Raw genomic sequence first — 57671 nt, 5'->3', positions numbered from 1 at the left:
CTCCCGTCCCAGCTTCTTGGCCTGGCGGAGCTTGGCCTCGGCAACGAGCATGGGAGCCCAGAACAACCAGCCCCACAGGCTGAAGTCCAGCACCCCACTCCACACCAGTGCCTTGTTCAGGCCGAACGATGCCACGAACGTCAGCACATACGCTTCGACCCGGTGGGCGAGAAGCAGGCGCAGCGGTGCGTTCCGCGACCCCTGCAGCAGCTCAACCGCCGCAGCCAGTTCAGCAGCCCGGAGGTCTTCACCTGTGTCCTGGCTGGACTCGCCACGGGCGGCTCGCCGCAGCGCGTCGGCCACCAGCACGCTCTGCTCCGCTTCAGCTGCCTGCTGGGCTTGTCCTTGAACAGCGGCTACCTTCAGGTCGTCCCAATAGCCCCGTCCAGCCCAGCCCGTCGCATCATCGACTCGCTCGCGTTCGGGTGACCCGGGCGGGGCCAGCTCCTCGATTCGTTGCTGCAGAACCACCGCGCGGCGCGCCCGCCCCGGGTGTTCGAAAGAGTCCGAGCGAAGGCACAGCTCCAAGTACGACACCAAGAGTCCGAGATCGTCCGCTGCTACGGCAAGCCCGTTGCGATACGCGGCCTCAGCCTCACCATCATGGTCATCGTCGTCTGCCGCGGCGTGTGCCTGTCCGAGCCAACGGAAGAGGACCGGATCCGGTCCGCACTCCTTGAGCCCTGCCTCTGCCGCAGCTCTCACAGCGTCGTAGCCACCCACGGCGAAGAGCTCTGAGCATCTCTCCACGTACTGCTGCCGTACCACGTTCCCACCCCAGCCGTCCGAGCAAGCTTCTTCTCATGCACTCAGCGGCGCTCTCACTCACCATTTGATCACGAACACCAGGTCGATTGTCTAGCCAGCAACCGAGGCCGCCTCTCGACCTCTACACCCAGCTCACCTGCGCCCTCGATGCTGACCGCTTCAGGCGCCAACTCGCGGGCTCACTGGCCAGTTGGGCACTCAGCCACACTTGCGGCGAAGCGCCCGGCGGTTGTCACCAACGAAAACCGGCTGAGCTGCGAGAGCGGGGCGCTCCAAGTATCCCGGTTGTCACAGGCGAAGTATCGAAGTTGTCACACGACCTTGTTCAGCAGCCCTGCTGGCACCAGGAGCCGTCCCTTGCCTTGGCACACCGCTGGCTCAGTCCGGTACACGGACCTGTCCAAGACGGCTCCGATACCGTGATCACACCAGCCACTGCACGATCATTGCGTTGCTTCGGGTTCACTCTGCTCGAACGCGGTGCGGCAGCGTTCCGCCTGGTCAGCCACCTGCTCCATGAACCATTGCATGATCTCGTACGGGATGACGTGCTCGTCAGGGCTATGGATGCGTACGGTCGGCTCGAGACCAGGATCCTCGTCGGGGATGAGCGCCACCAGGAAAGCCTGACCGGGCACACGGGTCGCCGCGTTGGGCGTCTCAGTCACTGCGCCTGGCGCGGGCACAGCCTCGCTCAGCTCCACAGCCCAGGAGTCATCAGGCAACGCGTAGTGAAACTGGACGGCATAGTGATGACCCGCATGTTCTCTCAGTTCTGCTGGCATGACGGCAGGCTGCCACAGCACGCGGTCACAGGTCCGGGGATATCGGCTGACCGGCCCCCAGAGCTGGGAGGAATCCGCAGCTCTGGGGGCCGGTCATAGCTCCAAGGAGCTGTTCATTTGGGCTGATCCGGCTTTGACGGACATTCGAGATCCGTGGTTCAGCCCCGGGGAGGACGTCCGTCATGGAGAGTATGGGCAGAAGAACCCTCGCCGCCCTCGCCGCTCGTCCACACCGGAGCAAAAGGCCGAGAGCGTCGGTCTGCGTGCCGACGAGGTGACCCCTCGGTTGGGCAGGTCGCCTGCCCTGACTGAGATTGGAAAAGGCTCACGGATTGTAAGGGTTCAGCGACGCTCGAGAGGTCGCGCAGTTGTCGGTGAAGGCATCACGGCATACGGTCACCGTAAGGGCGACAGCCCCACCGGAGAAACTTCCGGGCATGCTCGTCCAAGAAGCTGTGCTGTTGCAGCCTCCCTCGTTCCGATGGTTGGGGTACGTGTAACCCGAAACCCGGATGTAGAAGAATACCGAATCGCCGTCGCAGACAGTGTCCTTGAGATAGACATTGCGGAGGACGAACGATGTATCGCTAGTCCAGTCGACCGTCAGCCCGATGGCTGCGCCGGCGGTGCTGGTGACGAGCCTGTCATTGTCAGCCGCATGCGCCGCGTTGGGTGCCAGTCCGAGCACTGCAGCGACTGCGCCTGCGGTGACGGCCCCGAAGAAACGCTTTCTCATGAACCCCCCTGTCGGCACGAGCACGATGGATCCAGGATCTCATGTTCCTCTTTTCATGGAGAAGTCCCGTTCCAGCCAGATCTAGCACTAGGAGCAGAAATCGGCTACACATTCGAATTGCGTATAGGAATAGGGCAGTTACCCATTAGACTCCCGACATTCAAGCGCCTCTTTCCGATTCTGGGCGCCGCGTAGCTGCACTGGAGAAACTTCAGAGCCGAGACACTCGATGATCTGCGGGTCCGGGGAACGCGCGACGGGGATCGTGTCCCAGTCCACACCTGTCGGCGTCATGGCACCCTCAAGGTTCGCTGCAGGCCTCTCCCGTGCCGTGCCGCCGCCGTCCATCTCGCTCCCCCGGCCGTGGTTCGAGGGTTGGCCGTACGACCGGGAATGGGCCGCAACCCGAGCTGAAGCTCCGGTCCCTGCTTGCCCGGGAGAGGTCGTGGGCCGTACGGCTGTTCCTGATCCCCGTGTGCGATGGGGCAGCCGCCCGCAAGAGGCAGGTCAAGGTGTCGGCGCCGTGGGCCGATATCCCGTATATGTCGCACGCACCCACACGCCGTACCGCCCTCACGACCGGGCTCCTGCTGGGCGCCGGAACCCTCCTCGGTGCCGCCGCCCCGACCGGTGGCGTCAGCAAAGTCCTCGCCGAACGCCGTCTGAGTGACCGGCTGGTCGAGCTGACCATGGACTCCCCCGCTCTCGGCGCGCGCAGCACGGTGGCTCTGCTGACACCGCGCGGCTGGGACCGGCGCCGACCCGGCGACCGCTGGCCGACTCTCTATCTGTTCGCGGGCGGAGACGGCGACCACACGACCTGGACAAGCCTGTTCAAAGTGCAGGACCTGGCGGAACTGCGTGATGTTCTGGTGGTGATGCCGGGCATGCCGCTCTTCGGCTTCTGGACCGACTGGTGGAACCACGGCAAAGGAGGCTCCCCTCAGGTACGCACCTATTTTCTCCGTGAGGTCGTTCCCCTGGTGGAACGGGACTACGGCGCCGGGCCCAACAGGGCGGCGGCCGGTGAGTCCCAGGGCGGATTCGGCGCCCTGGGACTCGCCGCTCGTGTCACGGGGCTGTTCGGCGCCGTCGCCGCTTTCGGGGCACCCGTGCACCCGGTCCGGCACCCGGAGATGTGGCTCTCCGGTGCCAAGTTCGTCGGCGTGGACGGCCACGCGATCTTCGGTGATCCGTGGGAGCAGTGGAAGACATGGCTCGACTGGGATCCGTACCATCACGCCCAGGGACTACGTCACACGCCCGTCTACCTCGCGTCCGGTGAGGGAAGGCCCGGTCCGCTCGACGGCGACGAGCCCGATCCCCACATCCCCGGCACCGAGAAGTGGGTCGCACTCGCCGACGACGGAGTCGTCTCCGTCACCGAAGCCGTGTGCGGTGAGGAGACACGGATGCTCAGCGACCGTCTCACGTCTCTGGGGGCACCCGTGACCACCCACATGTATCCAGGTGGGCACAGCGGCACCTACGGCCACAGGGAACTGCGCCACGCCCTGCCGATGCTGACGGCGGCGCTACGCCGGTAACGGGCGCCGGCGCCGGCCACAGTCAGCGTCCTCGAAGAGCTGGGAGCAGTGGGCGCCGTTCTGACTGGCGAGTTCACACGGGCGCCGTCGGTCAGTATCTCTCCCCACTCCCCCTTGGCCCGGCCCTGGCCGGCGACCGGCCAGGGCCGGGCCTGGGACCTGTCGACCGGACGGGGCCCGCTGTGCGCGGGCCCCGTCCGGTCGAAGGACTCTGCTACTTCAGCCCGAAGGCTCGGATGATCTTCTGCGTCACACTGTTGCCCCGGCGGTCGTGTGCCGAGGTGCGCAAGGTGGCGTACGCGGCTCCCGAGGGGGCGTGGAGCCTTGTCTCCCAGTTGTTGTCACCTCTGCGGGTGAGGTTCGTCTTCTGCCAGGTGGTGCCGTCGTCGTAGGAGATGTCGAGAGTGAGTGCCCCGATGTCCCTGGAACTCGGTCCGCCGGGGAGATGGGACGGGGTGACCACGAGTGAGGCGTTCCGCCGTGCCTTGCCCTCGGGGTCGGTGTCGATCTCGTAGTCCAGCTGGATCAGAGGCAGGACCGTGGCCTTGCCGGGCATGCCGGCCGCCGAGGTGAAACCCCACTCGGTCCGTGTACTGGTGGAGTACGGATTCGTCCAGTAGCCCCGCGAGTTCTCGGAGACGAGCCGGTAGGCAAGGCGGTCGGGGCTGAGTCCCGCGAAGTCGACGTAGTCGGAGTATTCCTGGGTCAGGAGTGTGTCCCCCTGGTACAGGGCCACGATGTTGTCCACTCCCGGGTTGCCCAGCGTGCTACCGACGTGGCCGCCACCGGAGTCGCCCCAGCCCGGGACGTTGACGTAGAACTCGTCGTCGGTCCGCTGCTGCACTCCTGACCGGTTGTCGAGGCGCGGGCGGTGGATGGGGCCGAACCAGTTCAGGTCGGTGGTACTACCCGCTCCGTAGCGCACCGCGGCGGACGACTCCTGGACCTCGCCGGGAATCTGGACCCGCTCCAGCCATTGAGTGTCCGTATCGGCCGAGACCCAGTCGGTGCGTTGCCCCTGGGCCGGAACCTCGTGCAGGTAGGACGCGCCCATGGCGACTCCCTGCCAGATGTCCGAGCGGTAGTCGGAGGCCCTGGTCTGCCGGTGGTTGCGGAAGGCGACGTCGACTCGGGCGAGGTCGTCCCTGTCCGGCCGGTAGGTCGGGTCGGCGGGGATCGAGCCTTCGTAGCGACGGACGAGGTCGTAGAGGTAGTCGGTGACGCGGCTCGACTGCAGCGTGAGCGTGGTCCTTCCACGCCGGATCCGGGCCGTCAGTTCCTCACCCTCGTCCCGGGTGAGAGTGGCCACCGTGAGGGGTGGCGGTATGGCGAAGGACTGTGCCCCGATGGGCCATGGTTCGAGCCGGCCCGATCCGTCGTTGACGACCAGCAGCAGTCGTGCGCCCGCCTGCGCGGCCGCGGAAGCCTGTTCCTCCACAGTGGCGGCATCGTTGCGGAGCACCACGGCGGCCTTTCCCCTGGCGTGGAGTCCGGCATAGTCGGCCGGGGCGCCCCCGCCGGCAAGGACCGTGTCGAGGGTCGTCCGTCCATCGGGAAGCGGAGTCTCGCCCCGTTGGACCCTGAGGTCGTCGAAGCTCTCTCTGCCGGCCTCCACCGTCAGTGCCGGTTCCTCCTTGCGCCAGCGCGCGCCGAAGGCGAAGTCGCCCTTGGTGACCTTCCTGCCCGTGGGCAGCACCCACATGCTGTCGTATCGAGGGGTGCTGGGGTCGAGGGTGCCGAGGGTGTAGTGGTCGGAGTCGAAGGACCGGTACAGATCCATGCGGACTTCGGTGTCGGTGGTCTGCTTGGGGACCACCGCGCTGACCTGACGGGCCTCCGAAGCGTCCAGCACCACATGACGGTCGCGGTCGAGACTGATCTCGGGCTCGCTCAGCACGGCTCTGCCCAGGGAGTGCGGGCCGTGCGTGCCCTGTACGTCCGCATCGAGCCACAGGGCGTACGTACCGACCGGGAGCCGTACATCGGCTGTGCCCGATTCACCGAGCGTGTACCGCTGGAAGAAGTTCCTGGCCGCCACGGTGAGCACCCCGGGGAGCGGCTTGCGGCCGCGATCCTTGGCGGTGACGGAGAGGTTGTAGCGCTCTGCTTCCTTGCCGACCCCGACGAGGGTGTGGGCGGCGACCTTTCCGTCCTTGCCGACGGCGTTGATCACACCGCTGAAGTGGCTGTCCGGCGGGGCCAGGTCCAGGTCTGCCGTGAGAGTCACATCGACGGTTCCGTGTGCGGGTACGGTGACCTTCCTGCTGGACAGGGTGAACAGCCCCTGCGGTGCGTTCGGGGCGTGCACCGCCAGGTCCAGGGTGACCGGGGCCGGTGCGATGTTGGTGTAGGTCACCAGCCTGTCGGCCTTCTCCCCCCTCGGGTGTGGCCAGAGGTGGTAGCCGGAGTAGGCGCTGCCGGTCGCGAAGACCGTGTCCTCTACGGCGGCCGCGACGTCGAGGCGGCCGGCTCCGGCCTCGTAGGGCGTGTACTTCGGAGTGGCTTCGGCGGAGCTGATCAGAGCGTCTTTGAGCTTGGCTCCGGTCCAGTCCGGGTGCGCCGCGGCGAGCAGGGCGGCGGCTCCCGCGACGTGCGGGGCGGCCATCGAGGTCCCGCTCATCGTCTGGTAGAGGCCGTCGCCGTCGGCCAGGTGCGAACGTGCCGCGAGGACGCTCACTCCCGGTGCCGTCAGCTCCGGTTTGAGTCCGTAATCGCCTGTGCGCGGACCCTGGCTGGAAAAGCCTGCGAGCTGGTCCGAAGCGTCCACGGCCCCGACGGTGAGCGCGGCGTCGGCGGCACCCGGCGAGCTGACGGTGGAAGGCGCACCGCTGTTGCCCGCCGAGATCACGAAGAGCGCGCCGGTCTCCGCGCTGAGCCGGTTGACGGCCTGGCTCATCGGGTCGTCGCCGCTGGACGGGGCACCGCCCAGACTCATGTTGATGATCTTGGCGTGCGCGTCTCTGGCAGCCCACTCCATGCCGGCCAGGATCCACGACTCCCTGCCCTGAGCTCCACAGCCGACGACGTCACATGTCGTCGCGAGGACCTTCCCGATGTGGAGGACCGCACCGGGGGCGACACCCCTCTCCCTGCCGTCCGAGGCGGCGCCAGTTCCCGCGACGGTCGAGGCGACGTGTGTGCCGTGGCCCGCGTAGTCGTCGAAGACGCTTTCATCGGGCACGAAGCTGGTGGCGCTGCCGATGCGGTCCACGAGATCCGGGTGGCCCGAGTCCACGCCTGTGTCGAGTACGGCGACGTCAACACCCTTGCCCGTATCGCCCGCTGCCCATACCTCGGGTGCACCTATCTGCGCGGTGGTGTCGGCCAGTGCGGCTTCGACCTTCCCGTCCAGCCAGACCTTGGCGATGCCGTGGGCGAAGGAGAGCGTGGACGGGGAGCCGCCGTTGGTGCGCGTGGTGCCCCGTCCACCGGGTTCGCCGGATTCGCCGGTGAGTCCTGACCAGAAGTCATCTGCCCGGCCACGCTCCTCGGTCAGCGCCGCGCCACGGATGCTGGTCAGCGTGCGGACCTTCGTGGCTCCTGTGGGGAGCGCCCGCACGCGGGCGGCGCCGCTGTCGCTGTAGGTGACAAGAAGAGGGAGGCCGTTGGTGTGCGTGTTGTCGTATCCGTCGGCCAGAAGCCGCGTGACGTTGAACAGGCTCTTGTCCAGGAGACCGGCGGAGACATACGGCAGGGCGGAGTGAGGGTAGACGTAGGTGTCCTTCCCCACCTTGTTGATCTCGAAGGCGATACCTTCGCCCTGCGGGCCCTCGACGAGTCGGGGCTCGGTGCCGCCGGCGTCGAGGGTAACGGTGTCCCCGGTGATCAGGGTCACGGTACGAACAGCGGCAGCTCGCGCTCGGACGGCGTCAGACGCACGCGGGGCCGCATGTGGTGTGTCCCGGGTGGTGGCCATTGCCGGTGGCACGGCCGTGAGAATGGCGAGGGCGGATCCAAGAGCCAAGAGCTTCGATCTGCGTAGGATCGGGGTTGACAAGGCGAACTCCCGTCGAGATGGCGTTGAGAACGATTAACTGGCCTTTCAAAATGCGTTGTTATGTGTTTCCGACCTCAGGAGGCCGAGCAACCTGCCCATGATCACCTCGCGTTGGTCCGGCACTCCCCTGCCCGGTGGTACAGAGAGTGCAAAATCAGGCCACCGGAGGCTCCAGGTCCGCACGAAGGACCGCCATCTCGGTTTGCATGTCTTCGTATTGAGACTCATCCACTCACTCGGATGAACCGCCGCTGCAGCCCACCGCGGCCGGGCGGCCACCCTCCAGGCCCCGCCGTCGCTCGTGGACGCGGGGCACCCGTCCTCTGCGGTGGGTACACATCGGGAGCACGTATGGGCGCGGCACCACCCTCACCGACACACACACCCGACGCCGTTCCGTGCGTCCGGCCCGCGTCGCTTCGCTGCCATGCGATGCGGCTGCGATGCGTTGCTCCCAGCCCCTCCTGACCGGCCCGGTGTGGGAGCTGATGGGGCAGCGGGGCCCTGAGGTCGGTCGCACACCGTCGTCGGAGTGGCCGGGCCCGCCCGGCCGGTCCTCTGCCGGCAAATGGCATAGTGATCCTCACCGCCACAGTTGCACAGGGGAGTTCGGGCTTGTGAGGATCGCTCGCTGGATGGTGCCGGTCGTCGTCGGGGTCGTGGTGACTCCGGTGTCGATCGGTCTGGGAACCGTGCTGCTCGGGACGTTCGACGACAGCGAGGCGGCCGACGCGGGTGTCACCGCGCCGACGGGCACCGCGTTGAAGGCCGGTGACGTGGGTGTGCCGGTGGTGTACGCGAAGCTCATACGCGACGCGGCGGCCGACTGTGACGACAAGTCGCTCACCGCGCCCGTGCTGGCAGCGCAGTTGAAGCGGGAGAGCAACTTCAACGCGAGGGCCAGGTCGATCGCCGCGGACGGGCCCGCGTTCGACGAGGGTTCGCTGACCGACCCGCGGAGCGAGGAGCAGCGGGCAGAGGACGCGAAGGCGGGTGGGAAGCCCGCCGGTGAGGGTTCCGGCGCTGAGGGCGCAGACGGGCCCGGATCCGAAGGCCTTTCCTCGGGTGAGGAACTGCCCGACGTGTCCCGGGCCGAACGTCCCGTGACCAGGGGCATCGCGCAGTTCTCCGACGCGGACTGGGCGGCCGAGGGTGTCGACGGGAACAACGACGGCGTCAGGGACGTACTGGACCCTGCGGACGCCATACCCTCACAGGGCAGGAAGATGTGCCGGCTCCTGCGGACCGCGGGGAAGCACCCCGGCTACCGCGGCACCCCCCTGGAACTGGCCCTGTCCGGCTACCGGTTGGGCTGGAAGGCGGTTGAACGGCACGGCGGCGTGCCGCGGGCGAGCGGAGCGGACGCGGATACGTACGACTACGTCCAGGCCGTCATGAAGTCCTACCCGAAGATGGTCGTCCCGGCCGGTCGCAGTGTGTCCGGCGGCTGGACCCTCCCCGTGGTGGGACCAGCCGGAACCCCCTATCACCAGCGGGGCTCCGCCTGGTCCACCGGCCTGCACACCGGCGTCGACTTCGTGGTCCCCACCGGAACGCAGGTCGAGGCGATCGGCCCCGGTGAGGTCGTCGCGGCCGGGGCCGGTGGCGACTACGGCAATCAGGTCGTCATCCGCCACGAGGACGGTACATACAGCCAGTACGCCCATCTCTCCCAGGTGAAGGCCGTCGTCGGCCAGAGCGTCCAGGGCGGCACGCTCATCGGATGGTCCGGCGACACGGGCAACGCCACGGGGCCGCATCTGCACTTCGAGATGCGCACGGGACCCGCGTTCGGGTCCGACATCCCGCCCGTCCCGTATCTGCGCGCCAAGGGTCTGATCCTATGAGGACGTGACGTCCGGGCGGCGGACAGTCTCCGTCCGCCGCCCGGACGCACCCGCCTCCTCGGCATGGCCTTCGTGAGGAGGCCTTCCGGGGAGGCGGGTGCGTGCGAGGTGGCGGTGCCGGGGCCCTACGTACCGCTGGTCGTGGCGCGGGTGAAGAACTCGATCTCCGCTATCGAAACCTGCTTGTCGGAGCCGCTGTTGAAGGCCGAGCGGATGACGAACCGCACGCTGACGACGTTCTGCGCCCGGAACTTGCGCTGCTGGGCGCCGCTCACCTGGTCGAGTGTGATGTGGCGCGTGGTCTTCTTGCCGTCGGCCGTGGTGATGACGGCGTCCATGCGGTGCGGAAGCGCCGCCTCCGAGAGGTCGGAGGGTTTGGTGGAGATGCCCGACGTGATGAGGATGTCCAGCAGACGGGTGGGTTCCTGGAAGCGCGCCTCGACCCACTCGCCCTCGCCGGTCTGCGAGACCCCGGGGCCCCACCAGCTGTTGTTGACCTTGTCGAACAGGACCTTCGGCGGGTGGCCGCCGAAGGAACGGGACGCCGCGGCGGAATCCGGGCTGATCTGGGCCCGCTTCGCGAAGTGGTCGCGTGCCGCGTTCCACGCCGTGCTCACGTTGAACGCCGCGTAGATCACCAGCGCGAGGGTGAGGCCGTACGCGACCCACGTGAAGACGCGGCCGACGCCCCGGCGCAGCCTCGGGCGGTCACCCGCCCACGGCACGGGGCCGTTGCCGAAGTCCCGTATCCGGCGCCACCAGGGGCGTCTGGCCTCCGGGACACCGGGACGCTCCGCGAGGGACATGCCGCAGCGCCGGCAGAAGTGCCGGTCGGGTCGGTTGCCCACCTCGCACCAGGGGCACGGGGGGCCCGTCTCGTCGGCCGGCTCGCCTCCGGGGGCCTGGACCCGGGGGCGGGACGCGGCAGGCACACCCGGGAGGACCGGGGCAACGTGCGGCGCGGGTGCGGCGGCACGCTGGTCGGCGACCGGCACGAGCAGCGCCCTGGCGCGCGCGCTCGCGTCCGGGGTCGCGGCCTCGGGAGCGGCCGGGGAAGGCTCCGGTGTGCCGGGGACCGCCGCGATCGTGGGCAGGGTGGGGTCCTCCTCCGGTGGCACCGTCGGCGCGTCCGCGTGTACGGGTCCGCCCGCCGGATCCGTGCTCCCTGACGTCGCGTCGGCGCCGGACGACGTGACCGGGCCGGGGTGGCTGCGCGTGGCGCCCGGGGCGTCGGTGCCCGGTTGCCCGCCCACCGCGTCCGCCCTCCGTTCCCGGGTGCCCGGGATCCAGCTCAGTACCGCGCCGCAGCCGTCGCAGAAGGACTGTCCCGGGGTCGGAGTGCTGCCGCACTCGGCACAGTGACGTGGCTGGTCCCCCGGGTCCACGGCAGCCTCGGAGGAAGGTGGCGTGGAGGGGGACGCCTGCTGACTGGTCACCTGTCGGAAGTCCTTTCGGCGGCGGTCACATGGACCGTGTAAGGCATATGGGCGGGACGAGCTGCCGCTACGAGGCGCTCCAGGCGGTGCACGGCGGAGGGACCGGGGTCCGGCAGCCGTACGGTGACGTGCAGGTGCGGGCGGCGCTCGCCGGGGACCGGCCCCAGGGGCCTGGCGTCCCAGGCGGCCGCGCCGCTCTCGGTGATCTCGGGCTCCACTCCGAAGGCGAGCCGCACGGCCTCGGCCAGTCCGCGCCGGGTGCCCCGGACGCGGTGCAGCCGTACGGCGGCGGTCACCGCGGCGCGCAGGGCGGCCGTCGCCTCCGTGTCCTGCGGGTCGCCGGCGGACCGAGCGGTGAGCGCGGCCCGGGACGCGTCCTGGCCCATGGCGGCTCCCGCGCCCTCGGCGGTGTCCGGACCGTAGGTCTCCGGCTCGTCGGTCTCCGCGCCCACCCAGCTGCCGAGCCAGCGGGTGAAGTCCGCAGGTGCGAGGGACGGGGTGAAGTAGGCGTCCAGGCAGTCGAGCACGTTGTGGAGCGGTGCGAGGACCTCGTCGATTCCGGCGACGAAGCGCTGGGCGAGATCGTCGTCGGCGAACACGGCCGGCAGCATCACGCCCAGCGGCGCCGAGGACCCGAGTCCGTCCACGGAGCCGCGTGTGCTTCCGCTCACGGTCACGAGGCGTCCCCGATCACCCGGACGCGGTGGTCGAACGAGAAGACGAGCGCCGGGGCTTCGAGATCGATCCGTTCCGTGGGGTCGCCGCGCTTCCCGCTGAGCGGGTCGGCGGGGTGCAGCAGCACCTCGTCCACCAGCTCGACGCCGGGCACCCGCTGCAGCACCGCGAACACCTCGCCCGCCTGCACCGGACGGCCGAAGGGCCAGCCCGTGCCGTGGGCTCCGCCGGTCAGCGGGTCGAGATGGCGGTACAGGGCGTCGTGCGCCTGCCGTCTGACCCGGTCGGTGTCGGTCCCCCGGAAGGCGTGCACCGTCGCGACGACCGTCACCCCCTGGTAGAACGGCGGCCCGACCGCGAGCCGGGTGCCGATCAGGCGGCGCTCGTCCAGGTACCGGGTGATGCGCCCCAGCAGGGCGTCTCCGGGGACGAGTTGCTCGAAGCGCAGCCGTCCTCCCGGGTCGGACACGGCCTGCGGGACGACCAGCACCCGTACGGCGTGCGCACCGTGCTCGTCCGGTTCGGCGGCGATGCAGGTGATGCGCGCGGTCTCGGGTGCCGCGCGCCGGGCGAGTTCCTCGTAGTCCCGCAGGGTCACGGCACGGTCCTGCGCACTGAGCGCGATGGGCGCCCTGCGCTTCGCCTCCTCGACGGTCTCGCCGTCGACCCCGCCGCGCGCGGCCTCCCGGTTGATCACGTCGGAGACGTACGGGACGGAGTCGCGCAGCACCTTGATGGCGCCCCTCGCGACGTTGCCGGCCTTCCCTCCGCCCGTACGGTAGCGGCGGGCCCTGATGGGCGCTCCCTTGGGCGGTACGGCCCCGTACTGGCGCAGGGTGCCGTCCGGTTCACGGACGGACGGGCCGAAGGCGATCTCACCGGTGGTCGCGTCCAGGGTGATGTGCCGGTCGGCGGGACCCGAGGCGGCGAAGTGGCCGACGGTCTCCCAGTCGACCCAGCCGTCGCGCTCGGCGACCTGGAGCAGCAGCGGTTGCGCGTCGCCGACGACGGGGCTGGCGGCCAGCCGCAGCCGGTGTCCCGGCAGGCCGGTGGACTCCCCCAGTGCTTCGTCCCGCACCGTCTCGGCATGCACGACGCCGGTGGTTCCGCCGATGCTGAAGGCCTCGGCGGAGCGGACGGTCGGCGAGGTGGTGTAGAAGGGCTGGCCTTCCTCCGGCTCGGTGACACGGCAGCGCAGCCAGCCCGCCTCGCGCCGTCCGGCGCGGGAGAGCGCGTGGCCGCCTGGGACGTGCAGCACGACCTCGCCGGGGCGGTTGAGGCCACCGGTGGTGTCCCGGTCGACGTCGCAGGCCACCCAGCCGTCGGCGGTCCACGCCTCCCATGCGAGCGGCGGCTGCCTGGGGTCGACACCGACACCGTCCACCTGGCTGTCGAGCTCCAGGACGACCACGCACTCCGGTACGGCGGCGCTGAGCCCGAACAGCATGCGGTCACCGGGGCGTGGAGCCTCCGTGAAGCAGTGCACGTCCTTGGACTCGGCGAGGTCGGAAGTGCGGTCGGCCGGCTCCTGGTCGACCGGATGGACCACGAGGTACGACAACTCGCACGGGATGACCGTGAGTTCGCGCTCGGTGGCGAAGACCACCGCGTCCTCGGTCTGGGTGCGGACCGTGGCGACCTCGGTGCCCGTCGCCAGGACCACGGGCTGCTGCTGCGGCGCCGACAGCCAGAAGGTGACGTCGGCACGGGCGGCGGACGGCGGGAAGAGCGTGATCCCGATCAGGTCCAGGAACGCGAGGTGGTTTTTCTCGGGCACTCGGTTGAGCCGGTACACGATCTGGTCGGCCATGTGCGCGACCGTCTCGACGAGGGTCACACCCGGGTCGGAGACGTTGTGGTCGGTCCATTCGGGGGCGCGCTGCTGGATGTAGCGCTTGGCGTCGTCGACGAACTGCTGGAAGCGCCGGTCGTCGAGGTTCGGGGAGGGGAGGGCCATCAGCGGTCGCTTCCATAGTGGTCGTCGGGCGTGCCGGACCCCTCGGGCCCGTCGTGGGAGGGGATCACGTAGAACGGGAAGACCAGACTGCGCGGGTTGTTGGTGCCCGTGATCGAGTAGCGGACGTCGATGTGCAGCACGCCCTGTTCCTCGCCGGCCGTCACCGTGACGTCGTCCACCTCGATGCGCGGCTCCCATCGGTCCAGGCAGCTGTGCACCTCGTGCTGGATCCGGCCCGCGGTGGCCTCGTTGACGGGTGCGAAGACCATGTCGTGGATGGCGCAGCCGAACTCGGGGCGCATCGGCCGTTCACCGGGGGCCGTGGAGAGGACGAGCCGGATGGCCTCCTCGACCTCCCGTTCCCCGCTGACCAGGGCGATACCGCCGGTGGGGCTGATGCGCAGGGGGAAGGCCCACCCGGAGCCCACGAACTGTTCCGCCATCAGGCCCCTCCCATGGTCAGCACCGGCTTCATGTTGGAGGTGAGCAGGCCGCTGGACTTCACCGTGGCCGCCTGCAGGCCGATGTTGATGCCCGCGGTGATCTGCAGCGAGAGGCCCGCGGTCACCGACACGGTGGCGCCGGAGGTCACGCTGAGCGCCCCGCCGGAGTTCAGGTTCATGGTTCCACCGCTCCGGATCGTGAGGGAGCCCACCGCGTTCAGCGAGAGGTTGCCACCGGCGTTGACGGCCACGGCACCGGTCCCCCTGATCGAGACCTTTCCCTTGCTGTCCACGACGATCTCGGTCTTCGTCCGGTCCAGGTTGATGGTGAGCCGGTTGTCACCGGTGGAGAGGCGCACCCCTCGCTTGAGGCCGGCGCTCTGGTCGAGCAGGTCGAGACGGTTGTTGCTGCGGTCGGACAGGGTGCGCCGGGTGACCTTGCCGCGCGTCGGGTCGTACACCGGCACGTCGACCGGGTCCGGCTTGTCGACGCCGTTGTAGAGGCCACCGATGACGTACGGGTGGTCCAGGGCGCCCCGGTCGAACGCCACCAGCACCTCGTCGTCCACGTCCGGGGAGATCATACTGCCGCCCTTGACGCCGCCGAACTGGACGGTCCGGGTCCAGTCGCTGACGTACATGTCGTCCAGCCACGGGAACTTCAGCTTGACCCGGCCCTGCCTCAACGGGTCCTTGATGTCGGTGACCAGGGCGTTGGCGACGCTCGGCATCCCGGCGGGGCCCGCACCGCCGCCTCCGGAGGTGAGCCCGTACAGCGAGCGCCACTGCCGGCCGCTGACGTTCAGGAACGTCTCGTAGTGCTCCTGGTCGCCGAAGGTGTGGCGCGCTGCCGTGACCGTGTACTTGCCCTGGAACGGCTTGCCGACGTCCTTGAGGGTGACGGCGACACCTGGGCGCAGCTCGGTGTTGCCCCGTGCCGTGACCTCCACCTCGGCGAAGGAGGAGGTCACGTCGTCCGCCACCGCGTCGGCGGCGTGCTTGACCTCGTCGAGCTTGTCGTAGGGCGTGTCGGTCACGACGAGTTCGGCCATGCCGAACGTCCTGGACACTTGGGACGGTGTCGTCCCGATGACGAAGCCCGTGTTGTCCAGAGCGGGCGCCTTGGAGACCAGGGTCTGCTTGGTGGTGACGTTCCAGCCGCGTGCCTCGACGGCGGTCACCTGGTCGGCCGAGGTCACCGCCGCGCGGCAGCGCAGGATCTCCTCACCGCCCTTCAGGAGGAGCGCGCTCTGTGCGCTCGGCATGCTCTCCGGGGGAGCGAGCGCCGCCTGCTGCCGCTTGACGAACTGGAACCGGCCCGCGGAGTTGATGGACATCACCATCTCGTTCTCGTCCGCGAGCCGTTGGACGAAGTCCCAGTCGGTGACGTTGGCCTGACTGATGAACTCGTACTGGCCCTTGGTCCGCTGGGTCCTCCCCATCGGGATGCCGCTCTTGCGCGCGAGTTCGACGGCGATCTCGGTGGCGGTCTTGTTCCTGTACGCCGCGACCCTGCGCTGCCGGAGCATGCGGTGGCCCTTGTCGTAGCCGCGGATGACGGTGAAGGTGCCGGTGCGGTCGTAGTCGGTCTCGAGCGCGGTCACCTCTCCGGTGATCAGCGGCGTGCCCTTGCCGTCGGAGAGGGGGGCGATGACCACGGGCACGCCGATCTCGACGTTCAGCCTGGAGAGGATGTCCTTCTTGTCGTCGCGGAAGGTGAGACGGAACGCGCCGGGCACTCCCGCGGCGAAGTCGACGCGGCCCGCCACCAGTTTCGTGTTCTCGGGGGACTTGAGCTTCGTGCCGGCGATCTGGACGGTGAGGATGTTGGAGAAACCGATGTCGGACATCAGACGCCGACCTCTTCGGCGGCGGGAAGCATCAGCTCGGAGCCGGGCGTCAACGCCTTCGGGTCGTCGATCCCGTTGGCCTCGGCGATCGTGCGCCACACGGTCGCGTCGCCGTACTCGCGCCACGCGAGGAGCGGGAGCGAGTCACCGGCCACGACCCGGTGCACCCTGCGGGTGGTGAGCGCCCCGGAGGTGGGGTTCTGGCCGGGGGTGCTGCTCGGGATCTCGTGCAGGTTCACCTGGCAGACGGCCCGGATCGGCATTCCATTGGTGTTGAACAGGGTGTACTGGGCTTCCACCGAACTGACGTAGGCGTTGAAGCGGGCCGTGGAGAAGGCGCCCCACTCGAAGACCACCCACGGCGTCGACGGCTGGTTCGCCGCGATGCTGGCGGTGGTCGTCTCGCAGCAGGAGAAGAGGGCTTCGACCTTCTTGCGGACGTCGTTGCTGTCGGGGTCGTCGGAGCGGTCGAGGAAGATCTCCACCGTCATCTCCCGGGGCTCGGGCCCCATGAACTCCGGGACTGCACCGTCCCTCACCGCCGCGGTGGGCGTGGTCTTCCACTGAGCCCTGCGGGTCAGGGACAACTGGGACGGGTTGAAGTCGAAGTTGAACGTCTTCATGAGCGCGCCGGGACTGGTGCTGCTGCCGATCGGCGGCTGATGGATGGCGAGTGTCGCCCGCACCAGGCTGTCGCCGATGCCGAAGCTGGAGAGGTTCATCGGCTACGCCTCCCCCGCGTCGGTGAAGCCGTGGTGGGCGATCTCCAGGACCTCGGTGGCCACGGCGGGGCTCGCCGGGTCGAAGGAAGGACCGCGCCAGCTCACGGGGAGTACGTCGATCAGCCCCCACTGGGCCACCATCGAGCCGTCCGCGCGGAGCGCGGCGATCTGCCCGGTGGGCCGGGTCACCCCCGTGGTCACGGAGGAGATCCACTCCGCCACCTTCGCGGTCTCCTCGGTGAGGGGCCGGGTCAGGGTGATGTTGGAGAAGGTGACACGGGTGGGCAGTTGCCAGACGAATCCGTTGTTTCCGCCCTCCTGCCGCTGCTCGATCTCGACGTGGGAGGAGAGCCCGTCGCAACCGTTCCAGTTGCCCAGGCTCTCACCGTCGATGGTGAGGTTGAAGAAGATGGTGGAGCCTGCGTCGAGTTCCTGGGGCATCGGGTGGGGCCTTCCTGCTGTTCCACGTGCGGTCGGGGCGGGAGGTACGGGCGTTGTTCGCGGGCCTGTCAGTGACGTGGGTCGCGCAGCCTGCCGATCCGTTCGCGGTCGAGCCGCAGCTCGGTCCGCAGCAGCCGGGTCATCGGCTCGATCAGCCGGTGGACCAGCTCCGCCACCTGGTCCTCCTTCAGCTCGCGGGGTGCGAACCGGCTCGTCACGGAGGGCGCGGGCCTGTCCGCTGAGCCTTCGCCCCCACGTCCACCGTGTTGCACCGCAACGGAGGCGGAGCGCGGCGGTGCCGTCGCCCGCGCGGGCGACCGGGCCGGGATCGGGGGTACGGCCGGGGGCTGAGGGGGCCGCGCGGCCGGGGCGCCCGGCGACCGCTGCACGGCGAGCGAGGCGGCAGCGGGCGGGGCGGACGGCAGGGACGCGGCGGGGCTCCCCGCGGGCCGGACAGCGGAGGAGGCGGCCGGGGCGCCAGGGGCGTGGGAAGTTCCTCGACCGGCTGCCTGCGTCACCGGCGTACGGTCGGTCCCGCCGGGGCCGGGAGGTTCCGGCGCGGCCACGGACGGGCCACCCGGCGCCGACGCGGGCACGGACGCGGAGCGCTCGGCGACGGGCGCGGCCGAGGAGCGCTGCACGACCGGGACAGCCGGGGGGCGGTGCGCGAGCGGGACGCCCGTGGTCGCGGCTTCGGGGCGGCGTCCGACGTCGCCGGTCCGCCTGGGCGCGGACGCGGTGGCGGGAGTGGCCTCGGGGCGGGCGGAGCGGGTGGGCGTCGCGGGCTGCGGGCGGACGACGGCGGTCGGCGCCGGCGCCGACACCGCGGAACGCTGTACCGCTTGCCCGCGGGCACCGGCTCCTCCGCTGGCCCCCGGGACCGCGGTCCGCACGCGGCGCAGACGCACGGCGGCTGGTGGAGCGGGGGCCACCGGGGCGGCAGCGCGTCCGGGTGAGCCGGTGCCCGGAGTGCCGCCCGTCATCGCGGCGGGGGCTGCGTGCCCCGTCGACCGGGGGGCCGGCACGAGCCCGGCGGCCGTGACCGGCCGAGCGGAGCCCACCAGCGGGACGACCGGCATGGGCCGCGACCGCGACGCCGAGGGGGCATCGGCCGGCGTCATGGGAGCGGGCCGCGCAAGCGGCACAGCGGTCGGCCGCACCACGGGCGGCCGGGCGGTCCCCGGGGCCTCGGGGATGCGGGACGCCGAAGTCGCTGAAGTGGGCGCCGGGACGGAAGCGGTGGTCCTGGTCGCGGTCCGGGGCTGGGGTGAGTGCGGGGCCGTCCGGGTGAGGGACCGCTGCAGCGGTAGCGCGCCGCCCGGGCGCCCGGATCCGGGCGCGTCGTTCACGACAGTGTGAATCGGCGCCGGACCCTGCTCTGCCGAGGGACCTGTGGCGGACTCGGGCACCGGCAGCGTGTGGTTCCTGGGCGGAACGGCCGAGGCAGCTCCCGGCTGCCGCACCGGCACGGGGGGCGGGGCTGCCTGTCGCTGCACCGACGGCACGGCGGGCACCCGGCCGGCTCCCGGGGCGACCGCGGGTCGCGTCGGGCCCGCCTGCGGAGCGGAGTTGTCGACCCCGCCCGCGCCGGATCCGTTCAGCGGTCGGACGGGTGCGCCGGGCAGCTGGGCTCCGAGGACGGCTGACGGTCCGGGACGGCGGGCGGGGCCGCGTGGAACGGGCGCCGAGGGGGTGTCGGAGCGAGGGCCGGGCGCGGCGCCCGCTGAGGGCGCGGCAGGTCGGCGTACCGGCGGGACCGGCTCGCCGGCGGGCGGCGGTCCGCCGGGCGCTGTGCTGGACGGTCCGCTCGGAGTCGGCATGGAGCCGCTCACAGGCGTGACGGAGCCGGAAGAAGCGGAGGGCGGGGACACGGGGAGGCGAGGTCCCGGGCCCGGCCCGGCCCCGGTGTTCACCGACCGGAACGCCCCTGGTGCCTGACCGTCAGCGACGACATCGCGCCGCTGTACGGGCGGCGCTGGGGCGGGGGCGGCGGGTGCGTGCCGCGGCCCGGGGGCGGTCGACGGCCCGCCGGCCGCCGGTGAACGCTGTACACGTGGTGCCTGGCCAGGAGTCGGGGCACCGATCTTCCGGCGCACCGCCGAGGCAGCCGCCGGGTTCGCTGCCTGCGCCCCGGCAGGCCCGCTGGACGGAGCTCCCAGCCTCGTCCGGCCGGACGGACGAGGCGCAGGCGTTCCCGTACCGGTACGCGTACCCGTATCGGGCGTACCGGATCCCGTCATGCCCGCACCCGGTGTTCCTGTCGGGCGCGCGACAGGGAGCGACCCGGCAGCCGGTGTCCTCGGTGCGGGGGGAACGGTGCCGCCCCCGGGGGCGCTCGCGGGCGACTCAGGTCCTTGCGAGACCGGTCGCGCGGCGGGAGCGGTGACAGCGGGCCGCTGTCCTGCTGGTGATGTCCGGTCAGCCGGTGACATCCGGGCTGCCGGAGCCGTCGCGGAGGCCGACGGGGCCGGGGGAACCACCGGGCCGGACAACGGAGCTCCGAGCAGCGGGCGCCGGGGCGCCCCGGGGACGGCCGGGCCGTGCACCCCGCCGGGGGCGCTCTCCTCACGCCGTCGCGCAGGGGGTGCCACCGCACGTCGTTGTACGGAGAGTGAGGAATCGGGGCTTGAGGAGCCGAGAGCCGGAGCACTCCGGTCCGGTTGCGGGGAGTTCTCGGGCGCCCCTGCCGGACCCGGCTGCCGGGGAGTCGGCGGCACGGGCCGCGCGGACCCGCCGTGAGGGCCGTCCTGCTCCCCCTCCGGACGAGGGCCGCGGACAGGGGGAGCCTGCGTGACAGGGGCAGACGGGAGCGAAGGGCGTTCAGCGGGAGCCGGGGAAGTGGCGCCGGAGGGCGAAGTCACCGGCGTGGCCGAGCCGACAGCCTTCGCCGGCACAGACGCCGCGGTGCCCGGCGCCACTGCGGGAAGCACCCTGCGCTGCCCCGCGGTCGGGGTGGAGGCACGGGTCAGCGCCGGTTCGGCGGCCGGCGGCAGGGGACGTACGGGAGCGACCCGCGGCCCCAGGGCGCGCTGGACGAAAGGCGGCTGCCAGGAGCCGCCCGTACCGCCGCGATCCCCGTCGCCGTGGACGTCATCGACGACAGGGGCCGGCGGCAGCAGCCCGGGCTTCTCCGAACCGGCCGGTCCCGACCCCAGGGTGAACGACAGCGCGTCCTTGATGAGGCCCGCCGGGGCGTCGTCCAGGACGGCGTGCGAGAGCGTTCCGGAGAAGGAGGGGTTCCGCCAGGTGGTCAGCGAGCCGCCGAATTCCGCGGAAGCGACCGTCTGCCCGGACGGCGCCAGTGTCGAGAGCCGCATCGGCGGCAGAGCTGCCCATTCCCGGCCCCTGCCGGGAACACTGTCAGCGGCACGTTCACCGTCTCCGCCGCCGGCGGACGGCTCGGGAGTCCGAGCCGGTGCCGAGCCCTCCCGGTCCGTGCTCCGGTCCGGGCCCTGCTTCCCGCCTCGGGCCGGTCCCTTGAGCCGGTCGAATATGCCCATCACCGCTCCGTTGCAGCACGCGCCACCAACGTGGCGATCTGGTCGGCGAATCGCCGCCGCTCACGGTGTTCGAGGTCCAGAATGTCGTTCAGGTTCCAGTGGAAGTGGTAGGCGATGTACGCGATCTCCTCATGAATCCGGTCGGTCGCGTACGTCACGATTCCCCCAGGCGGCTCCCGCCGAGCTCGACCTCGAAGGGCTGCTCGCAGTGCGGGCAGGACACGCCGGCCCTGGTGTGGCCCTCGGCGTTGATCTGCCGGTAGAAGTCCTGCAGGAAGGCGAGGTCGGAGGCGAACATGTTCTCCACCACCCCGTCGTGCATGTAGGCCACGGTGCCCAGCCGGGTGATGACCCGCCCGAGCAGTACCACCGAGAGGTAGGCGGGGTTCTCCTGCACCCGCATGTCCCTCAGCGGGACCAGTTCGTCCCGGGCGGTCGCCAGTCGCATGACGCCCTCGCGATGCACCGTTCCCATGTCGTCCACGTATCCGCGCGGCAACTCGAACGCGAACTCGGTCCGCAACTGCTGCCGTACCGGGGGCGCGTCCACCGGGGCGCCGGCCGGGGCCGCCACGGCCGCGGGAGCGGACGTGGCGGCGACGGCGTCGGTGGCGGGCCTGACAGGTCCGCGTCGCATTACTCGGTGACCAGCTCTTCGTAGACGATCGTGACGGTCTCGGTCATCACGGAGGCCTCGCCCGCCGTCGCTGCCGCGCCCATGACCTTGGAGCACCAGGCGTTGCGCAGGTGCTGACGCCGGACCGGGTTGTACTGGTAGTCCATGTAGATGATGCTCGCGTTCTTGCGGGCCGAACCCATGTCGCCGCGCAGCGAGGCGTTGATCCACTCGGTGAACGCGGTGGACTGCTCCATGCCGCGCGTCACGGTGGTCTCGCCTGCCCTCTTCACGCCGGGCATCTTCTTGGTGATCGGCTGGCCGTTCGCCGAGACCTGCTGGTACTCGATGACATCCTGCTCCATCCCCACCTCGCCCACGGCGTGGAGGTACTCGACCATGACCCCGTCGATCTGGAGGCCGAAGTTGTGGGTAGTGAGGGCGTCACCCTGGGAGAGACTCATGAAAAGCCGTTCCTTCTACTGAGACTGGGACCTGAGGCCGGGACCTGAGGCCGTTCGCGTGGTCGTGCGGGCCGGAGACCGTGACCTCTACTCCTCCAGCTCACCGCTGCCGCCGGAGAACTGCGCCAGCCGGAAGATCACGAACTCGGCGGGCTTGACCGGCGAGACACCGATCTGACAGATGACGCGCCCCAGGTCCACCGACTCCGGCGGATTGGTCTCGGCGTCACACTTCACGTAGTAGGCGTCCTCCGCCGTGGCTCCGAACAGTGCGCCGCTGCGCCACTCGGTCACCAGGAACGCGGAGATGTTCCGCCTGATCCGGGCCCACAGCGCCTGGTCGTTGGGCTCGAACACCACCCACTGCGTGCCGTTGAGGATCGATTCCTCGAGGTAGTTGAAGTACCTGCGGACGTTGAGGTAGCGCCAGGCCGGGTCGGAGGACAGGGTGCGCGCACCCCAGACGCGGATGCCGCGGCCGGGGAAGGTGCGGATGCAGTTGACGCCGATCGGGTTGAGCAGGTCCTGCTCCCCCCGGGTGATCTGCATCTCCAGGTCGACGGCGCCGCGTACGACCTCGTTGGCGGGGGCCTTGTGCACGCCGCGCTCGGAGTCGTTGCGGGCCCAGATGCCGGCGATGTGACCGCTCGGCGGGATCAGCCGGGTCTGGCCGCCCGCCGGGTCGAACACCTTGATCCACGGGTAGTAGAGCGCCGCGTACTTGGAGTCGTAGTTGGACGTCTCCTGGCGCCACACCCGGATCTGCCTGGCGTTGAGGCCGGGCGGCGGGTCGATGATCGCCAGCCGGTCACCCATCAGTTCGCAGTGGGCGATCAGACCGAGCTGGACGGCCTTCACGGCCTCCAGGTCGATCGCGCCGCGCTGGTAGGCGGCCATCAGGTCGGGGACGGCGACCATCGAGATCTCGTCCACCGCTTCGAGGCCGCCGAAGCCGGTACGGTCCGAGGAGTCGCCCAGGTACTCGGCGATGCCGACCGAATCGCTCTGTTCCGCGTCCGGGACTGCGGGGGCCTGCGGAGCGGCCGCGGGCGCCGCGAGCGCGACCGTCTGGTTGTCGGGGCGGGCGAGTTGCGACGCGGCCGCCCCCTCCTGCACGGAGATCAGCGTGGAACGTTCCTTGACCTGCGTCACCACGTAGTTGCGGGCGCTCTTCTTCGCCGAGACGTCGAAGGTCTCGACGGGCTTCGCGCCGTCCTTGACGATCAGCCGGAAACGCTCGGCGGGGCCCTCGCCCTCGGCGTCCGTGACCTCGACGCTGAGCGTGCCGCTCTCGCCGGGAGCGACGGCCGACACCTTGAACGTCCCGAGGACCGCCGGCTCCCCGGCCGTCAGCGCGGCGGGCGCCGCACCGCCGGCGACTGCCGAGCGGCCGCGCCGCGTACCGGCGCCTTCGCCCTGGGTTCCCGCGACACCGCCGGGCACCCCGCCCACGCGGACGACATAGGCGGCGGACCCGCCGTTGTTGAAGAAGCCGTACACCGAGTGTGCCAGGAAGTAGCCGTCGGTGAACTCACCGAAGGAGGCGACGTACTGGGTCCAGTTGGTGACCAGCGTCGGCTCGTTCAGAGGACCGTCGGGTGCCAGCCCGACGAAAGCGGCCACCGAGGTACCGACCCCCTCGATCGGACGAGAGCCGCTGGCCACCTCTTCCACGTACACGCCCGGCGACAGATAAGACGGCATGCTCTGCTCTCCTCGGGGTACCCATACAAGATCAGAATCACCTTCGCTTGCGCCGCACGCGCGGGTAAACGTCCTCAGGTGCCTCGTCGAGGGCATCATGCGTGCCCCCGGGGGCACCGGCGGGAACGGCCTCGGTCCTCTCTTCTTGCCACCGGGGCGTCGCGCGGGTTCGACGGCGTGGCACCGTGCTCCACGCCGTGGAGCACGGCTGTGAGCTATGTCCCGCGCCCCCGACAGCCGGGCCCACGAGAGGTCTTCCGGGGCAGCCGGTGCTGCCCTTCGGGCAACGGGGCTACCCCGTGGCCTCTGACGCCGCCCCTCCCGTGGGCATAGCGTCCGACGGGTGACCACCTGGACATCCCTGGAGCCCGCCTCGACCACGGTCGACCCGGGCAGCAGCACCACCGTACGACTCCGTCTGCGCAACACCGGCGACGTCGTCGATGAGTACCGCTTCGAGGCGGTCGGCGACGTCGCACCGTATGTCTCTGTGGAACCGCCATCCATCAGGCTCTTTCCGGGGACCACCGGAGTGGTGGAGCTGACGTTCGCCCCGCCCAGAACGCCGGACGCGACGGCCGGCCCGCACCCGTACGGTGTGCGCGTCCTGCCCACGGAGCAGCCCGGGGCCACCACCGTGGCCGAGGGCAACGTCACCTTCACCACGTTCATGGAGGTGCGCGCCGAGCTGGTCCCTCAGACCGTCAAGGGACGCTTCAGGGGCCGGCCGAAGCTGGCCGTCGACAACCTCGGCAACACCGTCCTCACGGCGTCGATCGGTGGCGGTGACAAGACCAGTGACGACCTCTCGTACGAGATCGTGCCGTCCAATGTCCAGATCCAGCCCGGCCGCGCGGCCTTCGTCGACGCGACGCTCAAGCCGCGGCAGATCACCTGGGTGGGGCAGAAGCAGGAGCGGCCCTACGAGCTGTCGGTGCGACGCTCCGGGTTCGATCCCCTGGCGGTGAACGGGACGTACGTACAGCGCAGCCTGCTGCCGCTCTGGATGATGACCACGCTGAGTCTGCTGCTCGCCCTCACCATCACCGGTCTCGTGCTCTGGTTCACCTACAAGGCCCCGGTCCGCACCCTCGCCCAGCCGAAGCTGGAGCAGGCGGAGGCCGCCGCGCTGCCGGAGGAACCGCCGGAGAAGCCGGCCCAGAAGCCCAAGCAGGCCCCCGAGCCCTCGGAGGGCTCCGGTTCTTCGGGTGCGGGAGGCGGAGAGAAGAAGGAGCCCGAGGAGAAGAAGGTCGAGCGGGGTCCGTTCCCCATCACGTCGGAGGACGAGCCGAACCTCTTCGTGCAGTTCGCGCAGGTGAGACTGGTCGAGGGCGCCGGGGGCTGCAAGCTGACCGCGACGCACACGGAGGGCAAGCTGGACGAGGCGACCCAGAAGGCGCTGAAGTGCTTCCAGGAGTCCAACGCCTCCAGCTACGGCACCTTCAGCGCGGTGGCGGATTCCGACGGGCTCGGGAATCTGGGCCGTTCCACGATGACGGCTCTCCTGGCATCGCACTTCGTCGCGGTGAAGACGGTGCCGCTGAACGCGGACGAGGAGAGCCCCGAGGTGCCCTGGGTCCGGAACATGCTGCTGTGGGGCACGCAGGGCGAGTTCGACGACGGTGACCTCGCCGTCACGGTCGCGTGCACGAAGGCCAACATCCAATACCTGCGCGATAAGATCCAGCTCAAGGAGAAGCCGAGCCAGGCCCTGTTCGACAGGATCAAGGAGTACCAGGGTCAGTTCCCCGACGAGAAGACCGGTGTCCTCGACGAGTCGACACTCAACAAGGCGAAGGTGGGCTGGGTCCACGCGCAGCACGATCCGGGCACCGTGGTGGCCAAGGGCTGGCTGCCGGCGCCGATGTAGTAGGCGGCCCGCCGGTCGGTGGCGCGTGGCCTGCGGCTTCCGGCAGGCCACGCGCCCTGTGCGATCCGGGAGCTACCAGGAGGATTCCTCCAGGACCAGCCGGCCCGCTTTCCGGTATTCGCGCCGGGCGCCCGCCAGCAGGTCCGCGGTCGACACGCCGTCCCCGCGGCCCGCTGCCGCGTAGGCCGCCGTGACGACCGCGCTGCGGATCGAGCCGCCCGCCAGCTCGAAGTCCGCGGCGCAGGAGGCCGGATCGACGTCGTCGGCGCACGGGACGTGGGCGAGGCTGTGCCGCCACAGCGCCAGGCGCTGCTCCTCGTCGGGGAAGGGGAAATCGACCACGAGGTCCAGCCGGCGTGTGAAGGCGTCGTCGATGTTCGAGCGCAGGTTGGTGGTCAGCAGGGCGATCCCGTCGAACGACTCCAGCCGCTGGAGGAGGTACGCGCTCTCCATGTTCGCGTGACGGTCGTTGGAACTGCTGACCTCCGAGCGCTTGCCGAAGACGGCGTCCGCCTCGTCGAAGAGGAGCACCGCGTCGGTGCGGTCGGCCTCGGTGAAGATCCGCTCCAGGTTCTTCTCCGTCTCTCCGACGTACTTGTCGACGATCGACGGAAGCTGTACGACGTAGAGATCGAGGCCGAGTTCGCCCGCGACCACCTCTGCGGAGAGCGTCTTCCCGGTGCCTGAATCGCCCGCGAACAGCCCCACCACTCCCCGGCCGCGCCCGCCGCCCGCACTCAGCCGCCAGTCCCCGAGCACCCGGTCACGGTGCTGGGCGCGAAGGACCAGTTCATGCAGCTGCGCCAGTGGGCCTTCAGGGAGGACCAGGTCCTGCCAGCCGACGTCGGGCCGGATACGGCGGGCGTGCCGTTCGAGGCCCGAGGCGGACTGCTGGCGGGCCGCGAGCCGCAGATGCGCGGCCGACAGCTCCGTGCCGTCGAAGGCGGCGCGGTCCAGGGCGGCACGGGACGCACGGCCGATCCCGACGGGACCCAGCCGGTAGGCGGCGACCACCGGGGCCAGGTCGAACGCCGGCTCCTCGGGACCGAGCGCCGCCCTCCAGGCGTCGAGATCGCCCGCGCGCTGCCGGGGCGCGTCCAGCACGATCGGGTCGCGCCCCGAGTCACACCACTGCGGGTCGTACGGACGCGGGTCGGCGAACAGCACCGGGACGTCGTCGGCCGCCAGCTCCCTGATCAGCTCCCCGGGCCGCTCGGGCAGCGAGGTCACCACGATCGCGCGGCCCGTCAGTCGCGCCTCACGGAGCAGTTCCCGGTGCGGCAGGCGCTCCCCCGCCGTACGCTCCACCGGTGTGTGCTCTGCCGGGTGGTGGTCCCTGGGGTGTTCCCCCGGCACGAGATGCAGGGCGGGGATGCCTGCGGCGGCCAGGGCGGCGGTGGCGAACGCCAGCCCGTCGCCGTCGCGGTGCTCACGCAGGTAGACCGTGAGCGGGCGCGCCCGGAGCTGCCCGGCCAGCCTCCCCGTCATCGGGTCGCCGTGATGTACCGCGCCGTCCGGGCTCTCCGCCTCTGTCAGGGGCTGCCGGTACGGAAGCAGGCGTACGGTCCCGCGCAGGGCCGGGTCCGGGGTGTCGTCGCCGAGCAGATGGGCCACGACCCGGTCGGGGACGCGCAAGGAGCGGCTCAGGAAGGGGCGTTCGGGGTCCTCCAGCTCGATCAGTCCGCTTGCGCGCAGCCGCGCGGCCGGTTGGAACCGGGACCGTCCCGCGGCGGAGTGCGCGGGTACCCCGCAGAGGTCGAGCGCGAGCCCGACGGTCGCCCGGCGACGTGTGACGTCGTCGTTGAGGTACCCGTACAGCGGCTCGAACGTGCGGTCCAGGTCGGGTGCCATCGCGATCAGCAGGATCCGGGTGTCGAGCGGACTGAGGCGCAGCCAGTGGGCGAGCCAGTGGAGACGGTCGTCGTCGGCCGGCTCGGCCTCCGTCTCCGGCTCCCCGGGCTCGTCCGGCCGGCCCGGACCGGAGGGAGTCGCGTCCGCCGTGCTCCGGGACAGCAGCTGACGTACCGCGTCGTCCGTCAGATACATCCCGCGCATCGGATCGGTGGCGGTCGGGTCGGTCGCGCTGCGGCGTTCGACGAGGGACGCCACCCGCCCGCGGAGTTCCGCGAGCCGTTCGAGCAGCGGGGCGGAGGGGTCGCTCACGTCGACCGCTCCCGGATCGTGCTCGTCGCGCCGTGCTTCTTCGTGAAGTCCTCCTTGGCGGCGTCGACGCTCTGCGCGCTGTGGTGGCGCGCCGGGCTGTCGTCGGGCACGCCGTCCGTCCCGCGCACCTGCACACCGAGCCCTTCCGTGACCGGCGGACCGACCTTGTACTCGGGGTACGCGAGGAAGGGCGCGGTGATCACCACGTCCAGGGACGGCTTGAGTTCACCGCCGAGCGCGGACCAGATGTCCGCGAGCGAGCGGGCCTCGGTGTACAGCCCCGCGACGGTCAGCGGGACGGAGAGGCCGAGTCCCGCGAGCGTGCCGGTCAGGTCCTCCGGCGGGAGGATCTCCTTGGGCAGCAGGGTGTGCAGGACCGCGGAGAGCATCCGGTGTTCGTCCTGCGTGCGCTTGGTCCACGCCGTGACGAGGTAGGAGAGCCGGAACCACCGTGGCGGCTGATGCTGTCCGAGGACGATCCCCTGCTCGTCGCGGACGGACACCTTGCCGCGCTGGCGCCGGTTCGTGTCCTCGCGGATGTCGTAGAGGTACGCGTCGATGGTGGGCGCATTGCGCCGGGCCGCCCAGTCGCGTGTGGGAGCGTCGAAGGAGATCTCGACGTCGGACCCGGCGAAGGCGCCGCGGACGAGGAGCCCTTTCAGGATGTCATCCACCTCGTGGATCACGGTCGTTCTGCCCTTCACCCTCGCTGCTCACGGAACCGCACACTGCCGGACGGAACGTCACGGAGCGACGTTCCCTGTCGACACGTCGCGACATCGGCATACATGCCGTGAGGCCGATCTCACCACAGGCGGCCGGACCGTCTGCGGGCCGGCCGGTCGCGGGCGCCCCGTCATGAGACACCCCACCTCATCGTCGCCGAGAGGACACCCGGCCCGCGAGGCACTCGGAGGCCGACCACAGGGCGCCCTCGCTGCCCCGGCATCGCCCTACTCCTGCCCTCGGGGTCCTTGACCCGGAGCCCTCGGCTCGAGCCCTCGGCTCGACGGACAGACCGTCAGATGTAGCCTTCACGTAAGGCATAGGCCACGGCATGGGCACGGTTGCGGAGCTGCAGCCGGGTCGTCAGACCGTGCATCACGTTCTTGACCGTGCGTTCGGAGTACGACAGTTTGCTGGCAATCTCCCCGGTATCCATTCCCTCCGCCACCAGTCGGAGCACATCGATCTCGCGTGGCGCCAGGCCGGACGCCGTGATGATGCCCGTCGCGCTGTTCGTGCCCCGTTGCAAGGTGCCGACCTGGGCGATCAGCCGCCCCAGCAGGTCCGAGGGCAGATCCCCGTCGCCCCGGGCGGCCGCGAGGACCGCGCGCAGAAGGCGCTGGCCGGTGGCCTCGCGCCGCCACACGATCGCGCCGACGCCGTATTCGATCACCTGGAGCAGCTCCGCCTCGCGGATCAGGCTCGTGACGAGGACGGCCTTGGTGCCGTCGGCACGTGTCAGCCGCCTCAGCTGCGACAGCGTGGGTTCGTCCAGCGCCTCGGCGAGCAGGACCGCGACCGTGCCTGGCCGGCCTGCGCCCTCCTCGACCAGTTCCACCTCGGAGTGCCGGCGGAGCTGGCTGACCGCTCCATCCATGGACAGCGGATCCGACGCATGGACTTCCACGGGAATTCTGACCGGGGCTCGATGAACCATGCCTGTACGTCCTCGCGTCTTGCCTCAACAGAACAAACCGTTCCTGCTTCTTCCATCCTTCCTTCGCCGACAGGACGACGACAACGTGGCCAACCACGAGACCGACCACGAGATCGGCGGCACGTCCTCATGACAGCGCTGTCGAGCCGTCCGGGCCCCTGTCCGCCGGTCACGGCACCGTGGCCGGACCCGGGCCACGCATCCGCCGGTCTGCTCGAACGCAGTTCCGCGCTGGACCTGCTGGCCGCGGAGGCACACCGTGCCCTGAACGGATCCGGACGGCTGGTCCTGTTCCGCGCACCCACCGGCACGGGCCGCAGCGCGCTGCTGGAGGCCGCCGCCGAACTCGGCGCCCGGATCGGCATGCGGGTTCTGCGGGCCTACGCCTCGGCCGAGAGCCCGGGCGTCCCTCTCACCCTCGTGCGCCAGCTCCTCGGCCTGCCGCACGATCTCGACGGCCTCCACGACGACGGCCCGCACCACCTCGGCCTGCGGTCCCGCCTCTGGCAGTCGCTGCGCGAACACGCGGCCGAGACACCCCTGCTGGTCGCCGTCGACGACGCGCACCTCGCCGACCGGGCCTCCCGGCAGTGGCTGGCCGAGGGGGCCCGGCTGCTGGCCGGGCTGCCGGTCCTGATGGTGGTGACCGAGCGCGGGCAGTACGACATCGCCCCGGCGGCTCCGGGCCTCGCGTACTCCCTGCCACCCGGTGTGGTCCGTATGCACGCGGTGGCTCCGCTGAGCCGTCCGGCCGCGGAGGAGCTGGTACGCGGTGCCCTGGGTCCGGACACCGGCGCCGCTCTGGTGGACGGCTGCGTGCGGGCGGGCGCGGGGAACCCCCTGCTGCTGCGCGCGTTGCTCGACGATCTGCGGGCGGTCCTCCCCCACGGCGTCCGGGCCGCCGCGGACGGCGGCGGCCCGGAACCGGCACTGCCCGAGCACTGCGCCGAGTTGTACCCGGGAGGCTTCGTGACGGCGGTCTCGTGGTGGCTGAGGAATGCGGGCGAAGGAAGCACCATGGTCGCCCGCGCGCTCGCCGAACTGGAGGACACCGCACGGTACGACGACGGGGAGTGCGACTCTTCCGGCGGGTCCGGGATGCCGGGCGCCCATCAGGGAACCGCCGGGGACGATGCCGCGTGCCCGAGCCAGGAACCCGGCGACGAGTTCAGCGACTTCCTCTCCGAGCTCACTCATGCCGATCCCGACCGCGTCAACGGCTGGATCACCGCGATGGTCAGGCTCGGGCTGCTGCGCCGTGCGCCGGGCACCGGCGTCCCACGCTTCGCACACCCCCTCCTGCGCGGAGCGGTCCTGGACGCCTGGCCCCGTGCGGACCGGCAGGCCCTGCACCTCCGCGCGGCCGAACTGCGTCAGCGCCGGGGCCACGGGGTCGAAGCGGTGGCCGGGCATCTGCTGCGCACCACCCCCGGCAGCGCGGAGCGCGTGGCCAGCGGCCTCCTCGACGCGGCGGCCGCCGCGTCCAGAGCCGGCAGGACCGGCGCCGCCGCGCACTATCTGCGCCGGGCACTGGACGAGCCGATGCAGCGAATGCGCCGGGCCGCGGTACTCACGGAACTCGGCGAACTGGAGTTCGCCGCCTTACGGACCAGCGGGATACCACGCCTCACCGAGGCACTGCGCCTCCAGAAGGAGCCCCAGGAGCGGGTGCTGGCTGCGGTCCGTCTGGGCAGCGCCCTGGCCGGCCGGGGCAGACCGCATGCCGCGCTCGACGTCATGCGCGAACTGGGCCCGCTGGACGAGGAACCCGCCCTGGCCCGCACGGTCCAGACGGCCTCCGCCTTCTTCTCGGACCACGACCCGGAGATCCGGCGCACCGTCCACACCCGGCTGCGTGAGCACGCCCGGCACTCCCCGGAAGCGATCAGCCCTGCCCTGCGCGCCCTGCTGGTCCGTTACGAGTCGACTGCCGGGCTGCTGTCAGCCGAGTCGGCCATGCGGCAGATCCGGCAGCTTCTGGCGGCTCCGGAGGATGCCCTGCTGATGCCTTATCTGCTGGGTACCGCAGCCGCCGTGGCCCAGTGGGCGGACGCGTCGGACGACGCCGACCACATCATCAGGACCGGGCTGGCCGAGCACCGGCTGTCGCCACTGCACCCCGCCCACCGGTCGCTGCTCAACGCGCGGCTGGACACCGCAGCCGCGCGCGGTCATCACCGGTGGGTGCTGGAGGAGACCGCCCAGCCTTCACGGGTTCCGGGCGACCCGTCGCGCGCGGGTGCGAGCAACGCCCTGGCCCACCGCGTCATCGCGCTCGTCGAGTGCGGGCGCCCTGCCGACGCCGAACGCCTCATCGCGGGCGTGGAGGTCGGCGAGGCCGAGAACGACTGGGAGAAGAACCGGTTTCTCTACGCCCGTGGCGTGCTGCGTGCGTCCGTGGGCGACCATGCGGGCGCCCTGGCCGATTTCAGGGAGTGCGGCAGGCGCCAGGCCGGCCGCGACGTGGAGAGCCCCGTCGTCACACCGTGGCGCTCGGCCGCCGCCGAATGTCTCCTCCTGCTGGGGAGGACACCCGAAGCTCTCGCGCTCGCCGAGGAGGAGCACCGGTACGCCGCTGTGTGGGACACGCCCCGGGTGCGGGGCCGCGCGCTGCGCGTGCTCGGCGCGGCCACCGGCGGGCGGCGCGGTCTCGAACTCACCGCGGAGGCACTGGGAATACTGCGTGGCTCATCGCTCGACGTCGAACTGATCCCCGCCCTCATCACCCACGGGCTGCAGCTCACGGCCGCCGGACAGCCTCGCAGTGCCCGTCCGCTGCTCAGGGAGGCCGCGACGACGGCCGAGCGCCTGGGCGCCGTACGGCTGTCGGTCCGCGCGGAACTGGCCCTGAGCGCGAGCGGCGCCCGCCGCAGGAGCGCCCCGCTGACGGGCCGCGACTCGCTGACCGCCGGTGAGCGCCGCGTCGCCGACCTCGCCGCGGGTGGACGGACGAACGCGGAGATCGCCGAACTGCTGCATCTGGCGCGACGTACCGTGGAGACCCATCTGACCAGCACCTACCGCAAACTCGGCATACGGCGCAGGCTGGAACTTCCGGCGGCGCTGAACATCGATACCTTGAAGCCGACGTGACCTGACCGGAGGTCGGCACGTCTTGGGTGCGGAGCGGGCGGAGGGCAGCTCCCGTCCGGTCCTGTGGCCCGTGACGCGTGAGCGGTCAAGTGCACCAGGGGTGGGCAGGGGTGGCCGCTAACAGATCGACGTCTGAGCGAGGGAAGGCCCGGTGGCTCGACCTCGGGGCGCGGGCGGGAAATCAGTCGACGTTGACGGTGAACGTGGAGACCTTGCCGTCCGCAGCGGTAAGGGTGACCGGCCCGAAGGTGATGATCACGGCCGAATTACCTCCTGGACCTTTGTAATAGCCCTCCGCCCCGGTGCCCCGGACAGCCAACGCCACGAGCGTCGATGCGCCTTGCTCATCGACGTCGGTCTTCGGCTGGGCCAGGGCGGGATGCCCGTTGGCCTCTGCCCAGTCACGGAAGCCGAGGGCGTCCCGGCTCATGCCGGGCAGGATGCTCTTGTTGGCCCAGGCCCACAGCCATGAACCCGAGCCGGGGCTGAAGCTGCCGAGGATCTGGGCGGGCGCTGTCGCCGTCTTGTCGGGGCTCGACTGCGTCGCCTCCCGATCGTCTCCCGCACACGGCCCTGACCCCTCGCCGGGCGACCATGGGCAAAAGAGAGTCCGCCACGAAATCGGGCGGTCATAGCCCATCGGCGCACTCGTCGACGAACGCGCAGAACCGACGAATGAGACTCAAGGAGCAGGGGGCCGGGTCCGAGTCGCCCTGCATGTGAGGTGCGCCCTGAAGCCACTGCTGCCACAGACCTCCCGGTTCCCGGAAACGGTCGGCTTGGCCGCGTTTTAGGTTCAGGTCGATGAACTGGAGTGCTCCCATGACGACCGTCTGGTCGTATGCGAGGTCCGGGCGGCGCAGGTAGCGATCAAGGTAGGCGGCGAGCAGTTCAGCGTCGCGCGCCGTTCCGAAACTGGCCAGGGCCACGCTGTAGGCCGACCCGACGCAGCAGACTTCGCTGGCCAGCAGGAGTTCCCCGAGGCGCTCACGGAACTCGGTCCGGCGGGAGACCGCTACGAGCCAGGCCGCAGTTCTCCGTTCTCTCCAACTGCCTTCGAGAAGCATGGCGATCTCATCTGCGGTGATGAGTCCCGCGTCGTCACGGAGAGATCGGGTGAATCGGTCGTACTCAGGATCCTCCATGCGCAGCAAGCTGCCGCCCAGCTTCAGATAACGCCGTTCGGGCGTGACATAGCGGCGGCTCAGGGCCAGCAGCTCGGCATCGTCACGAGGATCGCGCATCACACGAACGATCTTGCCTTGCCGGCTCGGAACGGGCCAGCCCCCTACCCTGCCCCCGGTGTGACGGTGTACGGGAGTCGGCCCTTGTGTCCAAGTGAGTAATCAGATCCACGGCCCAGGGGTCAGCCGCCGTAGCGGCCCCACTCATCGAGACCGCTGCAGAGGTGGCTTCGAGGCATCGAGGGGCGTCAAAGCCTCTGTTCTCACCCAGTACATGGCCGATGAGGGAGTCCTCGCCGCGCCGCCAGGAGTCGGTCACTCCCTGCACCGCTCGGACCGGCTAGATTCCATTCCACCGAGACCCAGCGCGCAGACGACCGTGCGCACAGGCGATTCGATTGGATCGCTGCTGGTGGGCAGTCTTCGTGTCCTGCGGGTAGTCGCGCTGTCAGCACCACGGTCTACGGTGCAACCATGTCGTTTGTCCTGCTCGATGGTCTGCCACCCGGCCGGTTCCTGTCTTCCGGTCCCGCACACGTGTGGGTCTCTGACGAGTTTCCCCAAGACGTCGATCGGCTGTGGCCTCGCCTGCTGAGCGAGCAGAAAGGCCGTGGCCTGGTTCCGCTCCTGTGCCGGCCCGACGCCCTGGGAAAGCCTCTCGGCCTGGACCACGTGGATGCCGTCCGCCTGGAGGAGGTGCTGGCCACGGATTTCGACGAGTATCGGCGCAGGAGGCTGCCCTTCTGGATGGACCCGACACCGGACCCGGTGCCCGAGGGAGTCGAACCATGGCCACACGACCCCGGGCCGCCCTTCGAGCAGTGGCCGGGCCTGGCACCGCAGATGCCGGATGCGTCCGCAGGCTCGAAGCCTGAGGAAGCGGCGGCGATCCTGTTGTCCTGGTTCATCGAGATGGGGGAGATCGGGCTGGACGCGTGCCGACTCGTGCTTGTCCCCGCCCATCGCAGTAGCGATGCTCTGGCGTCGATCGGCTGGTCCGCGGAGGCGCCGCTGCCTCTGTTGTGCGCACTCCTGCGAAGCTGGGAAGACCGCTTCGGCGCCCGGGTCGTGGCGGTGATCGGCAGCGAGCTGCACGTATCGGTCGCGAGGCCGCCCGTCGAGGCCGAGCACGCGAACCTGCTCGCCCTGGAACACGTGCTCTCGCTCGCGGACAACATCGTCGACGATCCGCCCACGCCGTTCGCCGAGTACGCGATGGACCTCATGGGACGGACTTCCTGGTCGTTCTGGTGGGACTAGGCATGACGGCCGTGCTGCCTGCGTCGTTGGTTCGGACGTGCCGTTGACTGATGCCCAGTGGGCGAGGATCGAGCCGTTGCTCCCCGGACCGGGCACCGAAACACGTGGCCTGTGGAGAGACCGACGTGACGTGATCGATGCGATCGCCCGGAAGTTCCGGACCGGCTCGCAGTAGGTACACCTTCCGCAGATTCAGGTGCTGTCTACCGGCCCGGAAAGGCCTGCGGATCGGGAGCATTCGTCGAGGTGACGGACGATCGCGCCGCGGGTGCCGGCCGATGCGCGGAGGTGCCGGGCCCTGATGCCGGACGTCGGCGTCGCCTCTGGCCACCCCGTCCCTGCAGCAGTACGTCATGGGGATTTGCGCCGGGCCGCACCCGATTCCTCGAGCCAGTCGAACATCCTCCACTTCGAGTCGAAGGCCTCGCCATCGGCAAGCGTCGCGGCCTGAAAGGTCCGGGGGCCCGGCTGTGTGCCGAAGTCCCGGCAGGCGGTGGCCAACTGCTGGAAGCGAGTCAACATGTGTGACCAGACCTGTTGTCCGGTGGAGGTCGGTACGGTGAAGTACGCCTCGGCCTGCTTCACCGCCCGACCCAACCCACCGCACGCGAGGTTCAGCGTGCCGATCGACCCGTGGGGTGCGAACGCTGCGTAGAAGTCCTTCTCCGCCGCAGAGAGCGCTTTGATGTGATCCAGGCCCCCGAGCACCGCCCACGCGTTGCCCTGGATCCGGGCCATCGATGCCGAGGAGGTGGGTCGCGACTGCTCCAGCACGACCCAAGGTCGCTGATCAGACCGATGGGGCGGGTCCGACATGTCGACGGCGAGCACCGTCACGCCGATGGCGGTCACAACGACCACGGCGGCCGTCACCTGGGCGCCGTGCTGCCACATCCGGCGAGGCGGCCGCTTCGTGGGCGGCCGCGGTGCCGGCTGCTGCCCGGTTCGGCCGCGCCTTCGCCAGAGCAGGCCCACGCCGCGACCCGCGAAAGCGGCCAGTCCTGCCGCCAAGGTCCCGAAGGACAGGACGAATGCCAGCCCGAACTCCACAGCGTGCCCGCCACCACGTCCGGCCACCATCTGCACGTGTTGGTCATGGTGTTCAGCAGACCGAGGCAGCCGTCGGCCCTCATAAGAAGATAGGCACCCCCCGCACCCAGCAGTGCCGCGATCCCCGCCGAGACCAGTCCGCTCAGCAGCCACCCGGTGTCCTTCACCGCAGCGACACAAGCAGCCGTCAGAGTCATCCCGCAGCAGATCACGAGAATGGGCCACCACATGTGCACGAGCTGGAACGGCCCCGTCATGCGCACAGCAGCCGGGTTCGGCGTGTTCAAGTGGGCCAGTGCCATGGCCAGCCCGGCCCAGCAGACGACCCCGCCCGTCAGCCCCGCGGCCAGGAGACGGCCGGGCCCGAACGAGCGTGGGGCATGCTGCGCGGCCGCCCCCGGCAACGCTCTGGCAAGCCATTTCGGGGGGCCCACCGGTGCCTGGATCGTCAGCACGAGCAGGGGGAGCACCCAGAGCAGCACAGACGCCCACCACAAGCTCCGGAGTGCCCCGTCCGAGCCGGGAAACCAGCCCATCACCGCGATGACTTCCAGCATGGGGCCGACGTGCGGGGGCGGCACTCCGGGCATTCTGTACGTGCTGAGGACGCCGGCCCCTCCGGCGTACCGGTGAAGAAGAGAGTACCCAGGCCCATCGCCGTCCACAGGGGCAGGACCGACGTGAGGAACACCCGCCACAGGGCGACCGTGAAATAGGTGACGCCGACATCCCCGTTGCGCACGTGGGCGAGCTCGTGCAGCACCACAGCGCGGAATCGATCGCGCTGTGTGTCGCTCGTGGCGACCAGACCGCCGTCCAGACGGATCGTGGGACGACGCCATCGGCCGAAGACGACGGCACTTGCCGTCACCGCCGCCGAGGCGACGACGAAGCGGGGCGGCCTGGCGAGTCCGGCGGTGGCCACGAGTTCGTCGAGCAGTGGACGCAGCGTGCCGTGAACATCCATCGCGTCCGTGGCACGACCTTGGAACGCCGCGTCTTCCACACCGGCAAAAGCCAGTACAGCGCGACGACCATGGCGATCATCACAGCCCCCACGCCGAAGGACATGCCGGTGAAGTCCTGGCTGAACTTTTCGAGGCAGGCGTCCAGCGGGCTTCGTTCTGGTCGGAACGGAGGACCCTTTTGTCCCAGGACCAGCCGGGGTCGACACCTGCGGCCAGCCAGCAGGCACCTTCCTTGTCGGCGGTCTCGGACGATGCGAGGAGCTGCCGGACGGCTGAGGGGATCATGGCCACACCGGCCGTCACCAACAGCAGGAGGAGCAGCACGAATCGCAGAGTGTTCCGGACGCCAGGACCTTCTCGTCGAGCCGGGACGGGTCATTCCCCGATCGGGTATCAGCGGCGGCCGGTAAACCGGCCATCACGTCTCACTGTCAGCCTCGGCGACCGACTCGGCCGGACCGGGATCCTCCCGCTCGCCCAGCACCAGCCTGGCCACGACCGCGTCGGCGATCACCGCCGCGCGCCCCTCTTCCAGACCACGCTGCACGGCCATCTCCACCACCGCGTTGTGCACTTCAACAAGCTGCTCACGGATCAAGGGCGGGACCGTCACAGCTTCGGCAGGCCTGCGGAGAAGCGCGCGGAGCCTGGATCTCGCCCGGCCGGTGGCACTGTCCACCGCCACCGTCACGATCTGCTGGGCCGTCTGGTCCAAGGCCAGCCACACCACAGGAGTCACCAGGGCGGCTACCTCGCCGAGACCGAAGTCAAGGGCCTCGCGTCGGCCTTGCTGCCCAGCCTTCGTACGACCGTGGCGTCGTCGAACCTGGCGAGCCCTACTACCAACGGCATCTCCTCCGCAGCCACTTCGGCCACGACATCGTGAACCACGTCGCGGACTCGCGTCGCGTCCGTCGCCCCTCGTACTGAACTGCTTCGAACCCCATGACACCCCCGTGATCGGACCCGGTGCGTCAAGTCCGGCACCCGCACCAGCTGTCAGCCTGGCTGCGCGGACTCATCGAGACAAGCGCTTTGGGAGCACTCCTGCGCGGAGAGGATCGCCACCGGGACCCGGCACGGGCGGCTTCCCACCGGCCGGCCCCGCGCGGGACGAGCTGCGCGTTCCAGCTGGATCGTCATCTGCACCGGCGCCGGGAGCCAGGGGCGGCAGGTTCTACGGGGCGACCGTGGCCGTAGGCCCCTGTACCTCCAGGACGACAGCCGTGCCGCCGACGGTCCGGTCTTCGTGCATCGTGATCAGTTGGCCGGGCCGGAGGTGTCGCCACCGCGAGGGTGCGAGGGGGGCGAGCCGCACCGCGGAACGCTCGCCGGGCCCCAGCGCGGGGCGGAACTCGACCCACAGGCATGCGATGTCGAGAGCTTCCCCACCCATTGGTGCCCGATTTCCGATGCTCCACATCGGCCGCAGAACACCGGCTCCGGAGAAGGGAGTCTGCCGTCGGCTCTCGCCGGCCGGCCGAAGCGTGAGATCGGCGCGGATGACCCCGTTTCGGGATTCGTAGCAGCGCCAGTGGCACCAGGCCGCGCTTCTCTCCAACTGCATCTGCTCGGCGGCCGTGGCGAGCTTTTCCCAGAAGCCGAGTGGAACTGGGCGAACGCCGCCCAGTTCCTCCAGAAGTCCAAAGGCCACCTCCCACTCGTCGTGAGCCAGGTAGTCCCAGACGTCGTTGACCGTGATGTCGTTCTCGGTGGCGATCTCCGCGGGGACCAGCAGGCCGGCGGCTTCCAGCAGCTCGGGGACGTTCATGGGCTGATTCTGGACCACGGGATCGGCGGACCGTCCGACGGGCCGGGAGGAAGGCGTAGCCGTCGGCCACCGAGGTCGCCGACGGCGTGAGCCCGCGACGCGGCCGGGGTGCTCAGTTCCTCTGCATGCCTGGGTCGACTGGACCTCCCGCGTGGCTGAGACGTTCTCCGAGAGCTGCCAGCGCCGCCCGGTAGGGTCCGTCCGGCAGCAGCTCGTAGCGTTTGACCGCGCGTAGGAAGAGGCGGAACCCGAGGTCGGCGCACGTCTCGGTGATCACCTGCTTCAGCGCCGGCACCAGGGGGCCGGGCAGCGGCCGCGGGTTGAACACCTCTCCTTCCTCGTGCGCCCGCGTCAGCGCGGCGGCCACCGGCGCCATCGCCCTGTGCGCCGCGGCGCACAGCGCCTCGTCGCTCACGGGTTCGGCAGCGGGCGGGGTGAAGCCGGGATCACGGGCCGACTCGGCCGCGAGCCAGGTCGATTCGATCCGCTCCAGCCACTCCCGCGCTCCGACGCGCTGCTTGGTCGGATCGAGCGCGTCGTCGGTCGACCCGACCCAGGCCGTGCGGATCGTGTCGTCGGACAGGCCGGAGTCCAGCAGCCGACGTATGTCACGGCCCAATTGCAGGGACGCAGGGTGGCCGAGCTCCCGGACCGACCGTTCGGTGATCAGGAGTATGGCCGAGACCGGCCCCTTTTCGATCAGGCAGTCCATCTCCGCGTGACGCAGTTCCGTCAGATCGTCGCACTGCTCGGACAGCCAGGCGAGGCCGGTCTCATCTGCCATGTTCACTCCAGGTACGGGACGGAAGCTGCGCCCCCGGCCGTCGGTGCGGCAGCATCGACGCGAACACGGCAGGCTGGTGCGCAGGCCACGACACCGCGAACAACTCGTTGAGTTCTCCGTCGCACAGGTCGGGGCGGACGACCACCATCTCATCGTCAGCCTGCGACGATCCACTGATCAACATGCAGAGCAGCCTGCTACGCGTCCCGAGATCGTGCTCCCCCTCCACGAACTTCTGCGGGGCGGTACCAGGCAGTGTCCGGCCGATCGTTCGTCTGAGATGGGACATGCATGATGTCGCCCAAGTCCTGGCATCTGCGGCGCCACCACGGCCAGGCACGTGGTGCCTGAGGGTCGTGCAGGGTGCGTGCCAGGAAGTCGGCGTCGGCATTCTTGACGATCGACGCGATTTCCCGGGCTGCTCGTCTGTCGAGAGCGCCGATTGCTCGCTCTATCAGGAGTCGGTCATCCCAGATGTCGTAGCCGGGCAGGTGTGGCTCGGGCAGGTAGAGAGGGCGTCCTGGGCGGCGTACGAACGCTTGCCAGTAACGGACGGCGTCTTCGAGCTGCCGGATGGGTAGGCCCCGTTCGGCTTCGAATCGGGCCGCCTGGCGAAGTGTGTGAGGTGAGAGCTGTGAAGGCCGGTCCCGGTAGCTCCGAAGGTGGGACCGGCAGAGGGCGTCCAGGCGTAGAGCAGCCGCCGTCTTGCGGGGCATGACTCTTCTTTCGCACGTAGTGATCTGGGTGAGGAACTCTACTGTGGGAGCTTGCGGCAGGTCACGTCCTGAACCAGATGAGAAGTGCCGCTGCGGCCGGCACCACCACGTCACCCTCGTCACCGCGGCCCAAGCCTTCCTCACTCTCAGGCGGCTCGACCCAAAGGTAGGCACGCCGGCCTGACCCTCTACCAGGTCCTGACCCGCCTCCAGGACCTCCTGAAGGGCTGGACAGGCACCTGCACCACCTGAACCGACCCCCACCCCGCAACCGAAGCGACACAGAACCTGACGAAGCGCTACTAGTCCTCCACTGGCCCCAGATCGAGGTCGGCCAAGAAGCGGACCGTGGCATCCGGAGCGGTGTCGAGTTCGAGCACGACCAGCGTGTTCTCGCCGGGTACGAGCACAGGTCCGGGAACGAACAGCGTCCTCTGCGGTCCGCGCGACCAGTACCTCCCGAGGCAGAACCCATTGATCCACGCGACTCCCTTGCCGAGTCCCGCGACGTCGAGGAAGCGGTCGGACCGGTCCTCCGCCTCGAAGGTTCCGGCCGCCAGAGTCAGTGCCGGCACCGACGCCGCCCCGGGGTCCGGGTTCGCGCCGGTGGCGGCGAGCCGGTTCACGTCATCGGCGTCGAGCGCCACCGTCTCCCACCCGGTGACGGGTTCGCCGTCGATGCGGGCACCGCCGATGATGCCCTTGTCCTCGCCCAGTCGAGGCCCGTAGTTCACACGTCCCTGGTCCTCTACGACGAGGAGCAGTTCCCGTGCGACCGGTGGCAGTGTCAGCGCGGACGCACGGTCCTCGCGCTGGAGCACGCCGACGCAGTGGCCGTCGACCACGACGTGGACGCGGTCACGGACCTCGCCGACGGTGAGCACCGATGCCTTCGTGAGGTGAAGCCGCGTCCGGTGCAGGACGTACGAGGCGTCGTCGCGGACCTCGGCGAACGTCGGTACGGTGTGGGTCCGGGCGACGGGCATCGCCTCGAACGCGGCCTCGGGAAACGAGGCCACGGGTGTGAGGCGGACCTCGCCGCCCGGTGCCGGTGCGGCTTCCACCGGCACGTCGCCGGGCACCGTCGTGTACTTCGCCAGCACCTCCCGGTAGGCCCAGTACTTCGCGGTCGGACGCCCCGCTTCGTCGAGCGGTGCGTCGTAGTCGTACGTGGTGGCGATCGGCTGGTACACGCCCCGGTCGTTCGCGCCGTTCGTCAGGGCGAAGTTGGTGCCGCCGTGGAACATGTAGAGGTTGACCGAGGCGCCCGTGGAGAGGAGGGCGTCCAGGTCGGCGGCGGACTCCTCGGCGGATGTCGTGTGGTGATACATGCCCCAGGAGTCGAACCATCCGTCCCAGTACTCGGACGACATGAGCGGACCGGTCGGCTGGTGCAGGCGCAGCGTGCGCAGCCGTTCCGGGGATCGTGAACCGAAGGACGCGGTCCGGTGCAGGCCGGGCCGTGAACCGTTCTCCAGCATGTGCGGCTGGGGCTGGTCCACCGTGGTCAGCGGCACGGTGACCCCCGCCTCGCGGAGCATGGCCGTCAGAGCGTCGAGGTAGTCCGCGTCGTCGCCGTATGCGCCGTACTCGTTCTCCACCTGGACGAGGAGCACCGGGCCCCCGTTGTCGATCTGCAGCGGAACCACGATGTCCATCACGCGGGCGAGGTAGGAACCGATGGCCCGCATGAACTGGGGCTCGTTGCGCCGCACCCCTGCGCTGCGGTCGGTGAACAGCCAGCTCGGCAGGCCCCCGTTGGTGAGTTCGGCGCAGATGTACGGTCCCGGACGCACGATGGCGTGCATCCCCTCGTCGGCGATCGTGCGCAGGAACCGTCCCAGATCGAGCGCGCCGACGTCGTTCCACGTGCCCGGCCTCGGTTCATGGAGGTTCCAGGGGACGTATGTCTCGACCGTGTTGAGGCCCATGAGCCGGGCCTTGCGGATGCGGTCGAGCCAGTGGTCGGGGTGCACCCGGAAGTAGTGGACGGCCCCGGAGAGAATCCGGAAGGGCACGTCGTCCAGGAGGAAGTCCTGTTCCCCGATGCTGAATCTGCTCATGCCGCACGCTCCTGGAGGTCGCCTGCCGTGTGGGTTCGCCGCCCGGAGCGTTCGGAGACCATGGAGAGGTACACCGAGGCGGTCCAGGTCATGCTGCGGTCGCGGAGACCGGCACCCGTGATCGCGTCGAAGTTCTCCGCCATGCCGGCTCCCGCACAGGTGGCCATGAACCGGTTCGCGATGTCGTCGGCGAGATCCGGCCGTCCGCTCCGGCGCAGTCCGTCGGCGAGCAGCATGGTGGAGGGCGCCCAGATGGGGCCGCGCCAATACCCGTCCGACTCGTAGTGCGGACTGCCCGGTGGTTCGGTGGCCGGGCCGTGGGGTGTGAGGTAGCCACCCTCGACCAGCCTGCGCACGGTGGTGTCGCGCATCAGGGGCGGGAGGAGGTCGCCGACGACCAGGGGCATGAAGGTGAGGAGGCTCTCCGAGTCGATCACCTGGCCGGTGCGGGTGTCGCGGGCGACGAACCGGTCACCGTGCCAGAACCGGTCGCACAGGGTGCGTACGGTGGCGTCGGCCCGGCGGGTCCAGCCGGCCGCGTCGGCGTCCCGGCCGCCGCGTTCCGCGATCGACGCGAGGGCGCGCATCTGGAGCGCGAGGTAGGCGAGGAGGTCGGGGCTCTGCACGGGAACACCCACGCCGAACGTCGTCGCGTTGTCCCATCCGGAGTCATTGCCGTGGTTGTACGACGGGATTCCGTCGTCGCCGTACACACGGTGCTCGAACCACCACTCGGTCCACCTCCGCAGCGGCTCGTACAGAGCGGCCGTCGTGTCGGCGTCGAGACCGCCCCGGTCCATGAGATGGGCTACGGCCCAGCCGTGGATCGGCGGTTTCACGAAGTTCCGCTCGACGCCGGCGTCGTTGACGTAGTCGGGGAGGCATCCGTGCTCGTCCTGATGGTCGAACACGGCGAGGAGCTGGTCGGCGGCCGCTCGCGGGTCACGCCACAGCGCCATCGCGTTGAAGCAGTGGTCCCAGCTCCAGACGTTGGTCATGCGGTTCTTGGACATGAGCATCGACTCGCGTCGCAGGGCTCCGCCGGCCGGCACCATGGCCGCCCAGGTGACGAACGCGGCCAGTCGGACGGTGTCCCCGATCCGGGGGTCGTCGCGTTCGTCGCTGCCGTGGGTGCGGCACCAGTCGTCGAAGTCGGACTGCGCCACGGCGGCGATGTCGTCGGGGTCGTCGAGGGGCTCGGTCGGCACGGCACTGCCGTACTCGTCGACGACGATCGTCGCCGTGCCGTCCCCGGCCTCGGTCCTCAGGCGGGCCTCGGAGTTGCGGATGCCGTCCCAGCGGGCGTCGAACCGGGTCTCGCCGCCGATGATCCGGATGCGGTAGTTGCGGTTCGCTCCACTGTCGATGAACCTCCAGGTGCGCTCGTTCTCCTGGAAGACCGCGTCGTACTGGGACACCGCGCGGAAGTCGAGCGTGAGTGAGCCGCCCCGCACACGGAGATAGGCACGGCCGGTGCCGTCGAGGACGACCTCGACCCGGGTGGTGCCGTGGTGGAGCGTCAGCCGGCCGGCTGTGGTCCGGGAACGGGTCTCGGTTCCACCGTCCAGGAGGAGGCGGACGATCTCCCGGTGACGGGCGTCACCGCGGACCGTACGCAGGAACACGCCGGTGTCCTGCTGGTCGGTGACCCGGGAGAGGGCGAAGTAGGATCCGCGCCGGCTGAACGGAGTGGCCGCGAGATCGATCCCCAGCTGTGCTGCCGTGCTCATGCGCGACTCTCCGATCCGTCCGTGGCACCGGTGCCCGGCAGTGCGACGCGAACCGACTCGCCGGCGCCGAGGGTCACCGTCCGGGGTTCCGCATGGCCTTCCGCGCCACCCGCGAGTGCCGAGAGATCGATCTCGAACGTGCGCTCGTGTGCGGCGTCGTTGACGAGTTGGAAGCCGTACTCGTCGATGCGGTAGGTCAGCCGGTAGGCGAGCTGCCCGAGTGTCACCGTGCCGGAGCCGACCACGCGGGGCGCGATGAGCAGGTCAGCGGTGAGGGACGCCCGCACGCCCAGGTACTCGGTGAAGAGCACCCATGCGTACACGCAGGGGTATTCGTAGTAGTGGGCGGCTCCGTGCCAGTCCGAGCCGTCGGCGTAGTACACGTGCCCCATGTCGTAGCGCTCGCCCATGACGTAGTCGTCGGAGGCGCCCTGCGCGGCGACGGTGTCGAGCTGCTGACGCAGCATCATGCCGTTTCGGCGCCATGACCAGAACGCCGCGTCCCAGGACCAGTAGCGGCCCGCGGCGCAGAGGTCGTAAGGGCCTCCGTCCCCTATCTCGTCGTCGGTGTAGTCCTGCACCCGGGAGGCGAGGAAGGTCGGGAAGCGCTGGAACTCGTCGAGCTCGCGGTCGACGAGTTCCAGGACGTGCCCGGTCTGCGCGGCGTCCGCCTGCCCGAACATCGCCGGCAGGACGTTGGCGAGCAGGTGGACGTGATCGTGCACCCTGCCCGAGCGGTCGACCCAGTCGACGAACCGGTTGGTGTCCTCGTCCCAGTATCCGGCCGGGAGCGGGGTGCGTACCGCGGTGCCGAGGCGTCCGGCCAGTTCCCGGTAGGAGCCGGCCTGTTCCGAGCGGCCGAGTACGTCCTCCAGGGCGGCGAGGAGTTCGAAGGAGTTCGCGGCGAGTGAGGCGGCCATGGTCTCCCGGCCATCCTTGATCACCTGGTCCTCGTAGTAGACGTCGGACCACAGGCGCCCGGACCGGTCCATGCAGTCGACGACACAGGACGCCGCGCCCTCGAGGTCCTCGATGCGGTCCCGCAGCCAGCCGGTGTCCTTGGTGCGGGCGAAGTACAGCCAGGCCGACTCCAGCACCTCGACGTTGCCGGTCACGAGGAACATGACGGCGTTCTGGGAGCCGTCGGCGCTGTTCCGCCGCACGTGGTACTCCCGGTCGCCGTCCGGCTGGACGGCGCAGGGGTCGCGCCACAGCTGCTGGGGGTCCTCACGCATCAGCCGCAGCTGCAGGTCGATCATCCGCCGCACGACGTCCTGGTCGGTGTGGCTCCCCCACGCCATCCTGCCCTTGATCTGGAACTCGTGGTCGACGTCCGGGTACGTGCCGACGTACTTGTCGGCGAGCGTGCTGATCACGTAGCCGTCCGGGTCCGGGTATCCGGCGGCGGTGGTGCGTTCGACGACGCAGGGCAGGATGGTGCCCCAGTAGAAGCCCGCGAGCGCGTCGGCCAGCGCGTCCGCGCCGGGCAGTTCGAGGGCGAACTCCGCGCCGTCGACGTCCGCGTGGGGGCGGGCCCGGTGCGCGACGACTTTCACGGTTCCGGCGTGGACGACGACCGAGCGGCGTTCACCGTCGGTACGCAGCTCGAACGCGCCGTCGGCGACCAGGTGCCAGGCCGGTTCTGTCCCGTCGGAGGACCGCGGGAGCAGCCAGCACGCCCCGGAGCCCGTGAGTTCCACAGGAGCGGAGCCGTCGTCCGGCAGGAGATGGCGGCCGGTGTTCCCGGTGGAGAGCAGCACGCTGGGGCCGCTGGACACGTCGAAGCAGACCCGCGTCTCCGGGCCCTCAACCGCCTCTACCGACCAGGTGCGTTCGTCGACGCGGGTCGATGTCCCGTCGGTGGGCAGTGCGCGCGCTGGGGCGATGAGTGGCATCGGTGTCGTGACTTCCTTCTTGCGGTGGCTTCCCGCCGGACGTGACGGTGCTCTGCAGGCAGTATGCAAATTCGTTTAGGAAGTTTGCAAGCGAATCTTGCAAGACGGTCGTAGATCGAGTCATGATGACGCTCGTCACAGCGAGAGCCGCATTTCGATCAAGGAGGATCGACAGCCATGACCGCAACGCCACGTCACCACCGGCGTGCCCGGGTCGGCGCCTTCACCGCCGCCGCCGCCCTCTGCACAGGACTACTGACAGGCTGCTCCATGTCCGACTCCGAAGCCTCCGGGCAGGAGTCGCTCACCGCCTGGGCCTGGGGAGCGCCCGCGGAAGGCATGAAGGCCACCGCCAAGGCGTTCGAAAAGACGCATCCCGGAGTCACCATCAAGGTCCAGGACGTCGGCAATCCCGCGATCTGGGACAAGATCACCTCCGGCATGGCCGCCGGCGGCTCGGGCCTGCCGGACGTCATGGACATCGGCGGCGACTACATGAGCAACTACCTCGAGACGTTCCCTGACGGCTTCGCGAACCTCAGCGACCTGGGGGCGGACTCGCTGGCCGGCGACTTCCCCGACGGGCTGTGGAAGGGCGGTCAGAACTCCGAGGGGCAGCAGTACGGAATGCCCTTCGAGGTGAACACCAACCTCCTGTACTTCCGCAAGGACCTCTTCCGGCAGGCCGGTGTGGACATCGACTCGATCCACACCTGGGACCAGATGCTGACCGCGGGGGTCAAGATAAAGAAGGCGACCGGAGCCGACCTCTTCGCGGTCGACAAGGCGGCCTCGCAGGCCGACTCGGCGAACTTCTTCGAGATGCTCGCCCGCCTCCAGGGCACCTTCTTCTTCGACGGCAAGGGAGAGATCGCGCTCTCCGACGAGGGGAACGTCAGCGCGCTCACCTTCCTCAAGAAGGCGAACGACAAGCACCTCGTCGTCGACATCCCGCAGAGCCAGGGCACCACGTCGCAGATGAAGGGGCAGGCTCCCGTCGCGATCATGCCCGGTGCCTCCTGGATGGTCGGCAGCTTCCAGGGCACGGCCCCCGAGATGAAGGGCAAGTGGGGCGTGCGGATGTCGCCCGCGATGAAGGAGGGCGGGTACACGGCGTCGTCCGCCGGCGGCACCTACCTCACCGTCGCGAAGGCCAGCAAGAAGCAGAAGCTCGCCTACGAGTACGTCAAGTACAGCATGGCGACCCTTGCCGGGCAGAAGGTCATCACGGAGGCCGACGGGCTCTTCCCGAGCTTCGAGCCGATGTGGGACACAGCCGGGTTCCGCAAGCCGGATCCCTACTTCGGCTCCGACACCAACCAGCTCGTCATCAAGGCGCTGAGCCAGAAGACGCCACCGGACTTCTACACCAAGGACTTCCCGAAGGCGCTCAAGGTCTACGACGACGCGCAGACCCAGGTCCTGGTCAAGGGAGCGGACCCGAAGACAGCCCTCGCCAAGGCCGCGAAGCTGCTGGCGCAGCAGACCGGCCGGAAGATCTCGACGGACTGACAGCGGGGAACCATGTCCAACACCGTGAAATCCAGTCCCCGGACACCGGTGCGCGAGGCCGTCCTCACCAGGCGGCCCGGCGCCGGGCCCGGCGTCCGGCCCTCCCGGCCGGCCCTGCGCGCACGGGCGACGCCGTTCGTGTTCCTGGCGCCCGTGATCGTGCTGTTCCTCGGCTTCAAGGTCTACCCGGTCCTGTACGCCCTCTGTCTGAGCTTCACGCAGAACGTGGGCGGGGTAACCTCGTTCGTCGGCGGCGCGAACTACGGGCGGCTGCTCGACGACCCGCTCTTCTGGACCGCTCTGCGCAACACCGTCGAGATCCTGGTGATCCAGGTCCCGTTGATGCTCGGCCTCGCGATCCTGCTCGCCGTCGCGCTGAACTCGAAGCTACTCAAGTGGCGCTCCTTCTTCCGCGTGGCCTACTTCGTCCCGATCGTCATGGGCCTCGTCGCATACGGAATCCTCTTCTCCGCACTGCTGAACTACCAGAACGGATTCATCAACTACCTGCTCACCTCGGTCGGGCTCCCCCGCATCCCGTGGCTGACGGACCCGTTCTGGGCCAAGGCGTCGATCATCATGGCGATGACCTGGCACTACACGGGCCAGAGCACGGTCATGTACCTCGCACAGCTGCAGTCGATCCCCGGTGAGCTCTACGAGGCCGCGCAGATGGACGGCGCGAGCCGGCGCCGTCAGTTCTGGCACGTCACGCTTCCAGGGCTCCGGCCGGCCATCCTGCTCACCGTGGTCCTGTCGACCATCGGGACGCTGCAGCTCTTCGACGAACCGTATGTGCTCACCGGTGGCGGTCCGGACAACGCCACACTCACCATCGGCATGTACCTCTACACCACCGCCTTCAAGAACTTCGACTTCGGATACGCGTCCGCGATCGGCTACGTCCTGGCCCTCATCGTCACCGCGGTCTCCGTCACCCAGATGCTCGTCCTGAGGAGGCGTGCCCAGTGACTGCCACTCAACTGCCGACGCGGCGCGGGCGCCGGGAGTCAGGATCGACGATGTCGCTCAGCGTCGTCCTCACCGCGACCGTCGCCATCGGCGCGGTGTTCATGCTCGCCCCGTTCGTCTGGCTCGTCGTAGCGACGACGCACTCGACGGACGAGATCTTCTCGTCGCCGCCGGCGCTGCTGCCCGGTGACCGGTTCTGGACCAATCTGACCGGACTGTTCACGTCGCTGCAGTTCGGCGACGCCCTGCGGAACTCCCTCGAGGTGTGCGCCGTTTACACCGCGCTCGGCATGGTGGTGTGCAGCACGGCGGGCTATGCCTTCGCGAAGTTCCGGTTCCGTGGCCGCGACGCCATGTTCACCGTGATCATCGCGTCGCTGGCCCTGCCCGGGCAGGTGACCCTCGTACCCCTGTTCAAGATGATGGTGGGACTCGGATGGCTCAACTCCTACCAGGGACTCATCCTGCCCAATCTGGCCCTGCCGTTCGGGATCTTCCTCATGCGCCAGGCCATGCAGTCCGTACCGGACGAGCTCATGCAGGCTGCCCGCGTGGACGGCGCGGGTGAGGCCCGTACGTTCTTCCAGATCGTCCTGCCCACGATGCGGCCTGCACTGGCGGCTCTCGCCATCTTCCTGTTCCTCGGGCAGTGGAACGACTTCGTCTATCCGCTCATCGTGCAACGCACGCCGGAGGCCTACACGCTGCCGGTGTCCCTCGCGACCCTGCACGGTGTGCAGTCGACGGACTACGGGCAACTGCTCACCGGAACCCTCATCTCGGTCCTGCCCGTACTCGTACTGTTCTTGTTCCTTCAGAGGTACTTCGTGGCCGGGCTTCTCGCCGGCTCCGTGAAACAGTGAGCACGTCGGAACGGCGCTCGCAACACGGACCATCACGCAACGGCAATCACCGGAGGGGCTTGGAATGACGGTAGGGAAAGAGGCCGAGGCGTCGAAGCGTCGCAAGGGGTCTCGTGCGCCTGTGCGCGGCACGACCCTCGCTCAGGTCGCACAGGCCGCGGACGTGAGCGAAGCCACCGTCAGCCGGGTCATCAACCGCAAGTACGGTGTCTCGCCCGCCACTCGGCAGGCGGTGGAGGAGGCGCTGAAGCAGGTCGGCTACGAGCGGCCCCTCGACAACCGGCTGGTCCTCATGCTCACCCCCAACCTGAAGAACCCGATCTTCGCGCAACAGGCCGAGCGTGTCGAGAACGAACTCAACCCGTACGGGCTCACGTCGATCATCTGTCCGGTGTATCCGGGCACGCCGCGTGAGCGGGACTACGTCGAGTCGCTTGTCGACGCCGGCGTCGCCGCGATCGTCTTCCTGTCCTCCAGCAACACCCTGCGGGACGAGGACCACCGGGTGGTGCAGTTCGTCGAGTCGAGGGGCATCCCCTACGTCAGCATCAACGGCGGGTTCCCCGAGTCCGACGCCCCCGTCGTCTCCACCGACGACTGGCGCGCCGCCGAGCTGGCCGTCGGGCACCTGCACGACCTCGGACACCGGAAAATCGGTCTCCTCGCCGGACCGACGGGCAACGTGCCGGCCGACCGGCGCGTCGAGGGGTTCCTGCGGGCGATGGAGCGGCGCGGACTCGACGACCCGGCGGGTCTGGTGGTCCGTCAGCACTTCAACGTCGAAGGCGGCCAGCAGGCAGCGTCCACGCTGCTCGCGCTGGGCGCGACCGGTCTCGTGGCATCGAGCGACGAGATGGCCTTCGGCGCGTTCCGCGCGGCGGAGCGGGTCGGGTTGCGTGTGCCGAAGGACGTCTCGGTCGTCGGCTACGACGACTCGCCGGTGCTCGACTTCATCGGCCCGCCGCTCACGACGGTACGGCAGCCGATCGAACGCATCGCGGAGAACATCGGACGCATCGTCACCTCGCTGATCGCCAACCGTGCGGTCGGCTCGGAGGAGATCCTCGTCGAGCCCGAACTCCGCCTCCGCGGATCCACATCTCCCGTCCGGACCGGTACCTGACCACCGGCCGGACGGAAGGCCGGGCGGCGGCCGGGCACGCCAGAGGCGTGACGGCCGCCGCAGCACCGGCGGACGGGGGTGACACGGACATGGAGCGGGGCGGGCACGCCGGGGCGCGGTTTCGGGGAGTGCCTCCGCAGCGAAAGGGCATCGGACCGGTCACCGCTCCCCCACTGGCCGGCGAGGACGCCTGGGGCGGGGCACAGGCGCCGGCCTCTTCGAGGAAGTCCGACTCCGTGCGTGACCAAGGCAGTCAGCCGGCGCCCGTCAGTCCGTGGTGGCGGATGCCCTCGCCCTGAATCCGGCCCGTGGCCGATCAGCCGGCGGTCCACTGGGGCCACCTCTTGGCGGCGGAGACGCGCTCCGTCAGAGGCTTCAGCGCCGCCTCGGCGCGGCCAGGTCGACGACGAGGTCGGGCAGGGAGCGCACCCCGGCACGCTCCGCCAAGGCAACGATCTCGGCCCGCACCTCACCCTGCGGGTCCCCCGCGTGCAGCGGTCTCACACCGGGCCGGCCGCGCCTCCGGCGTGGAATCAGGACATACAGCGCACCGGCCGCCAGCAGCACGGCACCGGTGCCCGCCAGTCCGTACCAGCGTGGAACCCCCTCCGCCTTCTCGAGGCAGGCCCGCAACGCGTCGTCCTGCGCCTGGTCCCGGAACAGTTCGTCGATCAGCTTGCCCCCGGGATCGTACCCGGCTGCGAACTGGCACACCGTCGCCACGTCTTCGTACGGCAAGGGGCGCAGGATGCTGCCCAGCATGGCGGCCGTGGCGACCACCGTCGCGACGGCCAGCACGAGGAACCGCAGGGTGGTACCCGCAGGTAAGGCGCCGGGGTCGGATTCCGCAGACGTGGAGGGGGCGGCCCCGAAGTCCGGGCGAGGCGTCGTGGTCTCCGTGCCCTCGCTCATGCCGCCGCCGGTCCGTCCTGTCCGGACTCCTCCGCTCCGGCGAGCGCCAGCCTCGCGACCACGGTGTCCGCCAGGACCTCTGCGTCCGGCTCGGGGAGCCCGCGTCGTACCGCTTCCGCGCGCACCGGCTGTGTACGGCCGTCAACTGGGCCCGGTCGAAGTCCGGGACCTCGGGCGGGGCGATCCTGCGGCGGCCCGGCGGACGCAGACGCGCCAGGACGCCGGTGGCACGGGACAGCAGTCGGCCCGTCGTGTCCGCCACGGCGGCCCTGCACGCCTCGTCGACCGCCAGCAGCACGACGGGCGTGACAAGCGTCGCCGCATCGGAGAGGCCGAACCCGAGAGGGTCACCGCCCCGTCCGTCGCTCGCCCGTCGCACCCGGCGCAGGACGAGCCCGTAGTCCAGACCCGCCAGATCATCGATCAGCGGGCCTTCCTCGGGGGCCCGTTGTGCCGCCACGTCCCGCACCACGTCCATCACGGTCGCACGCATGCGTCCCCTCCCCCGCCGTCCCGCGCGGTTCCGCCGACCACTCGCCCGACGCCCGCGACAGCCTTCCACTTCATCAGTACCGTCGGCAGGCTTTCCGGAAACGGCAGGGCGGGACGTCAGGGCAGGTCCACCGGATACGGCTCGTTGAAGTCCGCCGAGCGGCTGACCGCTTCCCAGGCACTCGCCTCGGCTGTCTGGCGGCGGGAGTGGTCCAAGGCCATGGTCGCCGCGTTCACACCGAGGGGGAGGTGGCCGGGGATCTCGTCGCGGTGGACGGTGCGGACGATGATCTCGGCGGCGCGCTGCGGGTCCCCGGCCGCACCGGCCGTGTCCTGCCGGACCCGGCGGTTCATCTCGCCGACCGTCGCGTCGTACGCCTGCGGAATGTCGTGCACCGTCATCGACGAGCCCGCCCAGTCGGTGGCGAAGCCGCTCGGTTCCACGACCATCACCCGCACACCGAAGGGCGCGACCTCCGTCGCCAGGACACGGCTGAAACCGTCGACCGCGAACTTGGCCGCCTGGTAGGAAGCGATGCCCGGCGAGCCGCCGACGCGCCCACCGATCGACGAGAACTGCACGACGGTGCCCGAACCCTGCCCGCGCAGGGTCGGCAACGCGGCCTTCGTCACGTTGTACACACCCCAGAAGTTGGTCTCGAACTGCGCGCGGAAGTCGGCGTCGTCCGAGGTCTCGATCGGCGAGACGTTCGCGTACCCCGCGTTGTTCACCAGCACGTCGATGCGCCCGAAGCGCTCGACCGCCGCGTCGACCGCACCGAGGGCCGCCTCCGGGTCCGTGACGTCCAGAGCAAGGGGGAGCACTCGGTCGCCGTACGCCCCGAACACCTCGGTGAGGACCTGCGGGCGACGGGCGGTGGCCACGACGAGGTCGCCCGCCTCCAGGGCGGCGGTGGCCAGGGCGCGGCCGAGACCGCGGGACGAACCGGTGATGAACCATACCCGCTGTTCTTCGCCGCCGCGACCCGGGACGGTTGCCGATTCGCTGCTCATACCAGTGGTTACGTTGTCACTCATACCCCTAGTGAAACACTGTTGCCTTAATAGCGCAACACGGTTGCGGTATTAACTTCTATGATGGCGGCATGACTGATCAGGCCGCCTTCCAGCGGGCCCGCAGCGTCCAGGCCAAGCGTGCGCGCGAGGACGCGATCCTCGGCGCGGCCCGCACCCTGGGAGGCCGGCGCGGCATCCGGGACGTCACCCTCACCGACATCGCGGCCGAGGTCGGCATGCACAAATCGGCGTTGCTGCGCTACTTCGAGACGCGGGAGCAGATCTTCCTCGACCTCACCGCCCAGGGGTGGCGGGAATGGTCCGCCGCACTGCGCGCGGGCCTCGCCGATTACGAGCAGGCCACACCCGCACTGGTCGCGGACGCCTTCGCCACCACACTGTCCGCGCGCCCGCTGTTCTGCGACCTGCTCGCACAGGCGCCCCTGAACCTGGAGCGCAACGTGTCCATCGAGGCAGTGCGCACCTTCAAGCTCGGCACACTCGAAGAGGTCGACCTGATAACCCGCGAGCTGTTCCGGCTGCTCGGCCTGGCCGAAGGGCAGGCGGTCGACACGATCGCCACCGCAACCGGCATGGCCGGGGCCCTGTGGCAGATGGCCACGCCCGGCCCGCGCCTGCGCGAGCTCTACACGAGCGACCCGCAGCTCGGTCACGCCGTCGTCGAACTGGAACCCCGCCTGCGCCGCCTGCTCACGGCCCTGCTCACCGGCCTGACCGACGAGGGCCGCGCGGGGCACTGAACGGCACGTGGGGAGGAGCAGTCAGTTCGGCATCGATCTCAACCACACCCCTCCACCCACTGCCGCTTTCTGACGGTCAGAACTGAAGACGTCCGTCTCGAAACAGGCGGGACCATCGGCGGCACGAAGACGCCACCCGGCGCCAGGCAGCGCTCGTCGCACCCGTCACCCGGCGATCGCGCAGCCGGCGGCTCTGCCGCCACGACGAAGCTCCCCCTCCGTGGTCGTCACCACGGGATCAGTGGGCACCGCCAAGGTCGCGGGACGGCTCAGGCTCCGGACTGGGGCGGCTGGAGGATGGACATGGGGTCGCCGGTGGAGGCGACCAGGTATTTCGCGAGATAGGCGGGCCTGCCCGACAGTTGCACGGTCTGAGTGAGAATGAGCAGCGGGTCGGTGGGCCGCAGGCCGAGGAGTTTGGCGCGAGTGGCCCCCGCGATGCCGGCCGTGATGGTGCATTCACCCGGGCCGAATACGGGGCCGAGGATCTCGATGAGGGCACCGAGCAGCGTGCTGGTGCTGCCGCGCAGTTCTTCGATACGCCCCGCGACCGTGGGCATGAGGTCGCGGAGGTCCGAGCCGGCCGGGATGTGTTCCTGCACGAGGGCCAGCGGTTCCCCGCCGCGGCTCAGGCGGGTCTCGAAAAACCAGGCGTTGCTGTCCTCGTCCATTTGCAGGCCCCGCACCACGAAGTCCGTGGTGCGCTGGAGAGTCGCCTCAATACGCTCACAGGTCACGGGCCGCCCAGGAGCGCCGAGAATCTCCTCGAAGGGGTGCAGGTGCTCCAGCCCCGGCCTGGGCAGAGCGTGGGTGACGAAGCGCCCCACACCGCGACGAGTACGGATGAGGCCGTCCTCCTCGAGCAGCATGAGCGCCTCCCGGATCACTGTGCGGCTGACACCGAGGCTGACGCCCAAATCGGCTTCCTTCGGCAGGGCCGACCCCAGAGGGAAGACCTCGTCGTGAATGCCCTGCGCGAGACGCGAGTAGACGGCCACGCGCAGAGGCTGCCCTACAGGCACGGTCAAGGGCTGGGCCAGGAAGGCACCGGCGTTGGCTGACACGGGTCTCCTCACTTGCTGTGCGGCAGTCGGTGAACAGCTTCATCCAATCAGAGATTCCATACCCTGGACGCATGTCCGACGGAGAGGTATAACATCTGACATCAGTCCGGAGAGTTACTCAACGTGACATCGAGGTCGGCCATGGACACGGAAAGTGCAAGCAGAGACACCTCCGCACCAGACGATCGTCGTCCTGAGACATCCGTCCGGGGAACCGGGACCGTCACTCTGGTCGCCACCCTGCTGTTGGGCGTGATCGCCTATCAGCTCAACGCCAGCATGGTCACGCCCGCCCTGCCGGACATGGCGCGTGAACTGCACGGCAGCGTGGACGACATATCCCGGGTGTCCTCACTCTTCTTCCTCGCAGGCGCGATCGCGGGCGTGGTGCTGAGCCGTCTCAGCGATTTCGTGGGGCGCAAGAAGCTGCTCCTCGCCGTACTCACGGTCACCGCCGTCGGGACCCTCCTGTGCGCGCTGGCTCCCAGCCTCCCGGTGATGCTGACGGGCAGAGCCCTGCAGGGCTCGTCGAGCGCCGCCTTCCAGCTCGCCTACGTCATCCTCAACGAGCGCCTCAACGCCAAGGTGTTCGGCACCGCGCTGGGTGTGATCACTGCCATCAACGGCGGCGTCGGCGGCCTCGACGGCTACCTGGGGGGCCTGCTCGCCGACCACCTGGGCTTCCGCTCGATCTTCGCGGCAGTCCTCCTGGTCGGGGTGCTGGCCATCGCTTGTGTCACCACGCTCATCCCCGACGACACCGGGCCCATCGCCGCAGGCCGCATGGACTGGTGGGGCTCGGCCGCCCTTTCCGTCGCCCTGGTCTGCGTGACCTACGGCGTCTCGAACGGTTCCAGTGACGGTTGGACGGACATCGCCACGCTCGGGTATCTCGCCGCGACCGTGATCATGTTCGTCGTCTTCGTCGCGGTCGAACGGCGCACACCCACACCCCTGATCGCGGTGGAACACCTGCGCTCGCGCCAGGTGTGGCCGGTCATCGCAACGACCGTGCTGGTGCTCTCCGGCGTGTTCGCCGTCATCAACTTCACCGTCGTCGTCATCAGTCAGAACGCGGGTACCGGGTACGGGCTCTCCGCCTCCCGTTCGGCGCTCCTGTATCTGACCCCGGCTGCGGTCATCGGTGTCCTCGCCGCCCCGCTGTCCGGCTGGCTTGCGACCAAGGCGGGCTGGATCCGTGTGCTGCGTGTCGGCCTCGTGCTGTCCACCGCAGCACTGGTCGTCATCGCTCTTGCCCCGCTGAGCCGCTGGACTGTCTTCGTCGCGGTCGCCGCACTCGGCGTCACCTACAACGGTCTTGTCCTGACCACTGTCAACGGCCTCGGCGTCCTCCAGTCCCCGAAGGAGGCCCCCGCCGCACTACCGGGCCTCAACGGTGCCGCTTTCGGAATCGGAGCCGGTCTGGGCATCGGCCTCGTCGCCCCGTTCGCCGCCCGCGGGTCCGTCAGCGGCTACAGCACCGCCTTGTGGATCTCGGTCGGCATCACGTTCCTGGCATTCGTCACCAGCCTCTGCATCGCGTCATGCGACGCCCAGGACTGACGGCCCCGCCAGCCGTTCGCCGGCCGCCCCGGCACGACCGCCCCCGTACACTCCCTCGACCAAGGACGTCCACGTGACCACCCAACCGCTCTACTACGACTGTGACACCGGCATCGACGACTCCGTCGCACTCGCCTACCTGCTGGCCTCCCCCGAGATCGACCTCGTCGGAGTCGGCACCGTCAGCGGCAACACCGACTCCGCGCAGGCCGCACGCAACACGCTCGCACTCATCCAGGTCGCCGGACGTGAGGACGTACCGGTAGCCGTGGGCGCCGCCCATCCGCAGGCGGGCACCTACGCAGGACCCGTGCCCCACATCCACGGCCACAACGGCGTCGGCGACATCACCTTGCCCGATGCCGCGCGGCAGCCCTTGAGCCGGTCGGCCGCGGACTTGATCGTGGATCTGGCCCGCGCGCACCCAGGGCGCCTCCGGCTCCTGACCACGGGCCCGCTCACGAACATCGCCGAAGCACTGCGCCGCGAACCCGCTCTACCGCGCTTGGTGAAGGACCTCACCGTCATGGGCGGCGCCGCCGGCCGGAGCGGCAACGTCTCTCCGGTCGCCGAAGCCAACATGGCCAACGACCCCGAGGCAGCTGCGGAAGTCCTCGCCGCCCCCTGGGACATCACCCTCGTCCCCCTCGACGTCACCCTCGCCCACACCTTCGACGAGAACGACCGACGCCGGCTGCTCGAGTCCGGACGCCCACTGTCCACGGCCCTGGGCAGCATGCTCGACATCTACTTCGAGTTCTACCTCTCGACCTACGGCCGCCGCTGCTGTGCCCTCCACGACCCGCTCGCAGCAGCGATCGCGGTCGGGGGTGTCACCACCCTCCTCGCCCCCGTCGTCGACGTTGTCGTCGACGCGACCCACGGTCCAGGCCGAGGCCAGACCATCTGCGATCTGCGCGGCCGCTACCTCGGCTTCCCGCCGCAGCCCGGCGCCCACTGCCGTGTCGTCCTGGAGGCCGGTCCCGGCAGCGCGTCCCACATCCTCGAACGTGTCCTCACGCTCTGACCCTCCACCACTGGAAACCCGAACACAGAGGCCGCACATGCTGATCAATCTGCACTCCCACCTCGAAGGACGCGTCCGCCCCGCCACCGCGGCCGAGATCGCCGCCCGCTGCGGCCTACCGGAGCCGCCTCAGGGCTGGGAGAAGGCCATCCGCCTGAACGGGCCGGCGGACCTGACCGCCTACCTCGCAAGAGTTTCCAGCACCTATCCCTTCTTCGGCAGCGGCGACGCCCTGGCCCGGATCACCCGCGAGGCCGTCGAGGACGCCGCGGCCGACGGCCAGGACTATCTCGAACTCCGCTTCGGCCCGGCCAGCCACACCCGCGACGGCTTCGGCCTCGACGATGTCATCGCAGCGGCCCTGGACGGGCTGCACGACGGCATACGTGCGACCGGCATGCCCGCGGACCTGGTCGTGGCCACGCTGCGCCTGCACAGCCCCGAGCTCAACGAGGAGGTCGCCCGCGCGGCCGTCAGAAGGGCCGGCGACGGTGTCGTCGGCCTGGACCTGGCGGGCGACGAACTCATACACCCCGACATCGCCCCCCACGCCGCAGCTTTCGCCATCGCCCGTGCCGGAGGTCTGGGTGTGACCTGCCACGCGGCGGAAGCCGGTCCGGGCAGCGCCGCGCAAGATGCCGCCCGCCTGCTGGGAGCCACCCGAATC

49 protein-coding genes (2 of these 49 cut by a window edge) are annotated in these 57671 nt (G+C 69.9%); 15 read left to right on the top strand and 34 right to left on the bottom strand.

What is annotated here, in order from left to right; all coding sequences use genetic code 11:
- The 3 genes from ACFYY2_RS04150 to ACFYY2_RS04140 form a co-directional block, all read right to left on the bottom strand.
- Positions 1–723, bottom strand: the 5' portion of a protein-coding gene (locus ACFYY2_RS04150) for a hypothetical protein (protein WP_388736721.1). 51 nt of this gene lie to the left of the window's left edge; 723 of the gene's 774 nt are visible here — the first part of the coding sequence; the start codon lies at positions 721–723; its stop codon lies beyond the left edge, outside the window.
- 488 nt (positions 724–1211) lie between these two features.
- Positions 1212–1553: a hypothetical protein gene (locus ACFYY2_RS04145; protein ID WP_388736718.1), complete on the bottom strand. Its 342-nt coding sequence runs from the start codon at positions 1551–1553 to the stop codon at positions 1212–1214.
- A 325-nt stretch (positions 1554–1878) separates the two neighbouring features.
- Positions 1879–2289, bottom strand: coding sequence for a hypothetical protein (locus ACFYY2_RS04140; RefSeq protein ID WP_388736716.1), 411 nt, complete (start codon positions 2287–2289; stop codon positions 1879–1881).
- 542 nt (positions 2290–2831) lie between these two features.
- On the opposite strand from ACFYY2_RS04140, the gene ACFYY2_RS04135 reads away from it, so the two are divergent.
- Positions 2832–3836 carry an alpha/beta hydrolase gene (locus ACFYY2_RS04135; protein WP_388736714.1) on the top strand — a complete coding sequence of 335 codons (1005 nt, stop codon included), beginning with the start codon at positions 2832–2834 and terminating at the stop codon, positions 3834–3836.
- Positions 3837–4050: 214 nt separating this feature from the next.
- Here the strand turns inward: ACFYY2_RS04135 and ACFYY2_RS04130 are convergent, their stop codons facing one another.
- On the bottom strand, positions 4051–7671 hold the full coding sequence (locus ACFYY2_RS04130) for a S8 family serine peptidase (RefSeq protein ID WP_388736711.1): 3621 nt from the start codon (positions 7669–7671) through the stop codon (positions 4051–4053).
- A 779-nt stretch (positions 7672–8450) separates the two neighbouring features.
- Between ACFYY2_RS04130 and ACFYY2_RS04125 the strand changes: the two genes are divergently transcribed.
- Positions 8451–9680 carry a M23 family metallopeptidase gene (locus ACFYY2_RS04125; protein ID WP_388736709.1) on the top strand — a complete coding sequence of 410 codons (1230 nt, stop codon included), beginning with the start codon at positions 8451–8453 and terminating at the stop codon, positions 9678–9680.
- A 125-nt stretch (positions 9681–9805) separates the two neighbouring features.
- Here ACFYY2_RS04125 and ACFYY2_RS04120 read toward each other — a convergent pair whose 3' ends face one another.
- The 8 genes from ACFYY2_RS04120 to ACFYY2_RS04085 all read right to left on the bottom strand — a co-directional run bounded on the left by ACFYY2_RS04120 (position 9806) and on the right by ACFYY2_RS04085 (position 17422).
- The gene (locus ACFYY2_RS04120; RefSeq protein WP_388736706.1) at positions 9806–11116 is read right to left on the bottom strand and encodes an NADase-type glycan-binding domain-containing protein; all 1311 of its coding nucleotides are present in this window, start codon (positions 11114–11116) and stop codon (positions 9806–9808) included.
- On the bottom strand, positions 11113–11727 hold the full coding sequence (locus ACFYY2_RS04115) for a phage tail protein (RefSeq protein ID WP_388736838.1): 615 nt from the start codon (positions 11725–11727) through the stop codon (positions 11113–11115). The genes ACFYY2_RS04120 and ACFYY2_RS04115 overlap by 4 nt, the downstream gene beginning before the upstream one ends.
- Positions 11728–11789: 62 nt before the next feature.
- The gene (locus ACFYY2_RS04110) at positions 11790–13748 is read right to left on the bottom strand and encodes a putative baseplate assembly protein (RefSeq protein WP_388736704.1); all 1959 of its coding nucleotides are present in this window, start codon (positions 13746–13748) and stop codon (positions 11790–11792) included.
- The gene (locus ACFYY2_RS04105; protein WP_388736703.1) at positions 13748–14191 is read right to left on the bottom strand and encodes a GPW/gp25 family protein; all 444 of its coding nucleotides are present in this window, start codon (positions 14189–14191) and stop codon (positions 13748–13750) included. Before ACFYY2_RS04105 ends, ACFYY2_RS04110 begins: the two co-directional genes overlap by 1 nt.
- Positions 14191–16041, bottom strand: coding sequence for a VgrG-related protein (locus tag ACFYY2_RS04100; RefSeq protein WP_388736701.1), 1851 nt, complete (start codon positions 16039–16041; stop codon positions 14191–14193). The genes ACFYY2_RS04105 and ACFYY2_RS04100 overlap by 1 nt, the downstream gene beginning before the upstream one ends.
- Positions 16041–16763 (bottom strand): LysM peptidoglycan-binding domain-containing protein, encoded by a 723-nt coding sequence (locus ACFYY2_RS04095; RefSeq protein WP_388736698.1) that lies wholly within the window; start codon positions 16761–16763, stop codon positions 16041–16043. Before ACFYY2_RS04095 ends, ACFYY2_RS04100 begins: the two co-directional genes overlap by 1 nt.
- 3 nt (positions 16764–16766) lie before the next feature.
- Positions 16767–17204 (bottom strand): phage tail protein, encoded by a 438-nt coding sequence (locus ACFYY2_RS04090; RefSeq protein ID WP_388736696.1) that lies wholly within the window; start codon positions 17202–17204, stop codon positions 16767–16769.
- Positions 17205–17272: 68 nt separating this feature from the next.
- Positions 17273–17422, bottom strand: a complete 150-nt coding sequence (locus ACFYY2_RS04085) for a hypothetical protein (protein WP_388736694.1) — start codon at positions 17420–17422, stop codon at positions 17273–17275.
- Between the two features lie 820 nt (positions 17423–18242).
- Between ACFYY2_RS04085 and ACFYY2_RS04080 the strand changes: the two genes are divergently transcribed.
- Complete coding sequence (locus ACFYY2_RS04080; protein WP_388736691.1) at positions 18243–18563, top strand: hypothetical protein; 321 nt, start codon at positions 18243–18245, stop codon at positions 18561–18563.
- Positions 18564–20703: 2140 nt separating this feature from the next.
- On the opposite strand, the gene ACFYY2_RS04075 is transcribed toward ACFYY2_RS04080, so the two are convergent.
- The 4 genes from ACFYY2_RS04075 to ACFYY2_RS04060 all read right to left on the bottom strand — a co-directional run bounded on the left by ACFYY2_RS04075 (position 20704) and on the right by ACFYY2_RS04060 (position 23488).
- Complete coding sequence (locus ACFYY2_RS04075) at positions 20704–20862, bottom strand: DUF6760 family protein (RefSeq protein ID WP_329035102.1); 159 nt, start codon at positions 20860–20862, stop codon at positions 20704–20706.
- Positions 20859–21341, bottom strand: coding sequence for a hypothetical protein (locus tag ACFYY2_RS04070; RefSeq protein WP_388736688.1), 483 nt, complete (start codon positions 21339–21341; stop codon positions 20859–20861). The genes ACFYY2_RS04075 and ACFYY2_RS04070 overlap by 4 nt, the downstream gene beginning before the upstream one ends.
- Positions 21341–21784 carry a phage tail protein gene (locus ACFYY2_RS04065; protein WP_388736685.1) on the bottom strand — a complete coding sequence of 148 codons (444 nt, stop codon included), beginning with the start codon at positions 21782–21784 and terminating at the stop codon, positions 21341–21343. The genes ACFYY2_RS04070 and ACFYY2_RS04065 overlap by 1 nt, the downstream gene beginning before the upstream one ends.
- Positions 21785–21871: 87 nt before the next feature.
- Positions 21872–23488 carry a phage tail sheath family protein gene (locus ACFYY2_RS04060; RefSeq protein ID WP_388736683.1) on the bottom strand — a complete coding sequence of 539 codons (1617 nt, stop codon included), beginning with the start codon at positions 23486–23488 and terminating at the stop codon, positions 21872–21874.
- A 343-nt stretch (positions 23489–23831) separates the two neighbouring features.
- Between ACFYY2_RS04060 and ACFYY2_RS04055 the strand changes: the two genes are divergently transcribed.
- Complete coding sequence (locus tag ACFYY2_RS04055; RefSeq protein ID WP_388736680.1) at positions 23832–25358, top strand: hypothetical protein; 1527 nt, start codon at positions 23832–23834, stop codon at positions 25356–25358.
- Between the two features lie 72 nt (positions 25359–25430).
- Here the strand turns inward: ACFYY2_RS04055 and ACFYY2_RS04050 are convergent, their stop codons facing one another.
- The 3 genes from ACFYY2_RS04050 to ACFYY2_RS04040 all read right to left on the bottom strand — a co-directional run bounded on the left by ACFYY2_RS04050 (position 25431) and on the right by ACFYY2_RS04040 (position 29154).
- Positions 25431–27521: an ATP-binding protein gene (locus ACFYY2_RS04050; protein WP_388736678.1), complete on the bottom strand. Its 2091-nt coding sequence runs from the start codon at positions 27519–27521 to the stop codon at positions 25431–25433.
- Complete coding sequence (locus ACFYY2_RS04045; protein WP_388736835.1) at positions 27518–28207, bottom strand: DUF4255 domain-containing protein; 690 nt, start codon at positions 28205–28207, stop codon at positions 27518–27520. The genes ACFYY2_RS04050 and ACFYY2_RS04045 overlap by 4 nt, the downstream gene beginning before the upstream one ends.
- Before the next feature lie 335 nt (positions 28208–28542).
- Complete coding sequence (locus ACFYY2_RS04040; protein ID WP_388736675.1) at positions 28543–29154, bottom strand: LuxR C-terminal-related transcriptional regulator; 612 nt, start codon at positions 29152–29154, stop codon at positions 28543–28545.
- A gap of 159 nt (positions 29155–29313) precedes the next feature.
- Between ACFYY2_RS04040 and ACFYY2_RS04035 the strand changes: the two genes are divergently transcribed.
- On the top strand, positions 29314–32277 hold the full coding sequence (locus ACFYY2_RS04035) for a LuxR C-terminal-related transcriptional regulator (protein ID WP_388736673.1): 2964 nt from the start codon (positions 29314–29316) through the stop codon (positions 32275–32277).
- Between the two features lie 181 nt (positions 32278–32458).
- Here the strand turns inward: ACFYY2_RS04035 and ACFYY2_RS04030 are convergent, their stop codons facing one another.
- Both ACFYY2_RS04030 and ACFYY2_RS04025 read right to left on the bottom strand, forming a co-directional pair.
- Positions 32459–32917, bottom strand: a complete 459-nt coding sequence (locus ACFYY2_RS04030; RefSeq protein WP_388736670.1) for a DUF6882 domain-containing protein — start codon at positions 32915–32917, stop codon at positions 32459–32461.
- Positions 32907–33521, bottom strand: coding sequence for a DUF6000 family protein (locus ACFYY2_RS04025; RefSeq protein ID WP_388736833.1), 615 nt, complete (start codon positions 33519–33521; stop codon positions 32907–32909). Before ACFYY2_RS04025 ends, ACFYY2_RS04030 begins: the two co-directional genes overlap by 11 nt.
- 414 nt (positions 33522–33935) lie before the next feature.
- Between ACFYY2_RS04025 and ACFYY2_RS04020 the strand changes: the two genes are divergently transcribed.
- Together ACFYY2_RS04020 and ACFYY2_RS04015 are read left to right on the top strand one after the other, a co-directional pair.
- Positions 33936–34721 (top strand): DUF4253 domain-containing protein, encoded by a 786-nt coding sequence (locus ACFYY2_RS04020; protein ID WP_388736667.1) that lies wholly within the window; start codon positions 33936–33938, stop codon positions 34719–34721.
- A gap of 37 nt (positions 34722–34758) precedes the next feature.
- The gene (locus tag ACFYY2_RS04015; protein WP_388736664.1) at positions 34759–34896 is read left to right on the top strand and encodes a transposase; all 138 of its coding nucleotides are present in this window, start codon (positions 34759–34761) and stop codon (positions 34894–34896) included.
- Between the two features lie 176 nt (positions 34897–35072).
- Here ACFYY2_RS04015 and ACFYY2_RS04010 read toward each other — a convergent pair whose 3' ends face one another.
- From ACFYY2_RS04010 to ACFYY2_RS03970, 9 genes are all read right to left on the bottom strand, one after another.
- Complete coding sequence (locus ACFYY2_RS04010; protein ID WP_388736662.1) at positions 35073–35582, bottom strand: hypothetical protein; 510 nt, start codon at positions 35580–35582, stop codon at positions 35073–35075.
- 8 nt (positions 35583–35590) lie between these two features.
- Positions 35591–36352, bottom strand: coding sequence for a hypothetical protein (locus tag ACFYY2_RS04005; protein ID WP_388736660.1), 762 nt, complete (start codon positions 36350–36352; stop codon positions 35591–35593).
- Entirely contained in the window at positions 36307–36738 is a 432-nt protein-coding gene (locus tag ACFYY2_RS04000; RefSeq protein ID WP_388736657.1) for a M48 family metalloprotease, read from the bottom strand. Before ACFYY2_RS04000 ends, ACFYY2_RS04005 begins: the two co-directional genes overlap by 46 nt.
- Positions 36739–37157: 419 nt before the next feature.
- Positions 37158–37478 (bottom strand): hypothetical protein, encoded by a 321-nt coding sequence (locus ACFYY2_RS03995; protein ID WP_388736654.1) that lies wholly within the window; start codon positions 37476–37478, stop codon positions 37158–37160.
- Positions 37479–37916: 438 nt separating this feature from the next.
- The gene (locus ACFYY2_RS03990; RefSeq protein WP_388736652.1) at positions 37917–38510 is read right to left on the bottom strand and encodes a hypothetical protein; all 594 of its coding nucleotides are present in this window, start codon (positions 38508–38510) and stop codon (positions 37917–37919) included.
- Between the two features lie 112 nt (positions 38511–38622).
- Positions 38623–39294, bottom strand: coding sequence for a hypothetical protein (locus ACFYY2_RS03985; RefSeq protein ID WP_388736651.1), 672 nt, complete (start codon positions 39292–39294; stop codon positions 38623–38625).
- 1018 nt (positions 39295–40312) lie between these two features.
- Positions 40313–42073: a beta-galactosidase family protein gene (locus ACFYY2_RS03980; RefSeq protein ID WP_388736649.1), complete on the bottom strand. Its 1761-nt coding sequence runs from the start codon at positions 42071–42073 to the stop codon at positions 40313–40315.
- Entirely contained in the window at positions 42070–43803 is a 1734-nt protein-coding gene (locus ACFYY2_RS03975) for an amylo-alpha-1,6-glucosidase (RefSeq protein WP_388736646.1), read from the bottom strand. The genes ACFYY2_RS03980 and ACFYY2_RS03975 overlap by 4 nt, the downstream gene beginning before the upstream one ends.
- A complete protein-coding gene (locus tag ACFYY2_RS03970) occupies positions 43800–45698 on the bottom strand; it encodes a hypothetical protein (protein ID WP_388736644.1) in 1899 nt (632 codons plus the stop codon). Before ACFYY2_RS03970 ends, ACFYY2_RS03975 begins: the two co-directional genes overlap by 4 nt.
- A gap of 177 nt (positions 45699–45875) precedes the next feature.
- Between ACFYY2_RS03970 and ACFYY2_RS03965 the strand changes: the two genes are divergently transcribed.
- The 4 genes from ACFYY2_RS03965 to ACFYY2_RS03950 all read left to right on the top strand — a co-directional run bounded on the left by ACFYY2_RS03965 (position 45876) and on the right by ACFYY2_RS03950 (position 50168).
- On the top strand, positions 45876–47210 hold the full coding sequence (locus ACFYY2_RS03965) for an ABC transporter substrate-binding protein (protein ID WP_388736641.1): 1335 nt from the start codon (positions 45876–45878) through the stop codon (positions 47208–47210).
- Between the two features lie 12 nt (positions 47211–47222).
- A complete protein-coding gene (locus tag ACFYY2_RS03960) occupies positions 47223–48182 on the top strand; it encodes a carbohydrate ABC transporter permease (RefSeq protein ID WP_388736638.1) in 960 nt (319 codons plus the stop codon).
- A gap of 50 nt (positions 48183–48232) precedes the next feature.
- Positions 48233–49045, top strand: coding sequence for a carbohydrate ABC transporter permease (locus ACFYY2_RS03955; RefSeq protein ID WP_388736634.1), 813 nt, complete (start codon positions 48233–48235; stop codon positions 49043–49045).
- 64 nt (positions 49046–49109) lie between these two features.
- Positions 49110–50168, top strand: coding sequence for a LacI family DNA-binding transcriptional regulator (locus tag ACFYY2_RS03950; protein ID WP_388736632.1), 1059 nt, complete (start codon positions 49110–49112; stop codon positions 50166–50168).
- 375 nt (positions 50169–50543) lie between these two features.
- Here ACFYY2_RS03950 and ACFYY2_RS03945 read toward each other — a convergent pair whose 3' ends face one another.
- The 3 genes from ACFYY2_RS03945 to ACFYY2_RS03935 form a co-directional block, all read right to left on the bottom strand.
- Positions 50544–51080 carry a hypothetical protein gene (locus ACFYY2_RS03945; protein WP_388736631.1) on the bottom strand — a complete coding sequence of 179 codons (537 nt, stop codon included), beginning with the start codon at positions 51078–51080 and terminating at the stop codon, positions 50544–50546.
- Entirely contained in the window at positions 51077–51205 is a 129-nt protein-coding gene (locus ACFYY2_RS03940; RefSeq protein ID WP_388736629.1) for a hypothetical protein, read from the bottom strand. The genes ACFYY2_RS03945 and ACFYY2_RS03940 overlap by 4 nt, the downstream gene beginning before the upstream one ends.
- A 484-nt stretch (positions 51206–51689) precedes the next feature.
- Positions 51690–52586 (bottom strand): SDR family NAD(P)-dependent oxidoreductase, encoded by an 897-nt coding sequence (locus ACFYY2_RS03935; protein WP_388736831.1) that lies wholly within the window; start codon positions 52584–52586, stop codon positions 51690–51692.
- Between the two features lie 92 nt (positions 52587–52678).
- Between ACFYY2_RS03935 and ACFYY2_RS03930 the strand changes: the two genes are divergently transcribed.
- Positions 52679–53350 (top strand): TetR family transcriptional regulator, encoded by a 672-nt coding sequence (locus tag ACFYY2_RS03930; RefSeq protein ID WP_388736626.1) that lies wholly within the window; start codon positions 52679–52681, stop codon positions 53348–53350.
- Positions 53351–53619: 269 nt separating this feature from the next.
- Here the strand turns inward: ACFYY2_RS03930 and ACFYY2_RS03925 are convergent, their stop codons facing one another.
- Complete coding sequence (locus ACFYY2_RS03925) at positions 53620–54414, bottom strand: GntR family transcriptional regulator (protein ID WP_388736624.1); 795 nt, start codon at positions 54412–54414, stop codon at positions 53620–53622.
- Between the two features lie 252 nt (positions 54415–54666).
- Here ACFYY2_RS03925 and ACFYY2_RS03920 point away from each other — a divergent pair, with 252 nt between their 5' ends.
- From ACFYY2_RS03920 to add, 3 genes are all read left to right on the top strand, one after another.
- Complete coding sequence (locus ACFYY2_RS03920; protein WP_388736621.1) at positions 54667–55977, top strand: MFS transporter; 1311 nt, start codon at positions 54667–54669, stop codon at positions 55975–55977.
- A gap of 73 nt (positions 55978–56050) precedes the next feature.
- The gene (locus ACFYY2_RS03915; RefSeq protein ID WP_388736618.1) at positions 56051–57004 is read left to right on the top strand and encodes a nucleoside hydrolase; all 954 of its coding nucleotides are present in this window, start codon (positions 56051–56053) and stop codon (positions 57002–57004) included.
- Between the two features lie 37 nt (positions 57005–57041).
- On the top strand, positions 57042–57671 hold the 5' portion of the coding sequence (add, locus tag ACFYY2_RS03910) for an adenosine deaminase (RefSeq protein ID WP_388736616.1). Its footprint extends 363 nt past the window's final position; the window shows 630 of its 993 coding nt (coding positions 1–630); its start codon is at positions 57042–57044; its stop codon lies beyond the right edge, outside the window.

This window comes from Streptomyces sp. NPDC001822, from assembly GCF_042892135.1.
Lineage (GTDB): Bacteria > Actinomycetota > Actinomycetes > Streptomycetales > Streptomycetaceae > Streptomyces.
Note: the sequence above shows the minus strand (reverse complement) of the source record. Positions and strands in the feature narration are given on the sequence as shown.

Excerpts from the sequence above, each read along its gene's own strand:
- ACFYY2_RS03955 (WP_388736634.1), top strand. The coding sequence starts at position 48,233 with ATGTCGCTCAGCGTCGTCCTCACCGCGACCGTCGCCATCGGCGCGGTG.
- ACFYY2_RS04070 (WP_388736688.1), bottom strand. The coding sequence starts at position 21,341 with ATGCGACGCGGACCTGTCAGGCCCGCCACCGACGCCGTCGCCGCCACG.
- ACFYY2_RS03930 (WP_388736626.1), top strand. The coding sequence starts at position 52,679 with ATGACTGATCAGGCCGCCTTCCAGCGGGCCCGCAGCGTCCAGGCCAAG.
- ACFYY2_RS04065 (WP_388736685.1), bottom strand. The coding sequence starts at position 21,784 with ATGAGTCTCTCCCAGGGTGACGCCCTCACTACCCACAACTTCGGCCTC.
- ACFYY2_RS03945 (WP_388736631.1), bottom strand. The coding sequence starts at position 51,080 with ATGAGCGAGGGCACGGAGACCACGACGCCTCGCCCGGACTTCGGGGCC.
- ACFYY2_RS04145 (WP_388736718.1), bottom strand. The coding sequence starts at position 1,553 with ATGCCAGCAGAACTGAGAGAACATGCGGGTCATCACTATGCCGTCCAG.
- ACFYY2_RS04030 (WP_388736670.1), bottom strand. The coding sequence starts at position 32,917 with ATGGGCTATGACCGCCCGATTTCGTGGCGGACTCTCTTTTGCCCATGG.
- ACFYY2_RS04100 (WP_388736701.1), bottom strand. The coding sequence starts at position 16,041 with ATGTCCGACATCGGTTTCTCCAACATCCTCACCGTCCAGATCGCCGGC.
- ACFYY2_RS04025 (WP_388736833.1), bottom strand. The coding sequence starts at position 33,521 with ATGCGCGATCCTCGTGACGATGCCGAGCTGCTGGCCCTGAGCCGCCGC.
- ACFYY2_RS04105 (WP_388736703.1), bottom strand. The coding sequence starts at position 14,191 with ATGGCGGAACAGTTCGTGGGCTCCGGGTGGGCCTTCCCCCTGCGCATC.
- ACFYY2_RS03950 (WP_388736632.1), top strand. The coding sequence starts at position 49,110 with ATGACGGTAGGGAAAGAGGCCGAGGCGTCGAAGCGTCGCAAGGGGTCT.
- ACFYY2_RS03980 (WP_388736649.1), bottom strand. The coding sequence starts at position 42,073 with ATGAGCAGATTCAGCATCGGGGAACAGGACTTCCTCCTGGACGACGTG.
- ACFYY2_RS03990 (WP_388736652.1), bottom strand. The coding sequence starts at position 38,510 with ATGAACGTCCCCGAGCTGCTGGAAGCCGCCGGCCTGCTGGTCCCCGCG.
- ACFYY2_RS04095 (WP_388736698.1), bottom strand. The coding sequence starts at position 16,763 with ATGAACCTCTCCAGCTTCGGCATCGGCGACAGCCTGGTGCGGGCGACA.
- ACFYY2_RS04020 (WP_388736667.1), top strand. The coding sequence starts at position 33,936 with ATGTCGTTTGTCCTGCTCGATGGTCTGCCACCCGGCCGGTTCCTGTCT.
- ACFYY2_RS04060 (WP_388736683.1), bottom strand. The coding sequence starts at position 23,488 with ATGCCGTCTTATCTGTCGCCGGGCGTGTACGTGGAAGAGGTGGCCAGC.
- ACFYY2_RS03985 (WP_388736651.1), bottom strand. The coding sequence starts at position 39,294 with ATGGCAGATGAGACCGGCCTCGCCTGGCTGTCCGAGCAGTGCGACGAT.
- ACFYY2_RS04035 (WP_388736673.1), top strand. The coding sequence starts at position 29,314 with ATGACAGCGCTGTCGAGCCGTCCGGGCCCCTGTCCGCCGGTCACGGCA.
- ACFYY2_RS03935 (WP_388736831.1), bottom strand. The coding sequence starts at position 52,586 with ATGAGCAGCGAATCGGCAACCGTCCCGGGTCGCGGCGGCGAAGAACAG.
- ACFYY2_RS04110 (WP_388736704.1), bottom strand. The coding sequence starts at position 13,748 with ATGGCCCTCCCCTCCCCGAACCTCGACGACCGGCGCTTCCAGCAGTTC.
- ACFYY2_RS03975 (WP_388736646.1), bottom strand. The coding sequence starts at position 43,803 with ATGAGCACGGCAGCACAGCTGGGGATCGATCTCGCGGCCACTCCGTTC.
- ACFYY2_RS04135 (WP_388736714.1), top strand. The coding sequence starts at position 2,832 with ATGTCGCACGCACCCACACGCCGTACCGCCCTCACGACCGGGCTCCTG.
- ACFYY2_RS04115 (WP_388736838.1), bottom strand. The coding sequence starts at position 11,727 with ATGCTGCCGGCCGTGTTCGCCGACGACGATCTCGCCCAGCGCTTCGTC.
- ACFYY2_RS04000 (WP_388736657.1), bottom strand. The coding sequence starts at position 36,738 with ATGGATGTTCACGGCACGCTGCGTCCACTGCTCGACGAACTCGTGGCC.
- ACFYY2_RS04090 (WP_388736696.1), bottom strand. The coding sequence starts at position 17,204 with ATGCCCCAGGAACTCGACGCAGGCTCCACCATCTTCTTCAACCTCACC.
- ACFYY2_RS03965 (WP_388736641.1), top strand. The coding sequence starts at position 45,876 with ATGACCGCAACGCCACGTCACCACCGGCGTGCCCGGGTCGGCGCCTTC.
- ACFYY2_RS03960 (WP_388736638.1), top strand. The coding sequence starts at position 47,223 with ATGTCCAACACCGTGAAATCCAGTCCCCGGACACCGGTGCGCGAGGCC.
- ACFYY2_RS04140 (WP_388736716.1), bottom strand. The coding sequence starts at position 2,289 with ATGAGAAAGCGTTTCTTCGGGGCCGTCACCGCAGGCGCAGTCGCTGCA.
- ACFYY2_RS03970 (WP_388736644.1), bottom strand. The coding sequence starts at position 45,698 with ATGCCACTCATCGCCCCAGCGCGCGCACTGCCCACCGACGGGACATCG.